The 47,592-nt window shown below is 71.0% G+C and carries 50 protein-coding genes; 29 read left to right on the plus strand and 21 right to left on the minus strand.

Annotation, left to right across the window (positions count from 1 at the left end):
* Window positions 1-186 precede the first annotated feature (186 nt).
* The 12 genes from ACFV9J_RS02660 (at window position 187) to ACFV9J_RS02715 (ending at window position 14,159) form a co-directional block, all read left to right on the plus strand.
* The gene (locus ACFV9J_RS02660; protein WP_385348689.1) at window positions 187-1,461 is read left to right on the plus strand and encodes a cytidylyltransferase domain-containing protein; all 1,275 of its coding nucleotides are present in this window, start codon (window positions 187-189) and stop codon (window positions 1,459-1,461) included.
* A 13-nt stretch (window positions 1,462-1,474) separates the two neighbouring features.
* Window positions 1,475-2,413: an N-acetylneuraminate synthase family protein gene (locus ACFV9J_RS02665; protein ID WP_385348693.1), complete on the plus strand. Its 939-nt coding sequence runs from the start codon at window positions 1,475-1,477 to the stop codon at window positions 2,411-2,413.
* 43 nt (window positions 2,414-2,456) lie between these two features.
* Window positions 2,457-3,524, plus strand: a complete 1,068-nt coding sequence (locus ACFV9J_RS02670; protein ID WP_385348696.1) for a hypothetical protein — start codon at window positions 2,457-2,459, stop codon at window positions 3,522-3,524.
* Window positions 3,525-3,762: 238 nt separating this feature from the next.
* Window positions 3,763-5,001 carry a M20 family metallopeptidase gene (locus ACFV9J_RS02675; RefSeq protein ID WP_385348699.1) on the plus strand — a complete coding sequence of 413 codons (1,239 nt, stop codon included), beginning with the start codon at window positions 3,763-3,765 and terminating at the stop codon, window positions 4,999-5,001.
* A 146-nt stretch (window positions 5,002-5,147) separates the two neighbouring features.
* A complete protein-coding gene (locus ACFV9J_RS02680; RefSeq protein WP_385348702.1) occupies window positions 5,148-6,191 on the plus strand; it encodes a BMP family protein in 1,044 nt (347 codons plus the stop codon).
* 274 nt (window positions 6,192-6,465) lie between these two features.
* On the plus strand, window positions 6,466-7,512 hold the full coding sequence (locus tag ACFV9J_RS02685) for a BMP family protein (RefSeq protein ID WP_385348705.1): 1,047 nt from the start codon (window positions 6,466-6,468) through the stop codon (window positions 7,510-7,512).
* A gap of 236 nt (window positions 7,513-7,748) precedes the next feature.
* Window positions 7,749-9,377: an ATP-binding cassette domain-containing protein gene (locus ACFV9J_RS02690; RefSeq protein WP_385348708.1), complete on the plus strand. Its 1,629-nt coding sequence runs from the start codon at window positions 7,749-7,751 to the stop codon at window positions 9,375-9,377.
* The gene (locus ACFV9J_RS02695; RefSeq protein ID WP_385348711.1) at window positions 9,377-10,501 is read left to right on the plus strand and encodes an ABC transporter permease; all 1,125 of its coding nucleotides are present in this window, start codon (window positions 9,377-9,379) and stop codon (window positions 10,499-10,501) included. Before ACFV9J_RS02690 ends, ACFV9J_RS02695 begins: the two co-directional genes overlap by 1 nt.
* Window positions 10,498-11,772, plus strand: coding sequence for an ABC transporter permease (locus tag ACFV9J_RS02700; protein WP_385348714.1), 1,275 nt, complete (start codon window positions 10,498-10,500; stop codon window positions 11,770-11,772). The genes ACFV9J_RS02695 and ACFV9J_RS02700 overlap by 4 nt, the downstream gene beginning before the upstream one ends.
* Entirely contained in the window at window positions 11,769-12,161 is a 393-nt protein-coding gene (locus ACFV9J_RS02705) for a cytidine deaminase (protein ID WP_385348717.1), read from the plus strand. The genes ACFV9J_RS02700 and ACFV9J_RS02705 overlap by 4 nt, the downstream gene beginning before the upstream one ends.
* A 39-nt stretch (window positions 12,162-12,200) precedes the next feature.
* Window positions 12,201-13,478, plus strand: a complete 1,278-nt coding sequence (locus ACFV9J_RS02710; RefSeq protein WP_385348895.1) for a thymidine phosphorylase — start codon at window positions 12,201-12,203, stop codon at window positions 13,476-13,478.
* Window positions 13,479-13,574: 96 nt separating this feature from the next.
* Window positions 13,575-14,159 (plus strand): Uma2 family endonuclease, encoded by a 585-nt coding sequence (locus ACFV9J_RS02715; RefSeq protein ID WP_385348720.1) that lies wholly within the window; start codon window positions 13,575-13,577, stop codon window positions 14,157-14,159.
* Window position 14,160: 1 nt separating this feature from the next.
* Here the strand turns inward: ACFV9J_RS02715 and ACFV9J_RS02720 are convergent, their stop codons facing one another.
* Window positions 14,161-15,081 carry an AEC family transporter gene (locus ACFV9J_RS02720; RefSeq protein ID WP_385348724.1) on the minus strand — a complete coding sequence of 307 codons (921 nt, stop codon included), beginning with the start codon at window positions 15,079-15,081 and terminating at the stop codon, window positions 14,161-14,163.
* Between the two features lie 144 nt (window positions 15,082-15,225).
* Between ACFV9J_RS02720 and ACFV9J_RS02725 the strand changes: the two genes are divergently transcribed.
* The gene (locus ACFV9J_RS02725; RefSeq protein ID WP_385348726.1) at window positions 15,226-15,612 is read left to right on the plus strand and encodes an STAS domain-containing protein; all 387 of its coding nucleotides are present in this window, start codon (window positions 15,226-15,228) and stop codon (window positions 15,610-15,612) included.
* On the opposite strand, the gene ACFV9J_RS02730 is transcribed toward ACFV9J_RS02725, so the two are convergent.
* Window positions 15,505-16,509, minus strand: coding sequence for a sigma-70 family RNA polymerase sigma factor (locus tag ACFV9J_RS02730; protein ID WP_385348728.1), 1,005 nt, complete (start codon window positions 16,507-16,509; stop codon window positions 15,505-15,507). The genes ACFV9J_RS02725 and ACFV9J_RS02730 overlap by 108 nt on opposite strands.
* A 107-nt stretch (window positions 16,510-16,616) precedes the next feature.
* Complete coding sequence (locus tag ACFV9J_RS02735; RefSeq protein ID WP_385348732.1) at window positions 16,617-17,936, minus strand: MFS transporter; 1,320 nt, start codon at window positions 17,934-17,936, stop codon at window positions 16,617-16,619.
* A 63-nt stretch (window positions 17,937-17,999) separates the two neighbouring features.
* On the opposite strand from ACFV9J_RS02735, the gene ACFV9J_RS02740 reads away from it, so the two are divergent.
* Window positions 18,000-18,953 (plus strand): LysR family transcriptional regulator, encoded by a 954-nt coding sequence (locus ACFV9J_RS02740; protein WP_042825048.1) that lies wholly within the window; start codon window positions 18,000-18,002, stop codon window positions 18,951-18,953.
* 22 nt (window positions 18,954-18,975) lie between these two features.
* On the opposite strand, the gene ACFV9J_RS02745 is transcribed toward ACFV9J_RS02740, so the two are convergent.
* Window positions 18,976-19,737 carry an alpha/beta hydrolase gene (locus ACFV9J_RS02745; RefSeq protein ID WP_385348736.1) on the minus strand — a complete coding sequence of 254 codons (762 nt, stop codon included), beginning with the start codon at window positions 19,735-19,737 and terminating at the stop codon, window positions 18,976-18,978.
* Window positions 19,738-19,872: 135 nt separating this feature from the next.
* Here ACFV9J_RS02745 and ACFV9J_RS02750 point away from each other — a divergent pair, with 135 nt between their 5' ends.
* Both ACFV9J_RS02750 and ACFV9J_RS02755 read left to right on the plus strand, forming a co-directional pair.
* A complete protein-coding gene (locus tag ACFV9J_RS02750) occupies window positions 19,873-21,087 on the plus strand; it encodes an adenosine deaminase (protein ID WP_385348739.1) in 1,215 nt (404 codons plus the stop codon).
* Between the two features lie 140 nt (window positions 21,088-21,227).
* Window positions 21,228-21,596 (plus strand): ATP-binding protein, encoded by a 369-nt coding sequence (locus ACFV9J_RS02755; RefSeq protein WP_385348741.1) that lies wholly within the window; start codon window positions 21,228-21,230, stop codon window positions 21,594-21,596.
* 101 nt (window positions 21,597-21,697) lie between these two features.
* Here the strand turns inward: ACFV9J_RS02755 and ACFV9J_RS02760 are convergent, their stop codons facing one another.
* The 5 genes from ACFV9J_RS02760 to afsQ1 form a co-directional block, all read right to left on the minus strand.
* The gene (locus ACFV9J_RS02760; RefSeq protein ID WP_003974070.1) at window positions 21,698-21,901 is read right to left on the minus strand and encodes a PspC domain-containing protein; all 204 of its coding nucleotides are present in this window, start codon (window positions 21,899-21,901) and stop codon (window positions 21,698-21,700) included.
* A 95-nt stretch (window positions 21,902-21,996) separates the two neighbouring features.
* Window positions 21,997-22,548, minus strand: a complete 552-nt coding sequence (locus tag ACFV9J_RS02765) for a VanZ family protein (RefSeq protein WP_385348745.1) — start codon at window positions 22,546-22,548, stop codon at window positions 21,997-21,999.
* Between the two features lie 143 nt (window positions 22,549-22,691).
* Window positions 22,692-23,303 (minus strand): hypothetical protein, encoded by a 612-nt coding sequence (locus ACFV9J_RS02770; RefSeq protein WP_385348748.1) that lies wholly within the window; start codon window positions 23,301-23,303, stop codon window positions 22,692-22,694.
* Window positions 23,303-24,913: a two-component system sensor histidine kinase AfsQ2 gene (gene afsQ2, locus ACFV9J_RS02775; RefSeq protein ID WP_385348751.1), complete on the minus strand. Its 1,611-nt coding sequence runs from the start codon at window positions 24,911-24,913 to the stop codon at window positions 23,303-23,305. The genes ACFV9J_RS02770 and afsQ2 overlap by 1 nt, the downstream gene beginning before the upstream one ends.
* Window positions 24,914-25,193: 280 nt before the next feature.
* Window positions 25,194-25,871 carry a two-component system response regulator AfsQ1 gene (gene afsQ1 / locus ACFV9J_RS02780; RefSeq protein ID WP_385348754.1) on the minus strand — a complete coding sequence of 226 codons (678 nt, stop codon included), beginning with the start codon at window positions 25,869-25,871 and terminating at the stop codon, window positions 25,194-25,196.
* A gap of 208 nt (window positions 25,872-26,079) precedes the next feature.
* Between afsQ1 and ACFV9J_RS02785 the strand changes: the two genes are divergently transcribed.
* The gene (locus ACFV9J_RS02785) at window positions 26,080-26,838 is read left to right on the plus strand and encodes a SigE family RNA polymerase sigma factor (RefSeq protein WP_385348757.1); all 759 of its coding nucleotides are present in this window, start codon (window positions 26,080-26,082) and stop codon (window positions 26,836-26,838) included.
* A gap of 241 nt (window positions 26,839-27,079) precedes the next feature.
* Here the strand turns inward: ACFV9J_RS02785 and ACFV9J_RS02790 are convergent, their stop codons facing one another.
* Window positions 27,080-27,682 carry a uridine kinase gene (locus ACFV9J_RS02790; RefSeq protein ID WP_385348898.1) on the minus strand — a complete coding sequence of 201 codons (603 nt, stop codon included), beginning with the start codon at window positions 27,680-27,682 and terminating at the stop codon, window positions 27,080-27,082.
* A gap of 192 nt (window positions 27,683-27,874) precedes the next feature.
* Between ACFV9J_RS02790 and ACFV9J_RS02795 the strand changes: the two genes are divergently transcribed.
* Window positions 27,875-28,279, plus strand: coding sequence for a hypothetical protein (locus ACFV9J_RS02795; protein ID WP_385348759.1), 405 nt, complete (start codon window positions 27,875-27,877; stop codon window positions 28,277-28,279).
* 21 nt (window positions 28,280-28,300) lie between these two features.
* Here ACFV9J_RS02795 and ACFV9J_RS02800 read toward each other — a convergent pair whose 3' ends face one another.
* Complete coding sequence (locus ACFV9J_RS02800) at window positions 28,301-28,552, minus strand: type II toxin-antitoxin system RelE/ParE family toxin (RefSeq protein WP_385348762.1); 252 nt, start codon at window positions 28,550-28,552, stop codon at window positions 28,301-28,303.
* A complete protein-coding gene (locus ACFV9J_RS02805; RefSeq protein WP_385348765.1) occupies window positions 28,549-28,803 on the minus strand; it encodes a type II toxin-antitoxin system Phd/YefM family antitoxin in 255 nt (84 codons plus the stop codon). The genes ACFV9J_RS02800 and ACFV9J_RS02805 overlap by 4 nt, the downstream gene beginning before the upstream one ends.
* A 251-nt stretch (window positions 28,804-29,054) precedes the next feature.
* Here ACFV9J_RS02805 and ACFV9J_RS02810 point away from each other — a divergent pair, with 251 nt between their 5' ends.
* The 6 genes from ACFV9J_RS02810 (at window position 29,055) to ACFV9J_RS02835 (ending at window position 33,779) form a co-directional block, all read left to right on the plus strand.
* On the plus strand, window positions 29,055-29,195 hold the full coding sequence (locus ACFV9J_RS02810; protein ID WP_385348767.1) for a hypothetical protein: 141 nt from the start codon (window positions 29,055-29,057) through the stop codon (window positions 29,193-29,195).
* A gap of 6 nt (window positions 29,196-29,201) precedes the next feature.
* Window positions 29,202-29,339 carry a hypothetical protein gene (locus ACFV9J_RS02815; RefSeq protein WP_385348770.1) on the plus strand — a complete coding sequence of 46 codons (138 nt, stop codon included), beginning with the start codon at window positions 29,202-29,204 and terminating at the stop codon, window positions 29,337-29,339.
* Window positions 29,340-29,403: 64 nt separating this feature from the next.
* Window positions 29,404-30,042 carry a Tn3 family transposase gene (locus ACFV9J_RS02820; RefSeq protein ID WP_385348773.1) on the plus strand — a complete coding sequence of 213 codons (639 nt, stop codon included), beginning with the start codon at window positions 29,404-29,406 and terminating at the stop codon, window positions 30,040-30,042.
* A 464-nt stretch (window positions 30,043-30,506) separates the two neighbouring features.
* The gene (locus ACFV9J_RS02825; protein ID WP_385348776.1) at window positions 30,507-30,851 is read left to right on the plus strand and encodes a hypothetical protein; all 345 of its coding nucleotides are present in this window, start codon (window positions 30,507-30,509) and stop codon (window positions 30,849-30,851) included.
* 94 nt (window positions 30,852-30,945) lie between these two features.
* Window positions 30,946-31,629 (plus strand): ABC transporter ATP-binding protein, encoded by a 684-nt coding sequence (locus tag ACFV9J_RS02830; RefSeq protein WP_385348779.1) that lies wholly within the window; start codon window positions 30,946-30,948, stop codon window positions 31,627-31,629.
* Window positions 31,626-33,779, plus strand: a complete 2,154-nt coding sequence (locus ACFV9J_RS02835) for a permease (RefSeq protein ID WP_385348782.1) — start codon at window positions 31,626-31,628, stop codon at window positions 33,777-33,779. The genes ACFV9J_RS02830 and ACFV9J_RS02835 overlap by 4 nt, the downstream gene beginning before the upstream one ends.
* 657 nt (window positions 33,780-34,436) lie before the next feature.
* Here the strand turns inward: ACFV9J_RS02835 and ACFV9J_RS02840 are convergent.
* The 5 genes from ACFV9J_RS02840 to ACFV9J_RS02860 all read right to left on the minus strand — a co-directional run bounded on the left by ACFV9J_RS02840 (window position 34,437) and on the right by ACFV9J_RS02860 (window position 37,804).
* Window positions 34,437-34,595 carry a helix-turn-helix domain-containing protein gene (locus tag ACFV9J_RS02840; protein ID WP_385348784.1) on the minus strand — a complete coding sequence of 53 codons (159 nt, stop codon included), beginning with the start codon at window positions 34,593-34,595 and terminating at the stop codon, window positions 34,437-34,439.
* A gap of 42 nt (window positions 34,596-34,637) precedes the next feature.
* Window positions 34,638-35,669: a hypothetical protein gene (locus ACFV9J_RS02845; RefSeq protein ID WP_385348787.1), complete on the minus strand. Its 1,032-nt coding sequence runs from the start codon at window positions 35,667-35,669 to the stop codon at window positions 34,638-34,640.
* Window positions 35,670-35,707: 38 nt separating this feature from the next.
* Window positions 35,708-36,325 carry a hypothetical protein gene (locus tag ACFV9J_RS02850; RefSeq protein ID WP_385348790.1) on the minus strand — a complete coding sequence of 206 codons (618 nt, stop codon included), beginning with the start codon at window positions 36,323-36,325 and terminating at the stop codon, window positions 35,708-35,710.
* A 442-nt stretch (window positions 36,326-36,767) separates the two neighbouring features.
* Window positions 36,768-36,977 (minus strand): DUF397 domain-containing protein, encoded by a 210-nt coding sequence (locus ACFV9J_RS02855; RefSeq protein WP_385348793.1) that lies wholly within the window; start codon window positions 36,975-36,977, stop codon window positions 36,768-36,770.
* The gene (locus ACFV9J_RS02860; RefSeq protein ID WP_385348795.1) at window positions 36,956-37,804 is read right to left on the minus strand and encodes a Scr1 family TA system antitoxin-like transcriptional regulator; all 849 of its coding nucleotides are present in this window, start codon (window positions 37,802-37,804) and stop codon (window positions 36,956-36,958) included. Before ACFV9J_RS02860 ends, ACFV9J_RS02855 begins: the two co-directional genes overlap by 22 nt.
* A 208-nt stretch (window positions 37,805-38,012) precedes the next feature.
* On the opposite strand from ACFV9J_RS02860, the gene ACFV9J_RS02865 reads away from it, so the two are divergent.
* From ACFV9J_RS02865 to ACFV9J_RS02880, 4 genes are all read left to right on the plus strand, one after another.
* Entirely contained in the window at window positions 38,013-38,309 is a 297-nt protein-coding gene (locus tag ACFV9J_RS02865) for a hypothetical protein (protein WP_385348798.1), read from the plus strand.
* Window positions 38,309-38,530 carry a hypothetical protein gene (locus ACFV9J_RS02870; RefSeq protein WP_385348801.1) on the plus strand — a complete coding sequence of 74 codons (222 nt, stop codon included), beginning with the start codon at window positions 38,309-38,311 and terminating at the stop codon, window positions 38,528-38,530. Before ACFV9J_RS02865 ends, ACFV9J_RS02870 begins: the two co-directional genes overlap by 1 nt.
* A complete protein-coding gene (locus ACFV9J_RS02875; protein ID WP_385348901.1) occupies window positions 38,530-38,871 on the plus strand; it encodes a hypothetical protein in 342 nt (113 codons plus the stop codon). The genes ACFV9J_RS02870 and ACFV9J_RS02875 overlap by 1 nt, the downstream gene beginning before the upstream one ends.
* 532 nt (window positions 38,872-39,403) lie before the next feature.
* Window positions 39,404-41,458, plus strand: coding sequence for a bifunctional serine/threonine-protein kinase/glutamate ABC transporter substrate-binding protein (locus tag ACFV9J_RS02880; RefSeq protein WP_385348803.1), 2,055 nt, complete (start codon window positions 39,404-39,406; stop codon window positions 41,456-41,458).
* A 49-nt stretch (window positions 41,459-41,507) separates the two neighbouring features.
* On the opposite strand, the gene ACFV9J_RS02885 is transcribed toward ACFV9J_RS02880, so the two are convergent.
* The 3 genes from ACFV9J_RS02885 to deoC are packed head-to-tail and all read right to left on the minus strand — an operon-like array spanning window position 41,508 to window position 44,909.
* Window positions 41,508-42,431 (minus strand): aldehyde dehydrogenase family protein, encoded by a 924-nt coding sequence (locus ACFV9J_RS02885; protein WP_385348806.1) that lies wholly within the window; start codon window positions 42,429-42,431, stop codon window positions 41,508-41,510.
* Window positions 42,424-43,908 carry an aldehyde dehydrogenase family protein gene (locus tag ACFV9J_RS02890; RefSeq protein ID WP_385348808.1) on the minus strand — a complete coding sequence of 495 codons (1,485 nt, stop codon included), beginning with the start codon at window positions 43,906-43,908 and terminating at the stop codon, window positions 42,424-42,426. Before ACFV9J_RS02890 ends, ACFV9J_RS02885 begins: the two co-directional genes overlap by 8 nt.
* Before the next feature lie 5 nt (window positions 43,909-43,913).
* Window positions 43,914-44,909, minus strand: a complete 996-nt coding sequence (deoC, locus tag ACFV9J_RS02895; protein ID WP_385348904.1) for a deoxyribose-phosphate aldolase — start codon at window positions 44,907-44,909, stop codon at window positions 43,914-43,916.
* Window positions 44,910-45,023: 114 nt separating this feature from the next.
* Between deoC and ACFV9J_RS02900 the strand changes: the two genes are divergently transcribed.
* Window positions 45,024-45,728, plus strand: a complete 705-nt coding sequence (locus tag ACFV9J_RS02900) for a PH domain-containing protein (RefSeq protein WP_385348810.1) — start codon at window positions 45,024-45,026, stop codon at window positions 45,726-45,728.
* A gap of 80 nt (window positions 45,729-45,808) precedes the next feature.
* On the opposite strand, the gene ACFV9J_RS02905 is transcribed toward ACFV9J_RS02900, so the two are convergent.
* On the minus strand, window positions 45,809-47,461 hold the full coding sequence (locus ACFV9J_RS02905) for a phospho-sugar mutase (RefSeq protein ID WP_385348907.1): 1,653 nt from the start codon (window positions 47,459-47,461) through the stop codon (window positions 45,809-45,811).
* Between the last annotated feature and the right edge of the window lie 131 nt (window positions 47,462-47,592).

The raw sequence follows: 47,592 nt of genomic DNA on the forward strand, positions 1-47,592 counted from the left end.
CCGGCGCCGCTCCCGGTTTCCGGCGCTGCCTCGACCCCTGGGTTCGTCCCGGTGCCGGGGTCCGTCCCGGTGGGCGGGTCGGTTCCGGTTTCCGGGGGCGTCGCAGTTTCCGGGCCCGACCCGTCAGCCGAGAGCCCTGCGGTCCCGTCCGTGGCGTCCGCGACACCTGCGCAAGGAGCAGTTTCCATGCCCAACAGTCAAGCGAGTCCGGGCGCTTCGGTGCGCCGGGTGCTCGCCGTGATCCCCGCCCGCGGCGGCTCCAAGGGAGTGCCCGCGAAGAACCTCGCCCCCGTCGGCGGCGTCCCGCTGGTGGTCCGCGCGGTACGCGAGTGCCTCGCCGCCCGCCTCGTGACCGACGTCGTCGTCTCCACCGACGACCAGGCCATCGCCGCCGCGGCCCGCGAGGCCGGCGCCGAGGTGGTGCTGCGCCCCGCCGCCATCGCCGGGGACACGGCCACCTCCGAGGCCGCCGTGCTGCACGCGATGGACGCCCACGAGGCCCTGCACGGCGCCGCCGTCGACGTGGTGCTGCTCGTCCAGTGCACCAGCCCCTTCCTGGTCCGCGAGGACGTGGACGGGGTGGCCGGCGCGGTCGTCGGGGACGGCGCGGACACCGCCGTCACCGTCGCCCCCTTCCACGGCTTCGTCTGGCGGGACGGCGCCGACGGACCGGGCGGGGCCGACGGCGGCCACGGCGTCAACCACGACAAGTCGTACCGCCCCCGCCGCCAGGACCGCCCCCAGGACCTGCTGGAGACCGGCGCCGCCTACGCCATGGCCGCCCCCGGCTTCCGCAAGCACCAGCACCGCTTCTTCGGCCGCACCGAACTGGTCCGCACCGACCCGGCGCGCGTCCTGGAGATCGACGACCCGCACGACCTGGCCCGCGCCCGCGCCCTCGCCCCGCACTTCGACACGGCCCGGCCCGGCGCCCTGCCGACCGCGGCCGACATCGACGCGGTCGTCCTCGACTTCGACGGCACCCAGACCGACGACCGGGTGCTGATCGACTCCGACGGACGGGAGTTCGTCTCCGTGCACCGCGGCGACGGACTCGGCATCGCCGCCCTGCGCCGCAGCGGCCTGACCATGCTGATCCTGTCCACGGAGGTGAACCCGGTCGTCGCCGCCCGCGCACGCAAGCTCAAGCTCCCCGTGCTGCACGGCATCGACCGCAAGGACCTCGCCCTCAAGCAGTGGTGCGAGGAACAGGGCATCGCGCCCGAACGCGTGCTCTACGTCGGCAACGACGTCAACGACCTCCCGTGCTTCGCCCTCGTCGGCTGGCCCGTCGCGGTCGCGAGCGCCCACGACGCCGTACGCGGCGCGGCCCGCGCGGTCACCACCGTCCCCGGCGGCGAAGGCGCCGTACGGGAGATCGCGACCTGGCTGCTCGGCCCGTCCCTGGACGCCCTCGGCCCCGCTCTCGAAACCACCCCCACGCTCACCCAGTCCAAGTAAGGAACCCCCTGCCATGAGCACCAACTCCCGCATCCGCACCTTCGGCACCCGCGAGGCCGGCCCCGGCCGCCCCGTCTACGTCACCGGCGAGATCGGCATCAACCACAACGGTGAGCTGGAGAACGCCTTCAAGCTGATCGACGCCGCCGCCGAGGCCGGCTGCGACGCCGTCAAGTTCCAGAAGCGCACCCCCGAGATCTGCACCCCGCGCGACCAGTGGGACATCGAGCGCGACACCCCCTGGGGCCGGATGACGTACATCGACTACCGCCACCGGGTGGAGTTCGGCGAGGACGAGTACCGCCAGATCGACGACTACTGCAGGACCAAGAACATCGACTGGTTCGCCTCCCCGTGGGACACCGAGGCCGTCGCCTTCCTGGAGAAGTTCGACGTCCCGGCCCACAAGGTCGCCTCCGCCTCCCTGACCGACGACGAGCTGCTGCGCGCCCTGCGCGCCACGGGCAAGACGGTCATCCTCTCCACCGGCATGTCCACCCCGAAGCAGATCCGCCACGCGGTCGAGGTCCTGGGCAGCGACAACATCCTCATGTGCCACGCCACGTCGACGTACCCGGCGCAGGCCGAGGAGCTGAACCTGCGCGTCATCAACACCCTCCAGCAGGAGTACCCGAACGTTCCGATCGGCTACTCCGGCCACGAGACCGGCCTGCAGACCACGCTGGCCGCCGTCGCCCTCGGCGCCGCCTTCGTCGAGCGCCACATCACCCTCGACCGCGCCATGTGGGGCTCCGACCAGGCCGCCTCCGTCGAGCCGCAGGGCCTGACCCGCCTGGTGCGCGACATCCGCACCATCGAGGCCTCCCTCGGCGACGGCGTCAAGAAGGTCTACGACTCGGAGCTCGGCCCGATGAAGAAGCTGCGCCGCGTCACCGGCGTCGTCGCCGAGGCGGAGATCGCCGCCGCCGCGGGCGAGCCCGTCACCGTCTGATCCCCGGCCACCGAGTCACTCACCACGGGACGGTCCCCCACCGATGAGCCCCCGCGCCGGGAACGCCGGCCCCCGCACTCTCGCCTTCGTCGAGAGCCCGGTACAACTGCTGAACGTGCTGGAGTGGGCGCACACCCGCGCACCCGGCGCGGAGCTCACCCTCGTGGTCCTCTCGCCCGTCGACCCGATGACCCGCGGCCAGCTGCGCCGCATGGCGGAACTGGCCCGCAAGGAGGGCCACGAGATCCGCTGGGAGGAGGCGCGCGGCGGCGCCACGGCCCCCTTCCGCACGGTCGGCGGCCTGACCACCGCGCTGCGCCAGGCGGACCGGATCGTCATGGGCGACCCGTTCTCCCGCTACGTACAACTGCTCCTCACCATCACCCGCGCCCACGACCTCGTCGTCGTCGACGACGGCACGGCCACGATGGAGTTCGTCACCCAGCTGGCCCACGGCGAACGCCTGGTCCGCTGGCACCGCAAGGGCAGCCGCCCAGGCCCGCGCGACCTGCTCTTCGCCCCCGTCTCCCGATCGGCCCGCCACCGCCTCACCCCGACCCCCGACCGGCAGGTCTCGGTCTTCTCCTCCATGCCCATCGATGACGTCCCCGAAGGCGTCACCGTCACCGCCAACGACTTCGCCTGGACCCGCTCCCGCTTCGGCCCGCCGCGCATCACCAAGGGCGCCGACATGGTCGGCACCTCCCTGGTGGAGACCGGCGTCGTCGACGCCGACCGCTACGTGGACGCCGTACGCGCCCTGGCGAAGAGCCACGGGGCGGCCCGCTACTTCGCCCACCGCCGCGAGAGCGCCGTGAAGCTGCACCGGCTGGCCGTGGAGACCGGCCTGCAGATCGTCCGCCCCGACCTCCCGCTGGAGCTGATCGCCCGCCGCGGCCCGATCGGCCGTACCGTCCTCAGCTTCCCCTCCACCGTCGTCCACACCCTCCCGCTGGCCCTGGCCGGCACCGACGTCCGCGTCGCCGTCTGCGACATCGACCCCGCCTGGCTCACCGAGTCGGCCTCACCGCGGGCCCGCGGATTCCTGAGCGGCGTCACCGGCTCGGCACGGGACGTGCACCGGCTGTCGGCGGTGGTGAGCGCGGGATAGGGCGCGTGGAGCGGGCCACGCGTGGTAACCGTGGGAAGAGGACGGGTGCCGTGGAGCGGTCGGGCCGCTCCCGGTGATCTCATGATCGGCTCGGCCGGAAGGGCGGCCAAGTTTACCCAAGCGAGATGATGGCTATGCGTGGGGCGGCCGAGTTTTCTTCCCCTAACGGGCTGAATTTTGTTGATCGTGGGTCCATCGATCGCCCGGGAGCCCTACGCTGCAAAGGGTGAACGTGTTGATGTCCCCAGAGTCCGAGGCCGACACTCCCGGTGAAGCCGCGCTGCCCGGCACCTTGCCGGACGCGCTGCGCGCGGAGCTGGTGGCCTTCCGCCGCGACCTCCACATGCACCCCGAGCTGGGAAACCAGGAGTTCCGCACCACCGCCGCGATCAAGGAACGGCTGGAGCGGGCCGGTCTCAAGCCGCGCGTGCTGCCCATCGGCACCGGGCTCGTCTGCGACATCGGCACCGGCACCGACTCGGGCCAGTGGTCCGGCGGGCCCCGCATGCTCGCCCTGCGGGCCGACATCGACGCCCTGCCCATCCCCGACACCAAGAGCGAGTGCGTCTACCGCTCCCAGGTGCCCGACCGCGCCCACGCCTGCGGGCACGACGTGCACACCACCGTCGTCCTCGGCACCGGTCTCGTGCTCGCCGCCCTGCACGAGCAGGGCCTGCTGCCCCGTCCCGTGCGGCTGGTCTTCCAGCCCGCCGAGGAGGTGCTGCCCGGCGGCGCCGCCGACGCCATCGAGGGCGGTGCGCTCGACGGGGTGCGCCGCATCCTGGCCGTGCACTGCGATCCCCGGGTGGACGCCGGGAGGATCGGCCTCAGGGTCGGCCCGATCACCTCCGCCTGCGACCGCCTCGAGATCGCCCTGAACGGCCCCGGCGGCCACACCGCCCGCCCGCACCTCACCACCGACCTGGTCACCGCCACCGCCCGGGTGGTCACCGACGTGCCGCCGCTCGTCGCCCGGCGCGTGGACAGCCGCAGCGGGCTCGCCCTGACCTGGGGGCGGATCGAGTCCGGCCACGCCCCGAACGTCATCCCGCAGCACGCCGAACTGGCCGGGACCGTGCGCTGCCTCGACCTGGACGCCTGGCGGCAGGCGCCCGACCTGGTGATGGGCGCCATCGACGAGATCGCCGACCTGTACCGGGCCAAGTCCGAGATCACCTACGTCCGCGGCGTCCCCCCGGTCGTCAACGAGGTCACCAGCACCGAGCTGCTCCAGGCCGCCATGGTCGCCCGGCGCGGCACCGACGCCGTGGAGGGCACCGAGCAGAGCCTGGGCGGCGAGGACTTTTCCTGGTACCTGGAGCACGTGCCCGGCGCCATGGCCCGCCTCGGCGTCCGCCCGCCCGGCGAGCGCACGGTCCGCGACCTCCACCAGGGCGACTTCGACGTGGACGAACACGCCATCACGGTCGGCGTGGAGATGTTCACCGCGGCCGCCATCATCGACGCCGTGCAGTAGCCGTGACGTAACCGCACCGGCGTGATCGGCCAGCGGCACGAATGGATAACGGCGCCGCGCAACCCCGTTCCCAGGAGTTTCTACGCGCGTTACTGTGCGCCGAACCGAGCGCCCGCTGCGGGGCTTTGGAGAATGGGGAGCTTCAGATGCGTCGGACATCAAGACTGATCCGCGTCGCGGTGGGGGTCGCGTCGCTCGCACTCGCCGCCACGGCCTGCGGCGGCACCAGCGGCGAGAGCGGCGACGACGGCGGTGACGACAAGGGCCTCGCCATCGCCTACGACGTCGGCGGCAAGGGCGACCAGTCCTTCAACGACGCCGCGTACGCCGGTCTGGAGCAGGCCAAGAAGGAGTTCGGCTACAAGACCGCCGACATCGAGCCCACCGACGGCGAGACGGACGCCGACAAGGAACAGCGCCTGACCTCCCTGGCCAAGCAGGGCTACAACCCCGTGATCGGCGTCGGCTTCGCCTACGGCCCGGCGATGAAGGCCGTCGCCGCCAAGTACCCGGACACCACCTTCGGCATCGTCGACTCCGTGGTCGAGGGCAAGAACGTGGCGTCCCTCGTCTTCGCCGAGAACGAGGCCTCCTACCTGGCCGGTGTCGCCGCCGCCAAGGCCACCAAGACCAAGACCGTCGGCTTCGTGGGCGGTGTGGACGTCCCGCTGATCCACAAGTTCGAGGCCGGCTACGAGCAGGGCGTCAAGGACACCGACCCGAAGATCAAGGTCATCTCGCAGTACCTGACGCAGACCGCGGAGGAGGGCGGCTTCTCCAGTCCCGACAAGGGCAAGGCCGCCGCCGAGGGCCAGATCGAGAAGAAGGCCGACGTCGTGTACGCGGCGGCCGGTCTCTCCGGCCAGGGCGTGATCGAGGCCGCTGCCAAGGCGAAGATCTGGGCGATCGGCGTCGACTCGGACCAGTACAAGCAGGAGGCCCTCGCCGCCTACAAGGACTCCATCCTGACCTCCGCCCTCAAGGACATCGACGGCGCGGTCTTCGCCCTGGCCAAGTCCGTCGAGGACGGCAAGCCGCTGACCGGCACCCACACCTTCGACCTGAAGTCCGACGGCGTGGGCCTGTCCGACAGCAACCCGAAGTTCGCCGAGGTCCCGGGCGCCAAGGAGGCCGTGGAGAAGGCCAAGGCCGGCATCGTCGACGGCTCCATCAAGGTCGCGACGGAGTAACCACGCTCCCGGCACACACCCTCACGAAGCGGACGGACACCTCCGGGTGCCCGTCCGCTTCCGTGCTCCGCGGGCTCCGCCGCCAGGCGTCACCCTCCGCCACCCCCCGTTTGCGTCCGGCAAGCCCCGTACCCCCATTCGCGGGTCCTTGCTCACGGGCGGATAACAAGGTGGACAGAAGGGGTTTTCAGGCAGGTCTACGCGCGTTAATCTGCGGCGAAGCCAGCGCCGCAGCCGAACCGTCCCCGGCGCTTGTACGACAGGAGCACCAGACATGCGCCGGATTTCCCGGATCACGGTCGCAGGCGCAGCGACCGCCTCCCTGGCCCTCGCCCTCGCCGCCTGCGGTGGTACCTCGACCGACTCCGGTTCGGAGTCCAAGGGGGACAAGGGTCTCGCCATCGCGTACGACGTCGGCGGCAAGGGCGACCAGTCCTTCAACGACGCGGCGTACGCCGGTCTGGAGCGGGCCAAGAAGGAGTTCGGCTACGAGACGGCCGACGTCGAGCCCACCGACGGCGAGACCGACGCCGACAAGGAGCAGCGGCTGTCCTCGCTGGCGAAGCAGGGCTACAACCCGGTCGTCGGCATCGGCTACGCCTACGCCTCCGCGATGAAGAACGTCGCGGAGAAGTACCCGGACACCACCTTCGGCATCGTCGACGACGCCACGATCGAGGCGAAGAACGTCGCGGACCTGGTCTTCAACGAGCAGGAGGCCTCCTACCTCGCCGGTGTCGCCGCCGCCAAGAGCACCAAGACCAACACGGTCGGTTTCGTGGGCGGTGTGGACGTCCCGCTGATCCACAAGTTCCAGGCCGGCTACGAGCAGGGCGTCAAGGACACCGACCCGAAGATCAAGGTCATCTCGCAGTACCTCACGCAGACCGCGGAGGAGGGCGGCTTCTCCAGCCCCGACAAGGGCAAGACCGCCGCCGAGGGCCAGATCGAGAAGAAGGCCGACGTCGTGTACGCGGCGGCCGGTCTCTCCGGCCAGGGCGTCATCGAGGCCGCCGCCGCCAACAAGGTCTGGGCGATCGGCGTCGACTCCGACCAGTACAAGCAGGAAGCCCTCGCGAAGTACAAGGACTACATCCTGACTTCGGCCACGAAGGACGTCGCTTCGGCCGTCTACAACCTTTCGAAGTCGGTCGAGGACGGCAAGCCGGAGACCGGTATCGTTCGGGGCGATCTGAAGTCCGGCGAGGTCGGTCTCTCGGACTCCAACCCGAAGTTCGCGGACGACGCCGAGCTCCAGGCAGCCATCAAGACGGCCAAGGAGAAGATCATCAGCGGCGAGATCAAGGTCAAGAGCAGCTGAACGGCTGAGTAGCACCAGCAACACCTCGAACAGCGTGTAACCGCGCCGGCCCGGCCGCACGGCGGGGTACGGGGAGAGCGTCCTCGAAGTCGCCCTCCCCGTACCCCGTCGCGTCGATGTGCCGCCGCTTTTAGATGCCGTAGGGGCGCTACGCGCGTAGACGGCCCCCGTCCCCAGGAGAGTGCGCCATCAACGCGTCCAGCAGCCCTCCGGCCGGAGCGGCGGTCAACGAACCGGTGACCGCCGTCGAACTCGCCGGGATCACCAAGCGTTTCCCCGGAGTCGTGGCCAACCACGACATCCACCTCACCGTCCACAAGGGCACCGTCCACGCCCTCGTCGGCGAGAACGGCGCCGGCAAGTCCACGCTGATGAAGATCCTCTACGGCATGCAGAAGCCGGACGAGGGCACCATCGCGGTCGACGGCGAGCAGGTGGCCTTCTCCTCGCCCGCCGACGCGATCGTCCGCGGCATCGGCATGGTCCACCAGCACTTCATGCTCGCCGACAACCTCACGGTCCTGGAGAACGTGGTCCTCGGCAGCGAGAAGCTCTACGGCATCGGCGCCAGGGCCCGCCGCAAGATCAAGGAGCTGTCCGAGCGCTACGGCCTCGGCGTCAAGCCCGACCTCCTGGTCGAGGAGCTGGGCGTCGCCGCCCGCCAGCGCGTGGAGATCCTCAAGGTCCTCTACCGCGGCGCCCGCACGCTGATCCTCGACGAGCCCACGGCCGTCCTGGTGCCGCAGGAGGTGGACGCCCTCTTCGACAACCTGCGCGAGCTGAAGGCCGAGGGCCTGTCCGTCATCTTCATCTCCCACAAGCTGGGCGAGGTCCTCTCGGTCGCCGACGAGATCACCGTCATCCGGCGCGGCACCACGGTCGGTACGGCCGTCCCCGCCGAGACCACCCCGCGCCAGCTCGCCGAGCTGATGGTCGGCAGCGAGCTGCCCACCCCTGAGACGGCGGAGTCCACGGTCACCGACCGCGCGGTCCTCACCGTCGACACGCTGCGCCTGGCCGCGCCCAGCGGCAAGGCCCTGCTCGACGACATCTCCTTCACCATCCACGCCGGTGAAATCCTCGGTATCGCCGGCGTCGAGGGCAACGGCCAGACCGAGCTGGTCGACGCGCTCATCGGGCTGCGCCACGCCGACTCCGGCTCCATCCGCTTCCTCGACCAGGACATCACCGCGCTGCCCACCCGCAAGCGCCGCGAGCAGGGCGTCGGCTACATCCCCGAGGACCGCCACCGCCACGGGCTGCTCCTTGAGGCCCCCCTCTGGGAGAACCGCATCCTCGGCCACGTCACCGAGAAGCCCAACAGCAAGGGCGTCTGGCTGGACCTGAAGAGCGCCCAGCAGGACACCCGCCGCATCGTCGAGACGTACGACGTCCGCACCCCCGGCATCGACGTCACCGCCGCCTCGCTGTCCGGCGGCAACCAGCAGAAGCTGATCGTCGGCCGCGAGATGAGCCACAAGCCGCGCTTCCTCATCGCCGCCCACCCCACCCGCGGCGTGGACGTCGGCGCGCAGGCCGCGATCTGGGACCACATCCGCGAGGCCCGCCGCGAGGGCCTGGCCGTGCTGCTGATCTCCGCCGACCTGGACGAGCTGATCGGCCTGTCCGACACCCTCCGGGTGATCTACGACGGCAAGCTGGTCGCGGACGCCGACCCCGCCACCATCACCCCCGAGGCGCTCGGCTCGGCGATGACCGGCGCGGCCTCCGGACACCTGGAGGACGAGGAGAACGCCGAGTCGTCCCAGCCGTCTCAGCCGTCCAAGCCGTCCCAGCCGTCCAAGTCACTCAAGTCCCCCGAGGCCCCTGAGTCCCCCGAGTCTCCGGAAGACGAGGCCCGCTGATGAAGAAGTTCGACAAGGAGCGCGTGCTCCTCGCGGTGGCCGGACCGGTCATCGCGCTCGCCGTGGCCTTCGTGCTCAGTGCGATCGTCCTGATCGCCTCGGGCAAGAACCCGGTCGAACCGTTCGCCCTCATGTTCGAGCAGGCCGGGTTCTCCGACATCCAGGTCCTGATCGTCAACCAGGCGTCGCTGTACTACATCGCGGCCCTCGCGGTGGCCATCGGCTTCCGGATGAACCTCTTCAACATCGGCGTCGACGGGCAGTACCAGCTCGCCGCCATGATGGCCGCGATCGTCGGCGCCCACGCCAACCTGCCGGCCGCGCTCCAGATCCCGCTCCTCCTCCTGACCGCCGTCCTCACCGGCGCCTTCTGGTCCGGCATCGCCGGTGTCCTCAAGGTGACCCGGGGCGTCAGCGAGGTCGTCGCGACGATCATGCTCAACGCCATCGCCACCTCCGTCATCGGCTACCTGTGGCTGCCGGACGTCTTCGGCGTCAAGATCGGCAACAACAACACCACCGGCGAGATGCACGAGTCCGGCTGGGTCCCCGGCATCGACATGGGCGCCTCCGGCGAGGTCTACGGCCTGGTGATCCTCGCCGTGCTCCTCGGCATCGGCTACTGGATCGTCCTCAACCGCACCCGCTTCGGCTTCGACCTGCGCGCCTCCGGCGCCTCCGAGTCCGCCGCCGCGGCCAGCGGCGTCAGCCCCAAGCGGATGGTGCTCACCGCGATGCTGCTCTCCGGCGGCCTCGCCGGTCTCGCGGGCCTGCCGATCCTGCTCGGCGACACGCACACCTACAGCCTCAACTTCCCCACCGGCATCGGCTTCCTCGGCATCGGCATCGCCCTGCTCGGCCGCAACAGCCCGGTCGGCATCGCCTTCGCCGCCCTGCTGTGGGCCTGGCTCGACAAGGCCTCGCCCGAGCTGGACTTCCACGGCTACGACAAGGAGATCGCGGTCATCATGCAGGGCCTGATCGTCCTCTCGGTCGTCGTCTCCTACGAGGCCGTCCGTGAGTGGGGCCTGCGCCGCCAGCAGCGCCGGGTCGGCGCGGAGCTGGCCGCCGGTCACGTCCTCGGCGCCACCGACAACTCGAAGAAGGAGGTGGCCGGCCGATGACCGCTCCGACCACAGCGACCGACGTCAACCAGCCGTCGCTGGAGCACGCACCACGGACCGGCCGCCGCATGTCGTGGCCCGTGCTGCTCCTGGTCATCGCCGGAGCCCTGGCGCTGACCTCGATCGTCCGCCTGATCACCGGCGCCAACGGCATCACCAACGTCAGCCAGATGTCCACCGCCCTCCAGCTCGCCGTGCCGATCGGCCTCGCCGGTCTCGGCGGTCTGTGGGCCGAACGCGCGGGCGTCGTCAACATCGGCCTCGAAGGCATGATGATCCTCGGCACCTGGTTCGGTGCCTGGGCCGGCTTCCAGTGGGGGCCCTGGACCGGCGTCCTCGTCGGCATCATCGGCGGCTGCCTCGGCGGCCTGCTGCACGCCATCGTCACGATCACCTTCAACGTCAACCACATCGTCTCCGGTGTGGCCATCAACATCCTCGCCCTCGGCGCCACCCGCTACCTCGCGCCGCTCGCCTTCGAGGGCCACCAGGGCGGCTCGGCCAAGCAGTCCCCGCCGGTCGACTCCCTCGGCCACTTCTCGATCCCGGGCCTGTCCGGCTGGCTGGACAGCCTCAACGACCAGCACTGGTTCTTCGTCTCGGACATCGCGGGCCTGCTCGGCGGCCTGGTCACCGACGTCTCCTGGCTCACCCTGATCGCGGTCGCCCTGATCCCCGCCACCTGGTGGATCCTGTGGCGCACCCCGTTCGGCCTGCGCCTGCGCTCCTGCGGCGAGAACCCGATCGCCGCCGAGTCCCTCGGCGTCAACGTCTACAAGTACAAGTACCTGGCCGTGATCATCTCCGGCGGCCTCGCGGGTCTCGGCGGTGTCTTCCTCTCCATCGTGGCCAACCCCTTCTACCTGGAGGGCCAGACCAGTGGCCGCGGCTACATCGGCCTCGCGGCGATGATCTTCGGCAACTGGATGCCGGGCGGCCTCGCCATCGGCGCGGGCCTCTTCGGCTACACCGACAGCCTCAACCTGCGCGGCGGCTCCGCCAACGTGCACGCGCTGCTGCTGCTCGGCGCGCTGCTGCTGGTCGCCGGCGCCATCTGGCTGGTGATCCGCAAGAAGTACGTCAAGGCCGCGATCACCTTCGTCATCGGCGCCCTGGTCTTCGCCTGGTACGCCGGCACCAACGAGGTCCCCAACCAGGTCGTCTCCGCCACGCCGTACGTCGTCACCCTCGTCGTCCTCGCCCTGTCCGCGCAACGGCTGCGAATGCCCAGGGCGAACGGCATGCAGTACCGCAAGGGCCAGGGCAAGTGACCGGGGCCGACTGGGAGGAGCTGCGCACGGCGGCCCGGGACGCGATGTCCCGGGCGTACGCCCCCTACTCGGGGTACGCCGTGGGCGCCGCCGCCCTCGTCGACGACGGCCGCACCGTCACCGGCTGCAACGTGGAGAACGCCAGCTACGGCATCGGCCTGTGCGCCGAGTGCGGGCTCGTCTCCCAGCTCCAGCTGACCGGCGGCGGCCGGCTGACGCACTTCGTCTGCGTCGACGGCGCGGGCGCGGTACTCGTCCCCTGCGGCCGCTGTCGGCAACTGCTGTACGAGTTCGGCGGCCCGGAGCTGCTGCTTGAGACCCCGGAGGGGATCCTCCCGCTGTCCCGGATGCTCCCGCAGGCCTTCGGCCCCGACCACCTCACCAAGTAGTAACTCCCGTAATCCCGTTAGGAAGGGCCAGACATGGCCATGGACGTCATCTCCGTCATCCGCACCAAGCGGGACCGCGGCGAGCTGACCGGCGAGCAGATCGACTGGGTCATCGACGCCTACACGCGCGGCGAGGTGGCCGACGAGCAGATGTCCTCGCTCGCGATGGCGATCCTGCTCAACGGCATGAACCGCGGCGAGATCGCCCGCTGGACCGCCGCGATGATCGCCTCGGGCGAGCGCATGGACTTCTCGTCCCTGTCCCGCCCGACCGCCGACAAGCACTCCACGGGCGGCGTCGGCGACAAGATCACCCTGCCGCTCGCGCCCCTGGTGGCGGCGTGCGGCGCGGCCGTCCCGCAGCTCTCCGGCCGCGGCCTCGGCCACACCGGCGGCACCCTGGACAAGCTGGAGTCCATCCCCGGCTGGCGCGCCCTCCTGTCCAACGAGGAGATGCTGGACGTCCTGGACACCACCGGCGCGGTGATCTGCGCGGCGGGCGACGGTCTCGCCCCCGCCGACAAGAAGCTCTACGCGCTGCGCGACGTCACCGGCACGGTCGAGGCGATCCCGCTGATCGCCTCCTCCATCATGTCGAAGAAGATCGCCGAGGGCACCGGCTCGCTGGTCCTGGACGTGAAGGTCGGCTCCGGCGCCTTCATGAAGACCATCGAGGACGCCCGCGAACTGGCGTCCACGATGGTCGGCCTCGGCACCGACCACGGCGTGAAGACGGTCGCGCTCCTCACCGACATGGCCACCCCCCTCGGCCTGACCGCGGGCAACGCCCTGGAGGTCCGCGAGTCGGTCGAGGTCCTCGCGGGCGGCGGCCCGGCGGACGTGGTCGAGCTGACGCTGGCCCTCGCCCGCGAAATGCTCGACGCCGCGGGCCTCAAGGACGCCGACCCGGCGAAGGCACTGGCCGACGGCTCCGCGATGGACGTCTGGCGCCGCATGATCGCCGCCCAGGGCGGCGACCCGGACGCGCCGCTGCCCACCTCGAAGGAACAGCACGTGGTGAAGGCGGGTGCCTCCGGCGTCCTGACCCGCCTCGACGCCTACGACGTCGGCGTCGCCGCTTGGCGCCTGGGGGCGGGCCGCGCCCGCAAGGAGGATCCGGTGCAGGCCGCCGCGGGCGTCGAACTCCACGCCAAGCCCGGCGACACGGTCACCGCTGGCCAGCCCCTCCTCACCCTCCACACCGACACCCCGGACCGCTTCGAGTACGCCCTCGCTGCGGTGGAGGACGCGTATGACGTCGCCCCGGCGGGCACGGAGTTCACCGCCTCACCGGTGGTGCGGGAACGTATCGCCTGACCTGGAGTGTCCCCATTCGGGTGAACGGGACCGGTGGACCTCTGCCGGTCCCGTTCGGCATGCTGGGATCGGTGACGCACCGATAGGAGAACCGCCATGAGCGCACTCACCGTGAGCCAGGAGCCCGACCAGAACTGGGACGACCTCGTCCGGTTCTGGGAGGAGATGGATTGGCCCGAGGGCAGCAAGGTGGAGATCATCGAGGGGATCATCACCGTGTCACCAGCTCCGGGACTGCCGCACAACGTCATCGCCGCGCGCATCCATAGGCGCCTGCTCTCGGTAATCCCCGAGGATTGGGAGATCTTCCAGACACTGGCGATCGCCGTTCCGTCCCGCCTTGGAATGCTCATCCCGGACCTTGTGGTCGCGCCGGTGCCGGAGCGCACCGAGTCCGGCACCCACATGTCCGCCGCCCTCGCGGAACTCGTCGTCGAGGTCACCTCCAAGTCCAACGCCCGGCACGACCGCATCAGCAAGCCCGCCGCCTACGCCACCGCGGGGATCCCTCTCTACCTCCTCGTCGACCGCTGGGCCCCCGGCGGGCCCACAGCGACGCTGTACGGCGAACCGAAGGGTGATGTCTACCGGGTGCTGAGCGCCGCGAAGTTCGGCGACCCCCTCACGCTCCCCGCGCCCTTCGACCTGACCATCGACACCAGCGCGTTCCCCGAGGTCTGACTCACCCGAGAACCGCCGCCACCCCCACCAGCACCGGCACGGACACCACCGTCGAGACCAGGATCGCGTCGCGGGCCAGGCGCTCGCCGACCCCGTAGGTGGACGCGTACGTGTACAGGTTCTGCGCGGCCGGGAGCGCCGACGTCACCACCACGTCGAGGAGTTGGGGGCCCCGCAGACCGAAGACCCCCGACGCCAGCGCCCAGGCCACCGCCGGCTGGCCCACTGCCTTCAGGGCGACCGCGAGCAGTACCGGGCGCCGTTCCACGCCCCGCAGCGGCATCGTGGAGCCGCACAGGCCGATGCCGAAGGCCAGCAGCACCGCGGGGACCGACATGTTGCCGATCAGCGTCACCGGGTCCATGACCGGGTCGGGCACCTCGAAGCCGCTCGCGGCCACCGCGACCCCGGCGAGCGAACCCAGCGCGATCGGATTGCGCAGCGGCGTCAGCAGCCGCCGCCACAGAGGGCCCTGCCGACCCCCGCCCGACAGGTCCAGGATCGTCACCGCCACCGGCGTCACCAGCACCAGCTGGAACAGCAGCACCGGCGCCACCAGCGAGGCGTCGCCCAGGACGTACACGGCGATCGGGATACCGAGGTTGCCGGAGTTGACGTAGCCGGAGCAGAGCGCGCCGATCGTCGTACGGCCCACGCCCCAGCCCCGTACGACGCCCACCGCGACGAAGGCGCCGGCCACCGCCACCGTGGACAGGGCCGTCACCAGCAGCCGCGCGGAGAAGACCACCGACAGGTCGGCCGTCGCGAGGGTCGTGAACAGCAGGGCGGGGGAGGCCACGTGGAAGGCCAGCTTGGTCAGCACCTCGCGGCCCTGAGGGCCGAGATGGCCGCGCAGGCCGAGCACATAGCCGACCCCGATCACCACCGCGATGACCGCGAAGCCCGTCAGCACCCCCTGCACGGCACCTCCCCGCCGAGCGGGCGGACCGGGGACGGTATGGCATGGGGGGACGGCGGGGATGCGTGGGGCATGCAGCAAACCCTCCGGGGCGGAGTCCGCGCACGTCAATGTGATCTCTGCTGCGATCTCCGGCGGCCGGCACCGATGATTTCCCGGCGCGTGCCGGGTCTACCGCACGTGGACGCCGTGACACCCGCCGTACTCGTGCTGCCGGGGCCTGTCTCCCGAGGGGAGACGCCCCGGTTCTGCGACGAGGTGCGCGCGCTCTTGGAAGCCACCCGGGCCGGGGTGGTCGTCTGCGACGTCGGCGGTCTCGGACCGCCGGGGCTCGCCGTCGTCGACCTGCTGGCCCGGCTGGAACTCACCGCCCGGCGGGCCGGGGGCCGGATCAGACTGCGCGACCCCGACCCGGCCCTGCACGCTCTACTGGACCTCGTCGGCCTCCGCTTCGAGACGGAGCGGCAGGTCGAACAGCGGGAACCACCGCTTGGTGTCGAGGAAGCAGTGGAACCCGGTGATGCGGCCGTCTGAGATCTCCAGCACCTGGACCGCCCACGGCGCGAAGCCGCCCGCCTCCGGGTCCGGCTTGTAGTGCGCGAAGGCGGGCAGCCCGTTGGCCTGGACCGGCAGCAGCCGGGAACCGGCGCAGGCGGCGCCGAGCGTCGTCATGAAGCCCGTGATGTCCGCCGGACCGGCCAGCCACAGGTCGAACGGCGGCATCGTCATCACCGCGTCCTCGTGCAGCAGCGCAGTCAGCGCCGTCATGTCATAGCCCTCGAAGGCCGCGACATAGCGCTCCAGGAGCTTCTGCTGCTCCTCGTCCAGCGGGTCGGAGACCGCAGCCTCGGCCCCGCGGTCCGCCCGCTCGGCGAGCGTCGCGCGAGCCCGCTGCAGCGCGCTGTTGACCGAGGCGACCGAGGTGCCCAGCAGCTCGGCGACCTCGCTCGCCTTCCACGCCAGCACCTCGCGCAGGATCAGCACCGCCCGCTGCTTGGGCGGCAGCTGCTGCAGGGCGGCCATGAAGGCGAGCCGCACGGACTCCTTGGCGACCGCCGCCTCGGCCGGGTCGGCGGTCTGCGGCAGCACGCGGGCGTCCGGCATCGGCTCCAGCCAGGTGTGGTCCGGGCGCGGGGACAGGGCGGCCTGGGCGAGCGGCGTCGCCTCCGTCAGGTCCATCGGACGCGCCCGCTTGTTGCCCGCGGTCAGCATGTCCAGGCAGACGTTGGTCGCGATCCGGTACAGCCAGGAGCGCAGGCTGGAGCGGCCCTCGAACTTGTCGTAGCTCCGCCAGGCGCGGACCAGCGTGTCCTGCACCGCGTCCTCGGCCTCGAAGGAGGAACCGAGCATCCGGTAGCAGTACCCCGTCAGCTCGGGCCGGTGCTTCTCCAGTGCGGAGTCCAGCTCCGTCGTCACGGTGCCGTTGGTCATCGTCCACCCACCCCTGTGGCGTGCCGTCGTGCGCGTCTTCGCGCCTCGCACTTCGGAAGCTACCGCAGGGGACTGACAATGGCCTGTGCAGTCAAGAAAGGCGCAGGTCAGCGCGGCAGGCCCAGAGCCCTCACCGGCGCGCCCGCGGCCTGGCGGCGGGCCGCCAGCGACCCGGAGACCGTGATCACCACGACGCCCAGCACCGCCAGCACCCCCACCCCGACCGTCCCGGCCCACCCGCCGGAGTGGAAGGCCACCGCGCCGACCGTGCTGCCCGCGCTGGAACCCACGTAGTAGGCGGACTGGTACAGCGCCGAGGCCTGGGCGCGGCCGTGCCGGGCGGTCTTGCCGACCGCCGAGGAGGCCACCGCGTGCCCGGCGAAGAAGCCCGCCGTGATCAGCACCAGGCCGAGGAGGACCAGCGGCAGGGACGGCGCCAGGGACAGCAGCAGGCCCGCAGCCGTCGTCCCCGCGCCCAGGTAGAGCGCCCCGCGGCGGCCGAGCCGGTCCACCAGACGCCCCGCCGTCGACGCCGAGACCGTACCGACCAGGTAGACCAGGAAGATCGAGCCGATCAGGCCCTGGGGGAGGGAGAACGGCGCCTGAGCCAGCCGGTAGCCGATCACCGTGTAGACGCCGCCGAACACCGTCATGAACAGCGCGCCGATCGCGTACAGGCGGCGCAGCAGCGGGTTGGCGAGGTGGTCGCGCACCGTGCGGACCAGGACCCGCGGGCGCAGCGAGCCCGGCGTGAAGTGCTTCGGCGCCGGCAGCAGCAGCCGGAAGGCCACCGCGCACGCCACCGCGACGAGGCCGACGACCCCGACGGCGACCCGCCAGCCCCACTCCTGGGCGACCCAGCCGGTGATCACCCGGCCGCTCATCCCGCCCACGCTGTTGCCCGCCACGAACAGGCCGATCGCGGTGACCAGCGCCCGCGGCCGCACCTCCTCCGCGAGGTACGCCGTCGCCGAGGCCGGCAGCCCGGCCAGTGCCGCGCCCTGCACCGCCCGCAGCGCGACCAGCGCCGGCAGCGACGGGGCGAAGGGCACCAGCAGCCCGACGGTCACCGCGACCGCCAGCGACGCCGTCATGACCGTACGCCGTCCGAAACGCTCCGACAGCGCGCTCATCGGCAGCACGAACACCGCGAGGCCACCGGTCGCGGCGGCCACCGTCCAGCTCGCGTCGCTCGCCGAGACGCCGAGGTCGCCCGAGATCAGCGGCAGCAGGGCCTGGGTGGAGTAGAGGAGCGCGAAGGTCGCGACGCCCGCCAGGAACAGCGCGAAACTCATCCGGCGGTAGCCGGGGCCGCCCGGTGCCATGCGCGAGTCGGAGGATGCGAGGGGGGCGGACGCGGAGGTGGCGGAGGCGGAGGCTGACGCGGCGTCCACGGCCGTGGACGCCCCGGTATCGGCGGGAGTCATGCCACGAAGGTACGAAGCCCCTTACTCATCCGTCCAATGCATGGAATGGCCATAATCGTTCCCATGGTGCATCAGCAAAGCTCACGGCCCCGCCTGTCACCGTCCGGTGACACAGAAGACATCGTCGCGCTGCTCGCGCCCCGCCTCGCGCACTTCGCCGGCGTGGCCCGCACCGAGCACGTCACCCGGGCCGCCCAGGAGATGAACGTCCCCCAGTCGACCCTCTCCCGCGCACTCGTCCGCCTGGAGGAGGACCTCGGCGTCGACCTGTTCGTCCGCCGCGGCCGCACCCTCGCGCTGACCGTCGCCGGGCGCACCTTCCTCGGTTCCGTCGAGCGCGCCCTCGCCGAGGTCGAGCGGGCCGCCGACGAGGTCCGCGCCGACGCCGACCCGGCCACCGGCAAGGTCGCCTTCGGCTTCCTGCACACCATGGGCGCCGAGACCGTCCCCGGCCTGCTGCACGCCTTCCGCGCCGACCACCCCCGGGTCCGCTTCAGCCTCGTGCAGAACTACGGCGAGGCCATGCTGGAGCGGCTGCGCGCGGGGGAGCTGGACCTGTGCCTCACCTCCCCGGTCCCTGACGCCCCCGACCTGGTCGCCCGCCGCCTCGACGAGCAGAAGCTGCGCCTGGTCGTCCCGGCCGACCACTCCCTGGCCGGGCGCCGGCGCATCCGCCTCGCGGAGGCCGCCGACGAGATCTTCGTGACCCTGGAGCCCGGCTACGGCCTGCGGCGCATCACCGACGCGCTGTGCAAGGAGGCCGGTTTCCGGCCCAGGGTGGCCTTCGAGGGGGAGGAGGCGGAGACGCTGCGCGGCCTGGTCGCGGCCGGACTCGGCGTCGCCCTGCTGCCGCCGCCCGCCGTGCCCCGCCCCGGCGTGGTCGAACTGACGGTCACCGCCCCGCGCGCCGCCCGCGAGATCGGCGTGGCCTGGCTGGCGGGACGCACGGACACCCCGCCGGTGGCGGCGTTCAAGAAGTTCCTGCTGTCGAGGCGAGGCAGCCTGCTGCCGTCCTGAACCTCGCGACGGGGAGCGTGCGCTACCGCCGCAACGACTTCCCGAAACCCGCCGCCAGCGGCATCCGCAGCCCCAGCGGCGGGGGAGCGGCCAGGGCGTCCTCCACGGGGCGTGAGAAGGACTGGCCGAACAGCACGCCCATCACGAAGTCCTCGGCCAGCGCGGCGACCTCGTCCCGGTACTGCCGCAGCCCGTGGCCGTCGGAGTGCACCTCGAACCGGCACACGCCGCGATTGGCCTTCTTCGCCCGGGAGGCGAGCCGGAAGGACAACTCCGGGTCGCTGCGCCCGTCGTTGGTGCCGTGCACGATCAGCACCTGCCGCCCGGCGAGCTGCTTCACCGGTTCGGGTGGCGCGGCCACGTCGTCCTCCGGCAGCCAAGGGGCGATCGCCAGCACCGAGTTGACGGCCTCGTGCCCGGCCGCCCGCAACGCCGCCCGGCCGCCCATGCCGGTGCCGGCCAGGCAGACCGGTACGTCGCCGTAACGCCGTACGGCCTCGTCGGCGGCCCACTCGGCGTCCCGGGCGAGATGGGCCTCGGCGCCGTTCCAGCCGCGGTAGCGGTAGTGCACGACATGCGTGGCCAGACCCTCCTCCCGGCCCGCGCGCGCCAGCCTGCGCCCCAACGCGCGCACGGACGCGGCCGCGAGCAGCGCGGAGGGCCTGCGGTCGGAGACCTCGTCGCCCCCGGGGAGCAGCAGCACCACACCGCTCACCGCCGTCCCCTCCGGACCGAGCGTCCGCCCCAGCCGGGCCCGACGGACCGGCGTCGCTTGCTGTGCCATGGCAGAAGATTCTCAGAAGACCGGGTGTACGGAACCCGTCCGCGCGGTCACCGTTACATATCGGGGAGTCCGTACACCGCATCGGGTCCCGGTATTCGCCCGGCGTTCTACGCGCGTAGGAGTTAGAGTGCGCAAATGACGAGCCAGAGCACCGAGAAGAGCGCCGCGGCGGACACCGGGGCGAACAGCGCGGCGAGCACCGGGGCGGTTGCGAAGACACCGTCGCCGGACCGGATCCGCCGGGCGCCGAAGGTCCTGCTGCACGATCACCTCGACGGCGGTCTGCGGCCGGGCACGGTCGTGGAACTCGCCCGCGAGACGGGCTACGGAGACCTCCCCGAAACCGACGCCGACCTGCTCGGCACCTGGTTCCGGCAGGCCGCCGACTCCGGGTCCCTGGAGCGGTACCTGGAGACCTTCTCCCACACCGTCGGCGTCATGCAGACCCGCGACGCCCTGGTCCGGGTCGCCGCCGAGTGCGCCGAGGACCTCGCCGAGGACGGCGTCGTCTACGCCGAGGTGCGGTACGCCCCCGAGCAGCACCTGGAGCAGGGGCTGCCCCTCGAAGAGGTCGTCGAGGCCGTCAACGAGGGCTTCCGGGAGGGCGAGCGGCGCGCCCGGGAGAGCGGCCGCCGCATCCGGGTCGGCGCCCTGCTCACCGCCATGCGGCACGCGGCCCGCTCCCTGGAGATCGCCGAACTCGCCAACCGCTACCGCGACCTCGGCGTGGTCGGATTCGACATCGCGGGCGCCGAGGCCGGCTACCCGCCCACCCGGCACCTGGACGCCTTCGAGTACCTGAAGCGGGAGAACAACCACTTCACCATCCACGCCGGCGAGGCCTTCGGGCTGCCGTCCATCTGGCAGGCCCTGCAGTGGTGCGGCGCCGACCGGCTCGGGCACGGGGTCCGCATCATCGACGACATCCAGGTCCACGAGGCCGGCTCGGTCAAGCTCGGGCGGCTCGCCTCCTACGTCCGGGACAAGCGGATCCCGCTGGAGCTGTGCCCCAGCTCCAACCTCCAGACCGGCGCCGCCGACTCCTACGCCGAGCACCCCATCGGGCTGCTGCGCCGGCTGCACTTCCGGGCCACCGTCAACACCGACAACCGGCTGATGTCCCACACCAGTATGAGCCGGGAATTCGAGCACCTGGTCGAGGCGTTCGGCTACACGCTCGACGACATGCAGTGGTTCTCCGTCAATGCGATGAAATCAGCGTTCATTCCTTTCGATGAACGACTGGCCATGATCAATGACGTCATCAAGCCCGGATATGCCGAGCTGAAGTCCGAATGGCTGTTCCAGCAGACGGCTTCGACCAGCGGTTCTTCGGAATCCGGCGGCTGAACGCGAAACGACGGTAATACGGAAACGCGGGCGGGCATTCACCATCCGTCCGCATTTCGATGTTTGCCGCATGGGGTGGGGCGTGTTTACGGTCAAGGACCGCTCACATCCCCGTCTCCCCATTACGAGGACGCATCTTCATGAAGCAGTCTGCTGCCAAGACCCTCGGTGTCGCCGCCCTCGGCGCCGCCTTCGCCGCCGCCGGCGCGGGCGCGGCCACCGCGGCCCCCGAGCTCCCGGACACCGCGCAGACGGTGGACTCCGTCGCCCGCACCCTCCCCGCGGAGACCGTCTCCCAGGTGGCGCCCGGCGCGGGCAACGTGCTGGAGCAGGGCCGCAGGATCTCCCACACCGGTCTGACCGCCGCGCAGCCGGTGGTCGAGCAGGTCGTCGCCGAGCAGCTCGCCGAGGGCCCGACCGAGCCGGTCGCCAAGCTGCTCGGCGGTGTGCCGCTGCAGGGGCTGCCCACCCAGGGCCTGCCGGTCAACGGCCTCCCGCTGGGCGGCTGAGCACCACCGCCTCCCCCATACGCGCCGAAGGGGCGCACCCGGTCGCCGGGTGCGCCCCATCGGTGTACCAGAGGGTGGTACGTCTTTCACCAGGCCGTCTTTCACCAGGCCGTACGGGCGGCCTTCTCCTCGGACGGGAGCAGGATCCACAGGGCCAGGTAGAGCAGGAACTGCGGGCCGGGCAGCAGGCAGGAGACCAGGAAGATCACCCGCATCGTGCCGGCGGAGGTGCCGAAGCGCCGGGCCAGCGCGGCGCACACTCCGCCGATCATGCGGCCGTGGGTGGGGCGGGCGAGGCTGGACATCGCGGCTCCTTCGTGAGCGGGTGGTTGGGGCTGCCCTCCGGCTTCCCCTTCATCTGCCCTCCACGCTACGGAGACGAACCGCACAAAGCGTCGCTCTACGGGGCGATACCGACCCTGGGAATCGTCGGGGTCCGACCCTGAGCGGGCTCCTCCTGGAGGAGGCCCGCCCGCCCGCCCTGCCGGTACCAGCGGCGGATCCGGGCCCGGCCCGCCGGGACGACGGCGAGGTGCGCGAGGGCCACGCCCACCGTGTTCAGCAGCACCGAGTCGATGTCGACGACCTGACCGGGCACCCCGGTCTGCAGCAGCTCGATGCCCACCGACAGCAGGGCGGCGGCGGCCGTGGTGCGCAGCAGGGACGCCAGCGGCGAGACGTGCAGCCGCCCGCCGGCCACCGGCAGCAGGACGCCGAGCGGTGCCAGCAGGGCCAGCGAGCCGCCGAGCGAACGGGCCGCCGCGCGCCCGCCCAGCGCCAGGTCGGCGCGGATCCCGGCGAACGGCTCCAGATTGGGCGGCAGTACCCAGGGGACGTCCAGCGGCCGCAGCGCGTACCAGGCGACGAACGCGAGATGTGCGACCAGGAGAACACTTCCTGTCACACGGATGCGGAGCGCGGCGCTGCCGCCGAGGAACCCATGACGCTGCACGTCCCCCTAGACGCGCCCCCCGCCGTGCGCGGTTCCGGGCTCTCCCACGCAAGGGTGAGGCTTGCGCCACACGGCCCCCGCGGGGCCTTCGCGCGGCACCCCGTGCCCCGTGCCCCGTGCCCCGTGCCGCGCGGCGCGGGCCGTCAGCCGCCCGTGACCTCGTCGGCGGGCGGTTCGTTGCTGCCCGGCCGGGCCCGGACCTCGTCCGTGCAGGAGTAGCGGCGGGCGGACCGGTCGGCGGGCCCGGCCAGGATCACCGAGCCGTCGCCCTCGGCCGCGGCGGAGTCGGAGAAGGTGCACACCACCTGCGCCAGCGCGTACGAGGTCAGGTCGTCGGGGTCGGTACTCAGCCGCAGCGTGTCCTCGGGGTCGCCGGAACGCGGTCCCGTCACCACGATCCCGCGGCGCACGTCCGACGTGTAGCCGGCCTCCTTCTCCGCGGCCGACGGCTGTGCCGCCAGCTCGTCCAGCAGCCCCTGGGCCACCAGCACGCGCCGCCCCGAGTCCGAGGCGCCGTCCGGCACCCGCACCGTGCGGTCCACGGCCACCAGCGACGAGCCGCACAGCAGGAACACCTGCGCCGGCAGCCCGGGCGTGGTCCGCGTCGACACGTCCGGCTCGGCGAGCGAGCAGCGCACCCGCGACGGCGCGGGACCGTAGTCGGTGGGCACCTCGGTGGCGCGGATGCCGCACCCGGTCAGCAGCACGGCCACTGCCGCGAGCCCGGAGAGGGCCGGCAGCCGGCGTACGGTCATCAGACCTGTCCCTTCGCGTCCTTGCCCCGGTCCTCGGTCTCCTCGTCGGCCCCGCCGTCCTCGTCGGCGGGCGGCGACGGGTCCTGCGGCAGCCGCAGGGTGAACACCGCACCGCCCTCCGGGGCGTTCTCCGCGGTGATCTCACCGCCGTGGATGTGCGCGTTCTCCAGGGCGATGGACAGACCGAGCCCGCTGCCCTCGGAGCGCGGCCGGGAGGCGCTCGCCTTGTAGAAACGGTCGAAGACGTGCGGCAAGACGTCCTCGGGGATGCCGGGACCGTTGTCCCGCACCCGGATGACGATCTCGTCGTCCGCCCGCGCCACGGACACCCTGACCGGCGACCCGCCGTGCTTGAGGGCGTTGCCGATCAGGTTGGCGAGGATGACGTCGAGGCGGCGCGGGTCGAGGCGGGCGTGGACGCCGCGCTCGGCTTCCAGGTCGACGGCGTCCAGCCAGGCCCGGGCGTCGATGCAGGCGGTGATCTGGTCGGCGACGTCGACGTCGTCCAGGACGAGGCGGGCGGTGCCCGCGTCGAAGCGGGTGACCTCCATCAGGTTCTCCACCAGGTCGTTGAGGCGCCGCGTCTCGCTCACCACCAGCCGCACCGCGGGCTCGACCATCGGGTCGAAACTCCCGCCCTCCCCCTCGCCCTCGCCCGCGTACTCCAGCTCCTCCTCCAGCACTTCCGTCACCGCGGTGAGCGCCGTCAGCGGTGTACGCAGCTCATGGCTCATGTCCGCGACGAAGCGCCGGGAGGCCTGCTCCCGGCCCGCCATGTCCGCGACCCGCTTCTCCAGGTTCTCGGCGGCGCTGTTGAACGTCCGGGACAGGTCGGCCAGTTCGTCGGTGCCGGACACCCGCAGCCGGGTGTCCAGCTTCCCCTCGCCCAGCCGCCGCGCCGCGATCCCGAGCCGGTGCACGGGCTTCAGCACGGTCGTCGCCAGGGCCTGCGCGAGCAGCGCCGAGCCCAGCAGGGCGAGCGCGGTGGCGATCCCCAGCGACCAGGCGAGCGAGTTCAGGTCCTTCGCCTCCGGTTCCAGCGACTTGAGCATGTAGCCGGTCGGCCCGCCGCCGATCACCTTCGTGCCGGCCACCAGGTACGGGGTGCCGTCGTCGGTCGTCCGCTGCCAGTACAGGTGGTACGGGTGCTTGTTGGCCGAGGTGACCTTCTGCTCCTTGTTCACGGCCGTGCGCAGCGACTCGGGCACGTCGGACAGCGCGAAGCCGCCCAGGCCGCCGGAACTGCCGTACACGGCGGTGCCGTCGGCGTTCTCGGCGACCAGCAGCACCGAGAACCGCTGGCTGCTGTTGGCCATCTGGCCCGCGGTGTGCTGCACCTCGTCCTGTGTCGGGTGCTCCGGCAGCGCGCCCGCCCGGTTCTGCATCTCCTGCTCGAAGTCCCGCAGCACCGCGTCCTGGGTACGGGTCAGCACCGCCTCCCGGTTCAGCCAGTACGCGATGCCGGACGCGGACACGGCGGCGGTCAGCGCGACCAGACCGAAGACGAGGACCAGCCTGAGACGCAGGCTGGTGAAGCGCAGCCCGGACCAGAAACCCTTGCGCGCCGCGGTGAGGCCGCCGCGGGTACCCCCCTGGTGCTTCTGTGTCACGGAACCTCCGGGGACGCCCCCGGTTGGGCAGCCGGAGGAGGGAAACGAGCTTCTGTGGACCTGGGGACAGGGCATTCGTCCCGAAAGCGGGAATCCGCCCTTGCGGTTGGGTACGCTGACCATCGTGCGTTGCGAGAGCCAAGCACGTGCGATTCCCTTGTCCTTTCGGGCAACCGGGCAGGTTCCGTCCCGGCTGGTGCTGAGAGCGTCAGTCTCCTCCGCTCGCTGAGCGAAGGAGCTGCTTGAGCCAGGAATCCCCTTGCCTTTGCCGGGGGAGGGTTCAATGAGGCGGATCCAGTCGATAGCCGACTCCGCGCACGGTGCGAATCAAGGTGGGGGACGACGGCACGTCCTCGACCTTGGCGCGCAGCCGCTGCACGCACGCGTCCACCAGCCGGGAGTCGCCGAGGTAGTCGTGCTCCCACACCAGCCGCAGCAACTGCTGCCGGGACAGCGCCTGCCCCGGCCGCCGGCTCAGCTCCAGCAGCAGCCGCAGCTCGGTGGGCGTCAGCTGGAGGTCCTCGCCGTTCTTCGTCACGGTCATCGCCGAACGGTCGATGACCAGACTGCCGAAGCTCGCCGAGTCGGTGGACTCCCGCTCCCCGCGCCGCAGTACGGCCCGGATCCGGGCGTCGAGGACCCGGCCCTGGACGGGTTTGACCACGTAGTCGTCGGCGCCCGACTCGAGACCGACGACCACGTCGATGTCGTCGTTGCGCGCGGTCAGCAGGATGATCGGCAGCTGGTCGGTGCGCCGGATGCGGCGGCACACCTCGAAACCGTCGATGCCGGGCAGCATCACGTCCAGCACGATCAGGTCCGGCCGCTGCTCGCGCAACAGCTTCAGACCGTCCTCACCACTGGCAGCGGTGGCCACCCGGTGGCCCTGGCGGGTCAGGGAGAGCTCCAGGGCCGTACGGATGGCGTCGTCGTCCTCGATCAGCAACAGGGAAGGCACGCGCTCATTCTGGCCCATGAGGGGGCCGGTGTTCGACCTGCGGGTGCGGTTGGGGTCCCACGACGCCGCCGGACCCTGTGAAGGAAGGGTGGTGCAGCGGTGACGGACCCCTGTGACAGCTCTGTGACAGTCGGCGGACACGGCCATGAAGTCGCCGGGGCAGGCTTTTCGTCACAGGCAACCGGCAGTCCACGACGGGGGGCGCGAGATGAACACGCTGAAGGGCACCAACACCAGCGCAGTGGTCACGCGTCTGCACGACGTGCACGCACACCGGGGCTCGGAGAAGTCCGGTGCCGTGAGCGGGCGGGGGTGCGCTCGCGGCACCGGGCGTCAGCACACCGTGTACATGACGGTGGTTGACGCGAACAAGGGGGAAACGGGGAGCAAGGGGGAAACGGGGAACACGGGGGACGCGGGAGACCGGGGGGAGCGCCGTTCCCTGTCGGAGGCGGAGTTCACCGCCTACGTCCAGGAGCGCCGCTCCTCCCTGTACGCGACCGCGTACCACCTCACCGGCGACCGCTTCGAGGCCGAGGACCTGCTGCAGAGCGCGCTGTTCTCGACCTACCGGGCGTGGGACCGGATCAGTGACAAGGCGGCGGTCGGCGGATACCTCCGCCGCACCATGACCAACCTGCACATCAGCGCCTGGCGGCGCCGCAAGCTCAACGAGTACCCGACCGAGGAACTGCCGGAGACGCCCGGCGACATGGACGCGATGCGCGGCACCGAGCTGCGCACCGTCCTGTGGCAGGCGCTCGCCCGGCTGCCCGAACTCCAGCGCACCATGCTGGTCCTGCGCTACTACGAGGGCCGCACGGACCCGGAGATCGCGGACATCCTCGACATCAGCGTCGGCACGGTGAAGTCCAGCATCTGGCGGTCGCTGCGCCGGCTGCGCGAGGACGAGGTCCTCAGCTTCGGCCGTGACCAGGAGGACGCCTTCGGCGAACTGGTCGCCTGAAGGTACGGGCCGGGGGGACCGGCCCGAGGGGGCGGGGCCCCGTGAAAAAAGTTTCGAGTCGGGGTGTATCAGGGGGAGGGACCCGGGCTCTTACTCACGGGGAAGCACCACGGGGGAACAACGGGGGACACGGGGGACGGGGATCACGGGGGATCCACGGGGGTGGAAAGGGAGCGGGACTGGAGGGCCGGGGGGTCCGTCCAGTCCCGCTTCTGCGTGCGGGGACAGCGGGGTGCAGGCGCTACGCGGCCGTACGGCTGGTGGCGCACCGGCCCGCCGCCGCGGCCGCCAGCCGGCCCATCGCCTCGGCCCGGTCGCAGGCGTGGGCGCCCAGGGCGGTCTGCCGGGCGATGACCGACCGCTCGAGACGCATCAGCCGCCAGCCCCTGCGGAGCAGGAACGGCACGGACTTGCGGCCCTCGCGCAGGTCCCGCAGGAACCGGCGGCGGAAGGTCGTCAGCGGGCCCCGGCTCAGGCACAGCGCGTCGGCCAGCACGCCCAGTTCCCGGCAGCGGTCCACCAGCTCCGCGGCGAAGATGCCCTCCGCGAGGAACAGCGGCGTCCGGCCGATGTCGACGGTCTCCTCGCCGGTGCGGGCGCTCAGCGAGATGTCGTAGACGGGCACGCCGGTACGGCCCGTGCGGCACAGCTCCCCGATGGCGGCGACCGCCGCGTCCGCGTCCCACGACGCCGGGTGGTCCCAGTCGATGTCGGAGCTGAGGGGCACCGTCGGCAGCGTCGGGTCGGTGCCCTCCTTGTAGAAGTCGTCGAGGCGCAGCACCGGGAGGCCGGAGTGCGCGGCGAGGAGGGACTTGCCGGAGCCGGAGGGGCCGCAGAGCAGCACGACTCGCGTCGGTATGGGCGGATGGGAGCTCACGGGACACCAGTCTGAGGCATCCGACGGCCGCCGTACGACCCCGCGGGTGGACTTTGCCGCACGCGTCACATTTCGATTGCGCTGCGCGGTGACCTGATCACGGTGTGCGCTGTTGTCAGGGCAGTCCGTAGCAATCCACACCAAGAGGTGGCAGCAGCGATGGCCCGACACGCGTCCCCCCGCACCCCGCACGCACAGCGCGCCCTGGTCGTCCTCGCGGCCGCCGGTGCCGCCCTGGCCGCAGGAGCGGCGACGGCTTCCGCGGACAGCGGCGAGACCATCGCCGGTCTGGCGCACACCCGCCCCACGTCCCTGGGCAACATCGACCCGCAGGCGGGCCTGGCGGCCGTGACCGGCACCGTCGGCTTCGTCACCGGCCCGGTCGCCGACCTCAAGCCCAACCCGCTGGCCGGCACGGGCGTCGACCCGCTGGACAACGGCGTCGGCACCAAGGTCGCCGACTTCCAGCCGCTGACGTCTACGGCGCTGACCGGCCCGGTCGCCCAGGCCCAGTCGCTGGGCGCCGTGCCGGTGGTGGGGGAGGTGACGGGGCTGCTGCGCTGACGTGACTGTCCGGGCGAGAGGTCAAGCGGTTCGGCCGAGGTGGGTCACCAGGATGCGAATGACGTCAACGTCGATGGCGTAGAGGACCCGGTGCTCACCGATGCGCAGTCGTCGTAGCTCGGCTGATCCATAGGGGACCGAACCCGTGGGCCGGGGGTCGTCCGCCAATGTGGCGATGGTGTCCAGCACCACTGCGAGGCCGCCCGGGTCATCTTCAGGGAACCGGGCGGCAGCGTTGAGAGCCTGTGGCTCGAAGGTGATCTCGTAGGTCACTTCTGCTCGAGCCCCAGTCGCCTGCGCACCTCGGCCATAGGGATGCCCTCTCCGAGCGTGCCCTCCGCCTTGCGGCGCTGGTAGTCCGCCACCGCCAGCGCGTCCTCCAGATCCTCTATCACCTGGGGCGACACGAGGAGGGCGGCCACGTGCCCGTGGTCGGTGAGCGCGATGGTCTCGCGGCCATGGGCGGCGCGGCGCACGAGGTCGCCGAGCTGGGAACGGGCGGCGCTGATGGCGATCCGAGTCATGCCTGCATGATGTCACAAGATTCCACTTGTGAGCGATTCATCTATGGAGTGATCATGTTCCCTGCGCTGCCGGTGGGGGCCGAGCCGTTCCGTGGAACCGGAAGGAGTATGGGCGGGCTGTCGGGACTACGGGACGGTTTCGGCCGAGGCGATCGCCGAGTGGTACGACGGGCACGGACGCCATCTCACGGGGTCCCAGTAGTTCTCGCCGAGAAAACAACGCTAAGCCGCGCGGTAGCGCCTGATCTGGGGTGATCTCAGGGAAACGGCGCGGTGGCCGGGGGCGGCTCGGTAGCGTCGCGGGCATGCTGAGTGCCGACGAACCGCCGCTGAACGACCTGACCGACGAGCAGATCCAGAAACTCCTGGGCGAGGTCGCCCCGAAGGTGTGAGAGCTGATGGAGGGGGTCACCCTCGCGATCGACTACTACAAGGCCGGTGGCTACGAACGGGAGACATGGAATCGGCTCCGCGACGGGCTGTCGCACGGGGCGATGAACCTGATGATGATGCTGTCCGGATCCGCGCACCCGTAAAGGGCTCGGGACTGCGAGCGGGCGGTACGGGGAGACGGCGGGCATCACGCTGCGCGAGGACGGGATGCGCGAGGCGCTTCAGCAGCAGGTCGCCAAATGGCCGCTGCTGACGAAGAAGGCCAACCTGGACCTGGTGGCGGACCACTGGGACGACCTGCTCCGCCTCGCCGGATCCTTGGAGTACGGGCACGCCACCGCCTCGCTGATCGTGGGCAAGCTGTCGGCGTCCTCCCGGCAGAATGGCCTCGCGGCAGCGCTGAAGGAGTATGGGGCGATCCGGCGCACGATCTACGCGGCCCAGTACCTGTCGGACGAGGGATACCGGCGCAAGATCGCCCGGCAGCTGAACAAGGGCGAGTCGCTGCACGCCCTGCGCCGCCAGCTCCACTATGCCCGCGAAGGCAAGATCACCAGGCGCCGGCCCGAGCAGCAGAACGAGCAGGCGTGGTGCCTGACCGTCGTGACGAACGCGTTCGTGTGCTGGCACACCGAGTACATGGGTCTGGCTGTCGACGAACTGCGTGATGCGGGCCGTGAGGTGGGCGCCGAGCTCCTCGCGCACGTCTGTCCGGCCCGCAGCTCCGCAGTGAACAACTACGGCTCCATCACCGTTGACTACGAACGCGAACTCGCCCAGCTCGACGACAAGGGCCATCGACCACTGCGGACCGTGGCCGCTGATGATCCGATCGTTGGATTATGAGGGTGAGCCGTCAGGGTGTGGAAGCAGTCCCTCGGACCCTGAGACGTGGCCTGTGGGGGTTGGGCCGACCGCTGCCCTCCGAGGAGCTGGCGCGCGGAAGGGGGGAAGGCGAAGCTGCCCCTGCCTGCCTCGGTACGGCCGCGTCCGAGGAGGTCAGGGCTGCAAGAGCAGTACTTCACCCAGGATTGCTCGGCCGCTCGGAGTCTGATTGGTTCAGGCCAATTCCCGCACGACTTCGGGCCGGAGACTGTCATTCCGGTCAGTGGCCGCAGTCGGTACGACATCCTTGGCGTCCGGGGCGTGCGTCCCTGCCGGCTGTCGATTCCGCTTTTTCTCACGCTGTGGCGTGAAGCGATCTACGGAGCGTTGCTTGAACGGGGTTCAGTGAGCCTATGATCTCGCTCCCGCCCGGTGATCCACGTCAGATCGGCGTGGGCAGGGCGTTGATTTGGAGGGGAATCAACTTGCGTAGGACGAAGTTCGTTGCTGCCGCACTGCTGACCGCCGCACTTGCCGTTCCCACGGCAACTGCCGCTGCGGCCTCCGCCTATGGCGGGGGCGCGCACGCCTGGTCTCCCGCGAAGGGCGACTCGGGACGCATAGCCGTGAAGGACAACAGCGGTGACGGCGACCCGGTGAAGGCCGAGTACTACCGGGCCAGCTCCGCGGGTACCAAGCGGACCCTGTGGAACCACAGCGGGTCCGGCACCACCGTGTACTCGGGTGACGGTTCCAAGATCTACAAGTTCAAGGCGTGCGACGAGAACAACTGGGCCGACGACGACTGCTCCGGCTGGGTCATCCCCTGATCGGAGTCTCTTCCAGCGGCTCTTGCCGCCCCCTGGCCGGGGTCCCGGACGGGGGGCGGCACACCCATTCCTCCCACAGAACGGCGCCACACTGGTGGAACAGAACTCCCAAGGGCTGAGCATCGTCGATCTCAGCTACCAGGTCGACGGTCGCAAGCTCCTCGACCGTGTCAGTCTCACTGTCGCCCCGGGCGAGTCGGTTGCCGTGACCGGCCCGAGCGGTTCGGGGAAGTCGACTCTGCTGATGTGTGTTCTCGGGCTGATCAAGCCCGACTCCGGGACCATCCGTGTTGGCGACCGCGAGTTGACCGCGCTTTCCAGCGGCAGACTGACGAAGGCGCGCCGCGAGTTGCTGGGCATGGTCTTCCAGTTCGGTGAACTTCTGCCCGAACTGACGCCGGTGGAGAACGTGGCACTGCCCGTCCTGCTCGGCGGCGGAGAGCACCAAGAGGCATACCGGCGTGCTGCGAGCCTTCTCGAGGAACTGGGCGTACCTGCAGGCTCGACCCCGACCGGAATGCTGTCTGGGGGGGAGCGGCAGCGTGCGGCCGTGGCGCGTGCGCTGATCGCGCGTCCTGCCGTGCTTCTCGCCGACGAGCCGACCGGCGCGCTTGATCCGGAGGCGAAACAGGATGTCGCGCGTCTGCTGTTCACCACGGCGCGCCGGCACGACTGTGCACTGCTTCTCGTCACGCATGACCAGTCGGTGGCCGAGCAGGCCGATCGTCGGCACGAGTTGCGCAACGGTCTGCTCACCGAAGCGGGGGTGGGGTCGTGAGCAAGCGTGCGGGCCGACAGATGATGCGCATCGGCCTGGCGGCCGGACGTTCCACTCCGGGCGAGCGCACCCGGTGGTGGGCTCTGTTCGCGGCCGCCGCGGCACTCGCCGTCGTCGCGACGGCGACCGTCGCCGTTGTCGCCACGTATGCCGGACGTCAGGAGCGGGCCGACGCCCGCAGCTTCGTCCTGATGACCGAGGCCGAGGGCGCGGACGCGGCGGTGCTGGAACGAGTGGACACCGTCAAGGCGTTCCAGCACACCGTGTTGTATGTGCATCAGCTCCGGGAAGACGCCCTGCCTCCGTCGGGACTGCCGAAATGGCCCGAACCAGGCCAGGTCTACCTCTCACCGGAACTCGTCCGCCAAGGCGAGGACGACGGTGTCACGAGCCGGTACGGGACGTTCGCGGGGACCGTCGGGTCCGAGGGCCTGGTTTCACCGTCGGAACGTCTCGCCTACGTCGGGATCGCCCACGTACCCGACCCGGACAGTGCCACGGTGCTGTACGCACACGGATACGGCAACGGATCCACCTCCGGCATCGAGATGCTCAACCAGCGTCCTTTGTGGTCCCCCCTGGGCACTCTGTGGGCCTCGATCGGTCTGCCTGCGCTGGCCCTCACCGTGGTCGCCGCACGAGTCGGATCGTCGACGCGCGACCGGCGCACGGCCCTTCTGCACGCCCTGGGCGCCGGACGGTGGCACCGCAGCCTGGCCGCCGTCGCGGAAGCAGCCGTGCCGACGGTGCTGGGAACATGCGCCGGAGCCGTCCCGTACGTCCTCGCTTCCCTGTGGGACGTGCGGCTTCCGCCCACCGGCTACATCCTGAGCCACACCGATCTCCAGAGGGGCCTTGTGCAGGCGGCGGCAGCGCTCGCCCTGTCTCTGGCCGTGGTGGTGGCCGTTGTCGTGGGAACCAACAGGTTGCAGCGAACCCGGACCTCGACCCGGCCCACCGCAGACGGCTCGCGCGTCCCGTGGTGGCGTGTCGTCCTGTGCGGCGTCGGCGTGGCGATCGTGGTGACCAGCCAGTATCTCGACCGGCGCTTTGCCACCCCCATGTTCATGGTCGGTACGGTGGTGATGTGGGCCTTCCTGCCGTCCGTGGCGGGTGCCCTCGTGCGGCGTGCGGGAACAGCGATCGCCCGAGCCGGGTACCGGCGCGGAAGGGCAGGACGCATCATCGGCGGCCGGTGGACAGCCGCCCACCCCGGCGTCATCGTCCGCCTGACGGCATCGATGGTGATCGGGCTGGGCCTCATCGCACAGATGCAGCTGTGGGCCAGCAGGTCCAGTGACGGGGCCGACGCGGCGCGCGCCAGCTACGCGAGAGTCGGGGACACCGTGATCGACGTCCGTGCCGACGACATGGACGCGCAGGACACGAAGGACCTGGCCCAGGCCCTTCCCGCGGGGTCACGGATGCTGAAGGCCACCACGTCGTACGTGGGGCCAGAAGCCGTACAGCACACCCTTCTGCAGGCACCGTGTCCGACCCTGAAGTCTCTCGGACTGTCCTGCACGAGCACGCCGTCGCCCGTGCGCGCGGACAGGAACGCGAAACTGCAGGAACTGGTGCGCTGGCATCCCAACGCGCGAGTCCAGGCGGCCCCATCGCTGAGTGTCACGAAACCCGAGGAATCCCTCATCGTGATCACTCCTCACCGGGGCCTGCTGCCGGCCGTGAAGGAGGCGGCGTTCACCCGGATGGCCAGCGCCGAACCACCGGGACTGGCATGGGTGGCGGGCAAGGAGATGCGAGAGAACGCCAACAACTGGATCCTGCTGTTCGGGATCCCCGGTCTCGTCGTCCTCGCCGGTGCCGCCGGAGTGAGCGCGGCATCGGAGTTCTCCCGCATCAGAAAGACGCTCCCCGCCATCAGCGTCCTGGCCGGAACTCCACACATCTTCCGGTCGGTGGCCCGCTGGCACTTCACCTTCCCATTGATCATGTGTACCGCGTTCTCGGTGGCCGTCACGTCCTGGCACTCCCTGTTCTTCATCACCATCGTCCAGGAAGGCCATGTCTCGTGGATGGTCCTCACTCTGGGCGCCGCCGTGTGCGCCGCGCTGTCCGCCGGCATCGGAACACAAGCGGCACGGTCGGCGGCGCGTGCTGCCGGAACATGGAGGCCGACAGCCGACTGATCGCAAGGGAGCCGACAGCAGGGCCTCCGAGTGGCGGTTGAGTTGCTCCGTCGGCGGAGTTCAGCCGGGCAGCGCCAGACTCGGACCAGCGAGAACTTCCCCCGGGGCCGACAGTGTCAACCTTCCGTCAGGCCCTGGCCCCGGGGACCGATGCGGCGAAGCCGGGGAAGGAGCGGAGTGTCCCCACAGGGCGGGGCGGGGCAGACCGCAGACTCCAGTGTCACCGTGACGGCGGTGAAAAGCCGGCGCCCGGCGAAGACCTCGTCGAGCTCTGCCAGCGCGGTGAGGTGCTCGGCGTGGAACCGCGGATCGATGTCCGCGACCACCCACACCGCGACATCGGCCGACAAGGCATGGGCGTACGTCAGCTGGCAACCATTCGCCCGCACTCGTCACGGGCGGCCAGATCCAGCCGCAAGCCGCCGACGAGCTGCTCGTGACCGCGTTGACCGGTGTGAGTCCACCGCTCACCGAGCACGACTTCCCGGCCGACAAGAGCCAGACACGACACGCCCAGACAGGATGCGAGCCGGTGGAGATTCCCGGCCGGCCAGTGATGCAGATCCCTCTCGCAGGGCCACATCTGTCGGGGGTCACCGACGACCTGATAGCTCGTCGGCGGCCCGAGCAGCACTCGGCGCGTACGCGCCTCCGTCATCACCGGCGAAACGAGTCAGTACGCAGGGCGCCGCCCCGGGACCGGCAGGTCACCCCGGCATGGGCATGGAGGCCGTGCACGCCGCCGTAGGGTCGGCGGGTCTCCTCAGCCAGTGCCCGAATGAAGGCACCGGCCTCGTACTTCGTCTTCCTCGGCATCTCTGCTTTCCTCCCCGTTGCCTGACCACACGCCTCGGCGTGTCAGCGCAGCTGCATGTCGTCGTGAGCGGCGACGCGACCCAGCTCGACGATGTTGTCCGGCAGTCTCCACCACATCAGCCTGGGCGCGGAGGCAGCACGTTGCTTGATGTCGCACCGCCAGGCCTTCGCCCCGTCGTCGCGGACACGCGGCGCGGTGCCTCCACCGTCGCTGGAACGCATCCGCCGCACCCTGCGCGCGACGTTGTCGACGACCCGACCGGTGAGAACCTCGACCACGACATCCAGGATCTTGCTCCGGTCGACCAGCTCGATCGCCTCCAGTGAGGACATCCAGTCCCGCCCCAGCCGGTAGGGCGCGAGCGGACGCTGTTCACGCTCGGCTTCGGAGACGGTGGTGAGCCAGCGCTGTTCGACCTCATGGCAAAACTGCCGCGCTGGATCGGCGTACACCGCCACCAGCTCCGGCCCGGCGCTCTCCCGCGCCGTGCGCAGCTGCTTGGTGAGCTTCCGCACCTGCTGGCGCAGGTCGGCGATCACAGCGTCCTTCTCCCGCAGCAGCCGCTCCCTGTCCGCAAGATGAGCGGCGAACCGGTCCAGCTCAGCCTCGCGCCGGACAGCATCCCCACGGTCCTGTCGGGCCGACTCGTCCTCGCCCCCTGGGGCGGGCACCACGGTCAAAGGGGCGGGTGTCCGGGCGGGCATGTCTGCGGCGCTGCGCAAGTGGGCAGTGATCTGCCCGAGGGCCACATGGGGCCGGGCTGGGGCGACCTGGATCAGGGGGTGGCGCTGCCAAGGATCGGCACGGGTGGCATCGGGCAGGTAGACGCGCACAGCACCGCCCCACGCGCTGAGCTTGTCCAGGTGTTTCGACAAGGTCCAGCTGGCCGCGTCGTCGGCCATGACCGCGATCTCCGCAAGCTCTCCGGCCTGCTCGCGCAGTGCGTCCGCATCGAGCAGCGGGCGGTCACCGACACGGTGGGAGGTGGAGACCAGCACCAGGGGTCGAATGCGCGCAGGATCGAAGACGCGCTCCACGAACGCGACGGCCGTCGCCGCGTCCACCACCCACACCGGAGGAACTGTACGGGCTGTAGCTCTGGCTCTGCCCGTCACGGCTGCTCGCCGGTGGCTGCCCCGCCGAGGACTGTCGCCAGGCTGTCCTGGGCCTTGGTGACGGTGCTGCGGGCGTAGCCTGTGCGTTCGGCGATCTCGGTGGGTCCCATTCCGGACGCCTGTGCCAGCGGCAGGGCCTCGCGCAGCGACTTCTCCGCCTTCGCCGTGGCCTGGCGGGCTGCGATCCGGTCCGCCGCGGTGACGGCGAGGGCGCGATGTGCGGCGGCGCGATGCTCGTCGAGGCTGTCCATCACGCCGGGTTTCCACACCACGCCCGCCTCGGGAAAGCGGTGCTTCAGCTCCTCCTGCAGCGCGAGAGCGCCGGCGGGGCTGTTCGCCGGGTACGCCGACAGGTCGATCACGGCAGCGCCCTCGTCCTCGCTGTCGGTGACGGTGTCGTCGGCATGGGCCGTCCACCACCAGGCGGCGTCGAGCGGGGCGCCGTCTGCTGCGTGCACCTCGATGCGCCACTCGCCGAGGGCGTCGATACCGAAGCTGACCGTGTGCGGCGTCCCGGCCTCCACCAGCGGCACAACGCCGGAGATGTCATCTCCGAGGCCGAGTCTGCTGGAGCCGACACCGGGTCCGGCAGTTGTTTGCTGCCCCTCGGACATTTGTCGTCCCCCTCCACGAACAGGGCGTCACCCTACGACGCGTCATGCCCTCTGCGGGCGAGAACCGGCGAAGCCGTACTCGACCGGTCGGGCTTCGGCCTCAGCGCGTCGCACCCCGACGGGCTGTTTCATAGGCGACCCCTGTTTCAACACCGGGCGCCGACGGCATCGCCGCAGGTGATTCTGTCTCACGGTAACTGAGCAACGGGATCACGCTGCTGTGCGACCGGACTCGGAAGCATGGCAGGGGTGCCCCGGTCGCAGGGGTCGGTGCCGGCTTCCGGCTGGAGGGCGCCAGCCTCATCAACGGTGCGCAGACGGTGAGCGCGGTGCACCGGGCCATGCGCCAGAAGCCCGGCAAGGCGGCCCTCGGGAGGCTCCTGGTGCGGATCATGTCCCTGGAGGACTGCCCGGGGACTTCGGCGACCGTGTCACGGTGCCCCTACAGAGATCCGCCCTTGACACCATCGACGAAGGGCTGCCATGCGGCGGCATTCAGTGTCAGGACGGGACCGGCCGTACTCTTGCTGTCACGGACGGGGACCGCACCGGGGAAGTCGTCGCAGACCTCGACGCATTCACCCCCCGCTTGCCCATCGCTGTACGAGGACTTGCGCCAGCAGGCGGCGCTCAGATCCCGGGTGACTCGCATGGTTCGCAGTTCTCCAACATCGCCTCGATCAGGGCTGCGGACTCTCGGGGCGAGAGCGCGCAAGCTTTCTTCAGATCGTACTCTCGCATGTGTCGCGCGACGGCTTCCCGGTCGTCGATGATCTCGCCGTAGCCGGCGCCTTCCTGGTACATGGTGGTCGAGTTGTCCGGGAGGGTCAGCAGGATGAGGGTACCGCTCATCAAGGCACACGTGTCCGCTTCGAACGGGCTCACCTGGATGGTCGAGTGGCGCGCGTTGACCAGCGGCAGCAGCGCCGCGAGCTGCCCGCGCATGACTGCTGGACCGCCTACGACCTGCCGTAGTGCCGCTTCACCGAGGATCCACCAGAAGCCCGGCGGGCAGTCCCGCCGCAGGACTTCCTGGCGGCCCAGGCGGGCTGCCACCAGGGCGTCGATCCCCCTCGTGCTCATCCCCACCTCCCCCGCGGTGAACAACGCGCGCATGTAGGCCTCGGTTTGGAGCAGGCCGGGAACGAGACTCGCACCGAAGGCCTGAATCCGCACCGCCTTCGCCTCCAGCTCCAGGCAATGGTCGAACCGCCTCGGCGTGTGCTCCCGCTTCACCACCCCCCACAGCCCCTGGAACAGCGCCCCCGTCCCGAAGGCCACGTCCAGCTTCTCCGAGAGCGGCGGCAGGGGAAGCCGTTCCCCCGTCTCCACGCCGTGCAGGTGCGTCTTGCTGTAGTTGACGATGTCGGACAGCCGGTCCAGCGACAGGCCGGCGGCCTGTCGTTGGCGGCGCAGCTCGACGCCGTACAGGTCGCGGGCGGAGTGGGCGGGTTCGAGATCCCGGGCGGGCTGGGTCATGGTCGGTGCTCCCTTGCCGTGCGCTGTGTGCCGTGGCGGCGTTCCGTTCCGCCTGCCGGGAGGAACGGGCACCGCGACCAACGTAGTCGCGGACGGTGACATGGTGACCGCGAAACGTAGGACATGCCAGGTGGCGGCCGTTCCGTAGCCCGGTTCGGAACACCGTCACCCTGGCCCGCGCCGCCGCCCTGCCGGAACGCTGGACGGCGTGAACAGTGAGAAGCGGCACGAAGCCGCCCCCGTCTCCTCCCGCGCCGGGCGCCCCGACCTGGAGGCGACCCGGCTCCCGGTCGGTGAACTCGCCCACGACGTACGGCAGGAGAGGTGCGGAATCGTCATGGACCACCAGGACGGACTGGTGTGGCTGCGCCCGGAGCGCGGAGGTACGGAGTGGACGGCGGTGCCGGGCGAGGTACAGCCGCTGAACGTCCACGAACGGGCGGAGGAGCTGATGCGGACGAGGCTGACCAGGGCGAACGCCCGCAGCAGAGGGGAGGTTCTCTGATGGTCACGGACAACGTGCGAGACGCCGAACGGGCGTGTGAGGAGTTGCGCGACGCGCTCGGGGCGGCCGGGGTCACGTTGCCGTCCCTCGGACTCGACGCCGTCTCGTGTGCCGGGTCCGCTCCGCTCGCGCTGATCGACCTGGGGCGCTGCAACGTGGCCACGGTCCGGGCGCTCGCCGCCGCGCTCCGGTCCGGCCGGGAGGAGGGGGCCACGGCGTGATGTTCGCCCCGTCCGTCGAGCGCCCGTGGCGGGACGTGTGGCCGGTGGCCGCACAGGCCGGTGACGGCAACGCCTGGGTGACGGGCGCGTGCTGGATGTACTGCCGGCGTGAGGGCGTGGCGGTGCTGTGGATCGGGTCCGTGACCACGCCCGGTGCGACGGGTGACGTGTACGCGTGCGGCCCGTGCGTCGCGGAGATCGACCACATGGTGCGCGTCCAGTCGCATCAACGGGACCGCGTCGCCGACCGGGGCGAGCGGCCAGGAGCCGGCGACTGCTCCGGTCCGCCGTCCCCGGCCGGTCCCGGTGCCGTCCGGCCCTCTCGTCCGTACCCTCTGTGACTGGTTCTGTGCGCGTTGTCGGAGTGGGGGGGTGTGTCGTTGACTGAACGCTCCCCAAGGAGATGTCGGTACTGGTCGCCGGCCAGGACCCACCCTCTGTGCCCTCCGAGCTCGTCGTCGGGCCTCACCCCCGAGAAGCCGGCGGCGCTCAAGCCCGGGGAGGCGTACGTGTGGTCGGGGAAGGCAACGGACGAGGCGTTCACCAGGGGGGCGGTCAAGATCGACTGTCGGCCCAGGGTCACCCGGCACGGGGGTGCGACCCTGACCGCGCTGGGACGGTGATCGACGGTACTTGTGGAGAAGGCCGTGGCTTCTGCGGCGGGACGGGAGTCCGCGGCCCCGCAGGACGTGTTCGGAGCCCGGTGTCCGGCCGGGCTCGGCTCCACGCCGGGAGGCGGGTCTCCGCGCTGCCGGACCGTGCCTGTTGTGCCGGTTCGCCCTGCTTGTTCTCGCGCGGATTCTCCAAGCCGTCATGGCGGCCGTCTAATCTGTGGTGATCCACGTTTCGCGCAAGAGGTGCCAGGGGGCCGGTGTGCACAACGACGACGGAATCAACGGGACCGGTGGCAGCGCAGGTGGGCCTCCCGAGGATCGTGCTTCGGCTCCCCACCTGGTTATCGAGGGCCGCTACGAGCTGCTGGAGCCCATCGGCAGCGGCGGCATGGGCGAGGTCTGGAAGGCCCACGACCGGCGGCTGCGCCGGCTCGTCGCCGTGAAGGGGCTCCTCGACCGCAGGGCGATGACCCCGGACACGCAGAAGGACGCGATGCAGCGGGCCCGCCGCGAGGCGGAGGCCCTGGCCAAGATCGAGCACCAGAACGTCGTGACGGTCCACGACCAGATCGAGACCGCCGACCAGGTCTGGATCGTGATGAAGCTGCTGGAAGGGCGGTCGCTGGCCGACCTGTTGAGCCGTGACCGGGTCCTCGGCGTGCCCAGGGCCGCGGAGATCGGTCTCCAGATGGCGCAGGGACTGCGGGCGGTCCACGAGGCCTCGGTCCTGCACCGCGACGTCAAGCCGGGCAACGTCCTGGTGCGGGACGGCGGCCAGGTGGTGCTGGTGGACTTCGGCATCGCCACCTTCGAGGGCGCGGACCGGGTCACCCGGTACGGCGGAATCATCGGCACGCCTCCCTACCTGGCGCCCGAGCTGTTCGCCCCCGTCACGCCGGGCCCCACGCCCGCCTCCGACCTGTGGGCGCTGGGCGTCACGCTGTACGAGATGGTCGAGGGACGCCTGCCCTTCGCCGGTAACGAGGTCTGGGAGGTGCAGGCGAACATCCAGCAGTCGCCCGACCCCGTCCTGCGGTACGCCGGCCCTCTCGGCCCCGTCATCCAGGCGCTGTTGGTCACGGACCCCGAGCGCCGGCCGGACGCGGCGTCGGCGGAGGAGATGCTCCGGGAGGTCCTCGCGGACCCCGGCACGCCGACCCCCGCGCCCGCCTCCACCCCCGTACACCCGCCCACGGCCCGGCCCACGCCGCCCACGGCCGGGACCACGCCGCCCGCCTCACGGACCACGCCCGCGGCGCCCGCCTCGACCTCCGGCGGTGCCGGTGCCGGTGCCGGTGGCGGAGCCGAGTTCGTCCCGCCCGTGGCCGACTCCTCCGGTGCCGCCCCCTCCGAGCCGTCGGCCGCGTCGCGCGGCCGGTTCCGGGGCTGGAAGGTGGCGGCGGCCGCGGCGTGTGTCGTACTGCTGGCCGGTGGTGGCTGGTTCGTCTCGCGGGGCGACTCCGGGGGCAAGCAGGACGACGCCTCCGGGCAGCAGGGAGGGGGAGCCGCCGGGGGTGACGCTCAGCAGGCGTGGGAGCAGTGGAAGAGCGCCAGGAAGAGGCTGACGATCGGGGCGAAGGAGGATCAGCCCGGGCTGAGCTTCTACAACAAGGACACCGGCGTGTGGAGCGGGTTCGACGTCGACATCGCCTATGCCCTCGCGGACAAACTGGGCTACGACAAGGCCCAGGTGGACTTCTACGGGGTGACCACGGCCAACCGGGCGAGCAAGCTGAAGAACGGGGAAGTGGACCTCGTCGTCGCCTCGTACAGCATGACGCCCGAGCGCGAGAAGCGGGACGGGATCAGTTTCGTCGGCCCCTACTACAAGGCGGGCAGCAGCCTCCTCGTCCGCAAGAACTCCGCGAAGTACGACCTGGGCGAAGCCGTCGACGTGAAGCGGAACCAGGTCGAGGTGTGCACGGCGCGGGACTCCACGTACGCGGACAGGCTGAAGGAGGACGGGTACACCACGGGGAAGTGGCAGCCCGACACCTACAAGGAGTGCGTGGAAAGACTGCTGGACAAGCGCTCGAGCGTGTACGCGGTCGCCTCGGACGACGTGCTTCTCGCCGGGTACGCCCAGAACGATCCGGCGCATCTGAAGCTGCTGCCCAGCGGCGCGGGCACGGAACCCTACGGGGTGGCGATGCGGAAGGACGACCCTCTCCTGAAGAGCAAGGTGTGCTCGGGGCTCCGGGAGATCCTGGCCGGAAAGGAGTGGGCGGAGATGTACATGAAGGACCTGTCCCCGCTGACGGGACGGAAGACCGCACCGAGCAGGCCCGAGCTGAGGCCGTGCTCGGCCCAGTGAAGACCGCGGCTCCTCCGGACGGGGAGGAGCCGCGGCCCGTCGGCGCCGGTCAGTACGACGAGCCGGAGACGCCCAGCGCGCCCGTCGGGTGCCAGACCGTCTTCGTCTCCAGGAACGCCGTCATGCGGTCCGTGCCCGGGGTCGCGGACCAGGCCGCGTTCGCGTCGTCCACAGGCTGTGGACGCAGGACGCGCATGAGGTTGTCCGCCGCCGCGATCTCCAGGTCCTTCGCCAGCTCCTCGTCGGCGCCCGCGAGGTCGATCGCGTTGACGTCCTGGTGGGAGGCGAGGGGGGTGGCGATCTCCGCCGTGCGGCCGGAGAGGATGTTGACCACGCCGCCGGGGAGGTCGGAGGTGGCCAGGACCTCGCCCAGGGAGAGGGCGGGGAGGGGGGACTTCTCCGAGGCCACCACCACTGCCGTGTTGCCGGTCGCGATGATCGGGGCGACGACGGACACCAGGCCCAGGAAGGACGACTTCTGCGGGGCCAGGACGGCTACGACGCCGGTCGGCTCCGGGGAGGAGAGGTTGAAGAAGGGGCCCGCGACCGGGTTGCCGCCGCCGACCACCTGGGCGATCTTGTCGGTCCAGCCCGCGTACCAGACCCAGCGGTCGATCGCGGCGTCCACCTGGGCCGCCGCCTTCGACTTCGACAGGCCCTCCGCGTCGGCGACCTCCGCGACGTACTGGTCGCGGCGGCCCTCCAGCATCTCGGCGATCCGGTAGAGGACCTGCCCGCGGTTGTACGCCGTCGCGCCGGACCAGCCGCCGAACGCCTTGCGCGCGGCGACCACCGCGTCACGGGCGTCCTTGCGGGAGGAGAGGGGGGCGTTCGCCAGCCACTTGCCCTTTCCCGCCGCGGCAGCGGCTGATGTCCTCGTGGTCACCTCGTACACCCGGCCGCTCTCGGAACGCGGGAACTTCCCGCCGACGTACAGCTTGTAGGTCTTCAGCACGCTGAGTCGCTCAGACATCGAGGTACGCCTCCAGGCCGTGGCGGCCGCCCTCGCGGCCGAAGCCCGACTCCTTGTAGCCGCCGAACGGCGACGTCGGGTCGAACTTGTTGAACGTGTTGGACCAGATCACACCCGCACGGAGCTTGTTCGCGACCGCCAGGATGCGCGAGCCCTTCTCCGTCCAGATGCCCGCCGACAGGCCGTACGGCGTGTTGTTGGCCTTGGCGACCGCCTCGTCCGGCGTGCGGAAGGTGAGGACGGACAGGACCGGGCCGAAGATCTCGTCGCGGGCGACCGTGTGCGCCTGGGTGACGTTCGTGAAGAGCGTCGGGGCGAACCAGTAGCCGGCGGTGGGGAGTTCGCAGGCCGGGGACCAGCGCTCGGCGCCCTCCGCCTCGCCCTGGTCCGCGAGGGCGGTGATCCGGGCCAGCTGCTCGGCGGAGTTGATCGCGCCGATGTCCGTGTTCTTGTCCAGCGGGTCGCCCAGGCGGAGGGTGGTGAGCCTGCGCTTCAGGGAGTCCAGGAGTTCGTCGTGGATCGACTCCTGGACCAGGAGGCGGGAGCCCGCGCAGCAGACCTGGCCCTGGTTGAAGAAGATACCGTTGACGATGCCCTCTACGGCCTGGTCGATCGGGGCGTCGTCGAAGACGATGTTGGCGCCCTTGCCGCCCAGCTCCAGGGTGAGCTTCTTGCGGGTGCCCGCGACCGTGCGCGCGATCTGCTTGCCGACCGCCGTGGAGCCCGTGAAGGCGACCTTGTTCACGTCGGGGTGCGCGGTGAGCGCCGCCCCGGCGCGGCCGTCGCCGGTGATGATGTTGACGACGCCCTTGGGCAGCCCGGCCTGGCGGCAGATGTCCGCGAAGAACAGGGCGGAGAGGGGGGTCGTCTCGGCGGGCTTCAGGACCACCGTGTTGCCGGTGGCCAGAGCCGGGGCGATCTTCCACGCCAGCATCAGGAGCGGGAAGTTCCAGGGGATGACCTGGCCCGCCACGCCCAGGGGGCGCGGGTTCGCGCCGTAGCCCGCGTGGTCCAGCTTGTCGGCCCAGCCCGCGTAGTAGAAGAAGTGCGCGGCGACCAGGGGGAGGTCCGCGTCGCGGGTCTCCCTGATCGGCTTGCCGTTGTCCAGGGTTTCCAGGACGGCCAGCTCCCGGCTGCGTTCCTGGATGATGCGGGCGATGCGGAAGAGGTACTTCGCACGCTCCGCGCCGGGCAGCGCCGACCACTTCTCGAAGGCCTTGCGGGCGGCCCTCACGGCGCGGTCGACGTCCGCCTCGCCCGCCTCGGCGACCTCGGAGAGGACCTCCTCGGTGGCGGGGGAGACCGTCTTGAAGACCTTGCCGTCGGCCGCCTCCGTGAACTCGCCGTCGATGAACAGGCCGTAGGACGGTGCGATGTCGACGACCGCGCGGGACTCGGGTGCCGGTGCGTAGTCGAACGCCGGTGCGGGTGCGGGTGCGGGTGCGGGTGCGGGTGCGGATGAGGGTGCGGGTGCCATGTCGATCAGTCCACCGTCACGTAGTCGGGGCCGGAGTAACGGCCTGTGGCCAGCTTCTGGCGCTGCATCAGCAGGTCGTTGAGGAGCGAGGAGGCGCCGAAGCGGAACCAGTGGTTGTCCAGCCAGTCCTCGCCCGCCGTCTCGTTGACCAGGACCAGGAACTTGATCGCGTCCTTCGCGGTGCGGATGCCGCCGGCCGGCTTCACGCCCACCTGGACGCCGGTCTGGGCACGGAAGTCGCGGACCGCCTCCAGCATGAGGAGCGTGTTGGCGGGTGTCGCGTTGACCGCGACCTTGCCGGTCGATGTCTTGATGAAGTCCGCGCCCGCCAGCATGCCGAGCCAGCTGGCGCGGCGGATGTTGTCGTACGTAGACAGCTCGCCGGTCTCGAAGATGACCTTCAGACGGGCGGCCGTGGCGCAGGCCTCGCGCACGGCGGTGATCTCGTCGTACACCTTCAGGTAGTGCCCGGCGAGGAACGCGCCGCGGTCGATGACCATGTCGACCTCGTCCGCGCCCGCCGCCACGGCCTCGCGCACGTCGGCCAGCTTCACGGCGAGGGAGGCGCGGCCGGCCGGGAACGCCGTGGCGACCGAGGCCACCTTCACGCCGGAGCCGGCGACGGCCTCCTTGGCGGTGGGCACCATGTCGGGGTAGACGCAGACGGCCGCCGTCGCCGGGGCCGTGCGGTCGGTCGGGTCGGGGCGGACCGCCTTCGCGCCGAGCGCCCGGACCTTGCCCGGGGTGTCCGCGCCTTCCAGCGTCGTCAGGTCGACCATCGAGATGGCCAGGTCGAGGGCGTACGCCTTCGCGGTGGTCTTGATGGATCGGGTGCCGAGGGAGGCGGCGCGCGCCTCCAGGCCGACGGTGTCTACGCCGGGCAGTCCGTGGAGGAAGCGGCGCAGGGTGCTGTCGGACGCGGTGACGTCGGCGAATCCGTGTGCGGGTCCGTTTGCGGGGTCCTGTGCGGGTCCGTTTGCGGCGGGTGCGGTGGTGGGCATGGTCACCAGACGAGCATATCTACGCGCGTAGCGGTCTGTACAGCCCCGCAGGCTCGTCCGATGTAGCGGCACCGCATGTGAGCGCCGGGCGGGGCGTCGGGCACAATCGGCAGCATGACCACCCCGGAGCCCCAGTCATCCTCGCCGCAGCCCTCGGGACCCGTGTCCAAGGACCGGGCCTACCGCTCGCCCGCTGGTATCTCCGGGGGCGTGCTGGTACTCGCCCTCGCGCTGTGGCTCGGCATCGACGCCCTGGTCACGGGCGAGGGGGACACCCGCTGGAAGGCGCTCGCGGCGCTGGTCTTCCTCGTGCCGCTCGTCGCCGCCTACACCGTGCGGCCCGCCGTCTTCGCCAACGAGGACCGGATGCGGGTGCGTAATCCGTTCCGCGTGATCGTGCTTCCCTGGGCGCAGGTCGAGTCGTTCCGGTCCGCCTACTCGAACGAGGTCTTCACCGAGGGCGGCGACAAGTATCAGCTGTGGTCCATTCCCGTCTCGCTGCGGGGGCGCAAGAAGGCCGCGCGGCAGGAGGACCGGCGGCTCGCCGGTGGTGGCGGTGGGCGCAGGCGCGGGAGCGTGCTCGGGGGCATGGGGCAGTTCGGCTCGCGGGGTGGTGGCGCCGGGTCCTCGTCCGTCGAGGCCGACGGACCGGTGCGGGCCGAGGCCGACAAGGTCATGGACGAGCTGCGTGAGCTGTGGGAGGCGCGGAAGGCTGCCGAGGGCTCGCAGGGCGGGGTGACGGTGCGGTGGGCGTACGAGATCGTCGTGCCGGTGGTGGCGGGGGCGGTGGCGCTGGGGGTGCTGTTCGGGGTGGGGTGACGTGTGGTGCGTGTGGTGCGTGTGGTGCGTGTGGTGCGGGTGGGAGAGTGTGGCCGGGGGTGCTTTGCACCCCCGGCTTTTTAGATGCCCGCCGTCGTCGACAGGTCGCGCTTCAGTGCCGTCAGCAGGTCTGCAGCCTTGGCGCGGGCCGCGGGGAGGCCGGCGGGCTCGGCCACCGGGACGACCACCTCCAGGTAGCACTTCAGCTTGGGCTCCGTGCCGCTCGGGCGGACGATCACCCTGGCTCCGTCGAGCGTGTAGCGCAGGCCGTCCGTGGGCGGGAGGGTGTCCGTGCCCCGGGTGAGGTCCTCCGCGGTGGTGACGGGGAGGCCCGCGAGGGTTGCCGGGGGCTGTTCGCGCAGGCGGTGCATCGCGGCGGTGATGAGGGAGAGGTCCTGCACGCGGACCGAGAGTTGGTCCGTGGCGTGCAGGCCGTGCTCGACGGCGATGTCGTCGAGGAGGTCGAGGAGGGTGCGGCCGGCTTGCTTGAGGGTGGAAGCCAGTTCCGTGATCAGGAGGGCCGCGGTGATGCCGTCCTTGTCGCGGACGCCCTCCGGGTCGACGCAGTAGCCGAGGGCCTCCTCGTAGCCGTAGCGGATGTTCTCGACTCGGGCGATCCACTTGAAGCCGGTGAGGGTTTCGACGTGGGGGACGTTCGCCTTCGCGGCGATGCGGGCCAGGAGGGACGACGAGACGATCGACTCCGCGAACGTGCCGTGCGCTTTGCGGGTGACCAGGTGGGCGGCGAGGAGGGCGCCGACCTCGTCGCCCCGGAGCATGCGCCAGCCGGTGGGCTCCGCGGCGTCGGGTACGGCCACTGCCAGGCGGTCCGCGTCCGGGTCGTTGGCGATGATCAGGTCGGGGTTCGCCTCCCTCGCCGTCGCGAAGGCGAGGTCCATCGCGCCGGGCTCCTCCGGGTTGGGGAAGGCGACGGTGGGGAAGTCCGGGTCGGGGTCGGCCTGCTCGGTGACGAGGGTGGGGCTCGGGAAGCCGGCTCGGGCGAAGGCGGCGAGGAGGGTGTCCTTGCCTACGCCGTGCATCGCCGTGTAGACGGTGCGGGCGGTGCGGGGGGAGCCGGGGGCGAGGACGGCGTCCGTGCGGGTGAGGTAGGCGTCGAGGACGTCGTCGTCGAGGGTCTGCCAGCCGGTGCCGGGGCGGGGGACGTCGTGCAGGGTCCGTACGGCGTCGATCTCGGCGGCGATGTCGGCGTCGGCGGGGGGCACGATCTGGGAGCCGTCGCCGAGGTACACCTTGTAGCCGTTGTCCCGGGGCGGGTTGTGGCTGGCGGTGACCTCCACTCCGGCGACCGCGCCGAGGTGGCGGATCGCGAAGGCGAGGACGGGGGTGGGGAGGGGGCGGGGGAGTACGGCCGCCCTGAGGCCGGCGCCGGTCATGACGGCGGCGGTGTCGCGGGCGAAGTCGGCGGACTTGTGGCGGGCGTCGTAGCCGATGACCACCAGGCCGTCGTGCCGGCCCTGCTTCTTGAGGTACGCCGCGAGGCCGGCGGCGGCGCGGATGACGACCGAGCGGTTCATGCGCATCGGGCCGGCGCCCAGTTCGCCGCGCAGGCCCGCGGTGCCGAACTGGAGGGTGCCGGAGAAGCGTGCGGTGAGCTCGGCGTGGTCCTCGGCGTCGATGAGGCGGGCGAGTTCCGCGCGGGTGTCCGCGTCGGGGTCCTCGGCCAGCCATGCCTTGGCTCGTGCGAGGAGGTCGTCGTCTTGCACGTCGGTCAGCCTCTCGGGTGTCGGTGGCGTGTGGTGCGGGGTGGATGCCTGCGGCGGCCTGTGGGGGTTGGGTGGGGGTGCGCGTAGCGCCGTTTGTGCGGTGGGTGGGTCGGGGGGGCGCCGGGGGGTGTCCGTCCTCG

This window comes from Streptomyces sp. NPDC059906, from assembly GCF_042730645.1.
Classification (GTDB): domain Bacteria; phylum Actinomycetota; class Actinomycetes; order Streptomycetales; family Streptomycetaceae; genus Streptomyces; species Streptomyces rubrogriseus.

Coding starts and splice junctions, on each gene's coding strand:
- ACFV9J_RS02660 (WP_385348689.1), top strand. CDS start 187: ATGCCCAACAGTCAAGCGAGTCCGGGCGCTTCGGTGCGCCGGGTGCTC.
- ACFV9J_RS02665 (WP_385348693.1), top strand. CDS start 1,475: ATGAGCACCAACTCCCGCATCCGCACCTTCGGCACCCGCGAGGCCGGC.
- ACFV9J_RS02670 (WP_385348696.1), top strand. CDS start 2,457: ATGAGCCCCCGCGCCGGGAACGCCGGCCCCCGCACTCTCGCCTTCGTC.
- ACFV9J_RS02675 (WP_385348699.1), top strand. CDS start 3,763: ATGTCCCCAGAGTCCGAGGCCGACACTCCCGGTGAAGCCGCGCTGCCC.
- ACFV9J_RS02680 (WP_385348702.1), top strand. CDS start 5,148: ATGCGTCGGACATCAAGACTGATCCGCGTCGCGGTGGGGGTCGCGTCG.
- ACFV9J_RS02685 (WP_385348705.1), top strand. CDS start 6,466: ATGCGCCGGATTTCCCGGATCACGGTCGCAGGCGCAGCGACCGCCTCC.
- ACFV9J_RS02695 (WP_385348711.1), top strand. CDS start 9,377: ATGAAGAAGTTCGACAAGGAGCGCGTGCTCCTCGCGGTGGCCGGACCG.
- ACFV9J_RS02700 (WP_385348714.1), top strand. CDS start 10,498: ATGACCGCTCCGACCACAGCGACCGACGTCAACCAGCCGTCGCTGGAG.
- ACFV9J_RS02710 (WP_385348895.1), top strand. CDS start 12,201: ATGGACGTCATCTCCGTCATCCGCACCAAGCGGGACCGCGGCGAGCTG.
- ACFV9J_RS02715 (WP_385348720.1), top strand. CDS start 13,575: ATGAGCGCACTCACCGTGAGCCAGGAGCCCGACCAGAACTGGGACGAC.
- ACFV9J_RS02725 (WP_385348726.1), top strand. CDS start 15,226: ATGATTTCCCGGCGCGTGCCGGGTCTACCGCACGTGGACGCCGTGACA.
- ACFV9J_RS02730 (WP_385348728.1), bottom strand. CDS start 16,509: ATGACCAACGGCACCGTGACGACGGAGCTGGACTCCGCACTGGAGAAG.
- ACFV9J_RS02735 (WP_385348732.1), bottom strand. CDS start 17,936: ATGACTCCCGCCGATACCGGGGCGTCCACGGCCGTGGACGCCGCGTCA.
- ACFV9J_RS02740 (WP_042825048.1), top strand. CDS start 18,000: ATGGTGCATCAGCAAAGCTCACGGCCCCGCCTGTCACCGTCCGGTGAC.
- ACFV9J_RS02745 (WP_385348736.1), bottom strand. CDS start 19,737: ATGGCACAGCAAGCGACGCCGGTCCGTCGGGCCCGGCTGGGGCGGACG.
- ACFV9J_RS02750 (WP_385348739.1), top strand. CDS start 19,873: ATGACGAGCCAGAGCACCGAGAAGAGCGCCGCGGCGGACACCGGGGCG.
- ACFV9J_RS02755 (WP_385348741.1), top strand. CDS start 21,228: ATGAAGCAGTCTGCTGCCAAGACCCTCGGTGTCGCCGCCCTCGGCGCC.
- ACFV9J_RS02760 (WP_003974070.1), bottom strand. CDS start 21,901: ATGTCCAGCCTCGCCCGCCCCACCCACGGCCGCATGATCGGCGGAGTG.
- ACFV9J_RS02770 (WP_385348748.1), bottom strand. CDS start 23,303: ATGACCGTACGCCGGCTGCCGGCCCTCTCCGGGCTCGCGGCAGTGGCC.
- ACFV9J_RS02785 (WP_385348757.1), top strand. CDS start 26,080: ATGAACACGCTGAAGGGCACCAACACCAGCGCAGTGGTCACGCGTCTG.
- ACFV9J_RS02795 (WP_385348759.1), top strand. CDS start 27,875: ATGGCCCGACACGCGTCCCCCCGCACCCCGCACGCACAGCGCGCCCTG.
- ACFV9J_RS02805 (WP_385348765.1), bottom strand. CDS start 28,803: ATGACTCGGATCGCCATCAGCGCCGCCCGTTCCCAGCTCGGCGACCTC.
- ACFV9J_RS02815 (WP_385348770.1), top strand. CDS start 29,202: ATGGAGGGGGTCACCCTCGCGATCGACTACTACAAGGCCGGTGGCTAC.
- ACFV9J_RS02820 (WP_385348773.1), top strand. CDS start 29,404: ATGCGCGAGGCGCTTCAGCAGCAGGTCGCCAAATGGCCGCTGCTGACG.
- ACFV9J_RS02840 (WP_385348784.1), bottom strand. CDS start 34,595: ATGCCGAGGAAGACGAAGTACGAGGCCGGTGCCTTCATTCGGGCACTG.
- ACFV9J_RS02850 (WP_385348790.1), bottom strand. CDS start 36,325: ATGTCCGAGGGGCAGCAAACAACTGCCGGACCCGGTGTCGGCTCCAGC.
- ACFV9J_RS02855 (WP_385348793.1), bottom strand. CDS start 36,977: ATGCGAGTCACCCGGGATCTGAGCGCCGCCTGCTGGCGCAAGTCCTCG.
- ACFV9J_RS02860 (WP_385348795.1), bottom strand. CDS start 37,804: ATGACCCAGCCCGCCCGGGATCTCGAACCCGCCCACTCCGCCCGCGAC.
- ACFV9J_RS02870 (WP_385348801.1), top strand. CDS start 38,309: ATGGTCACGGACAACGTGCGAGACGCCGAACGGGCGTGTGAGGAGTTG.
- ACFV9J_RS02875 (WP_385348901.1), top strand. CDS start 38,530: ATGTTCGCCCCGTCCGTCGAGCGCCCGTGGCGGGACGTGTGGCCGGTG.
- ACFV9J_RS02885 (WP_385348806.1), bottom strand. CDS start 42,431: ATGTCTGAGCGACTCAGCGTGCTGAAGACCTACAAGCTGTACGTCGGC.
- ACFV9J_RS02890 (WP_385348808.1), bottom strand. CDS start 43,908: ATGGCACCCGCACCCTCATCCGCACCCGCACCCGCACCCGCACCCGCA.
- deoC (WP_385348904.1), bottom strand. CDS start 44,909: ATGCCCACCACCGCACCCGCCGCAAACGGACCCGCACAGGACCCCGCA.
- ACFV9J_RS02900 (WP_385348810.1), top strand. CDS start 45,024: ATGACCACCCCGGAGCCCCAGTCATCCTCGCCGCAGCCCTCGGGACCC.